Consider the following 48,362-nt stretch of genomic DNA (forward strand, 5'->3'; position numbering starts at 1 on the left):
TACTTCGACCGTCTTGGCGTACCCCGACTCTCATGACCTCAACTGCTCGAACCGCCCGGTGCGGACCCGCATGCCGGGTGGTGTGGGAGGGGATCGGTCAGACTCTCTGACCGCCCCTATCCCGATCTGCGGAATGCAATGTCGACGATTCGTGTCGTCCGGATGCAAAAAAGCGAGGCCTGTGCCTCGCTTTTTTCGTTGTGCGGCGCGGTACCGGCAGCAGTGGCTCAGCGCGTGTATTCGCCGTTGGCTTCCGGCTGGAACACGATCGCGGCGACCTTCATCTGCTTTTCGGCGCCGCTCGGTTGCATGACCTTGACCATCTGGCCGCGCTGGGTGCCCAGCAATGCCATGCCGACGGGCGAGAAGACGTTCAGGCGGCCGAGCTCGAGATTGGCGGCGTCCGGATAAACAATCGTCCAGGTGGCTTGTTCCTGGGTCGCTTCGTCGAGCAGCGTGATCTGCGAGTTCATCGTGACGACGTTCGCCTTGATGGCGTCGGGCTGGACGATGTCGGCGCGCTCGAGAAGCGCATCGAGCATCGTCTGAAAGCGCGGGTTGTGTTCGGCGTGCTTCTCTAGGCGAGCAACGTCGAGTTCGGTCAACTGGTAAAGGCGTTGTTTCATGGCAGTTCTCCAAATGATCGGCAGGGGCAGGCGTGGCGTGCCTATGGGATCGCCCGGAGCCTGTCTGACCTGGCTCCGGGAGGAGACCGAGCCGTCAGATCAGGCGCCGGGCAGGGGCGAGCGGCGCCTGGGCCGTGCGTCGAGCGAGGGGATGCGCCGGATGACCGGCGCGCGCGCGCACGCCGGCCGGGCCGGACGGCGAAACCGAAAGGGGCGTGAGCGCGTACATGGTGGATGGAAGATCGACTGGCAAATATAACCTTACGATTCTACAACACAACCTTCGGGATATGCGATTCGGCTGTCGGCATTTTGTCAGCGATTGTTGTGCGAGTGAAGCAAGTTGCCACGATATCGTCCGGGATGTGCTGGCGATTTTTGTCAAAATCGCAACGCTGTTTGTTCAAACTAAGGGTTTCCCCTTGGATGGGCGAGAACTACACTGCATTCAATCGCTTCAGACAGTCCTGCCGAGGCGACGCCAAAAGAGAACATATACCGGAGGTAAATCATGAAGTCGGTCATCTACGCAGCTATCGCCGCATCCGTCCTTGCCACCCCGATCGCATCGTTTGCACAGTCCGAGCAGGGGCTGACCCGCGACCAGGTCAAGGCCGAGCTCGTGCAACTCGAACAGAACGGCTACAAGCCGCTGGCGAGCGATTCGCAGTATCCGGACAACATCCAGGCCGCGGAACAACGCATTCAACCGAACCGGCCGATGCTCGCGCAAGCCGATACGAGCGGCTACGGTGCCGTGGCGACGGGTGCCGGTCAGGCCGGCCGTCGCGTGACGCGTGAAGCACCGAATCCCGTGAATTCGGTCTACTTCGGCAACTGAACGTCCCCGGGTCTGCCCGAGCGCACCGCTTGATCGACGAGACGCGCACCGGTTGTGCGCGTCATTCGCCCGCAGGAGCAGAACCTCCGTCGCCGCATTCCGGCGGCTTTCCGCCCAGACGCTCGCGCGTTTGGGCCTTTTTCGCTGGGGCGGGTCAGGCGGACGTGACCGCGGGCGTGCCGTGGATATAGTGTTCGAGCTGGCTGATCGTGAACTGCTGATCGGCAATCACGCTCTTGACGAGGTCGCCGATCGAGATGAGGCCGACCAGCTTGCCGCCGTCAAGGACGGGCAGGTGGCGCATCCGGTGCTCGGTCATCAGCGCCATGCACTCGTCGGTGGATTGCGACGGTTCGACGTAGCGCACCTTCGCCGTCATGATTTCCTCGACGCGGGTGGCTTTCGACGAGCGGTCCTGCAGCACGACCTTGCGCGCGTAGTCGCGCTCGGTGACGATGCCCGCGATGTCGTCGCCGTCCACGACCAGTAGCGCGCCGATGCCTTTTTCCGCCATCAGCTTGATGGCGTCGTAGACGAGATCGCTCTTCGTGACGGTGTAGATGGTGCGGCCCGAATCCGGCTTGGCCTTGAGAAGCTGCGCGACAGTCGTGCTCATTCGCTCTCTCCGTTTGCAGGTCGATGCTGGGCAGGCAGGGTGTGATGCTTGTCACCCGATGAGCCCAGTATAGCCGCGCAGGTGGCGGCAGTCGCGTGACGATTCCAGATTAGCGGTAAACTCCGGTCACGCACTATCCACACAACTCCTACATTCCTGAACGTTTCGATTGAATTCATGATGTCTTCGCGTCCCCAATCGCCCAAGCCGGGCAATGGCCAGGCCGACGAGTGCGTGACGCTCGTCGCTACCGCGTCGCTGCCCACGCGCTACGGTACGTTCACGTCGTACGCGTTCCGCGTATCGGGCAGCGATGCCGAACATCTCGCGCTCGTGATGGGCGATGTCGCCGGCGAGCAGTCCGTGCTGACGCGCCTTCATTCCGAATGCCTGACCGGTGATGTATTCGGCTCGTACCGCTGCGACTGCGGCGAGCAGCTCGATCTCGCATTGCGCTACATCGCGGCGGAAGACCGCGGCGTGCTGCTGTATCTGCGCGGCCATGAAGGGCGCGGGATCGGCCTGAGCAACAAGATCCGCGCGTACGCGCTACAGGAGCAGGGGCGCGACACCGTCGAGGCGAACCTCGACCTCGGCCTGCCCGACGACGCCCGCGAATACGACTCGGCCGCGGCGATTCTCCGGATCCTCGGCGTGACGTCGGTGCGGCTGATGAGCAACAATCCGGCGAAGTTCGATACGCTCGCGAAGCACGGTATTCCGGTTTGCGAACGCGTGGCGCTTGCGGTGCCCGTGCGCGAGGAAAACGAGCGTTATATCCGCACGAAGCAGACGAAGTTCGGGCATTACTTCGAAGAGAACGAGTAATCGCCGCGGGCGCACCGGCGCCCGTTTCTCGTCATCCGTTCCCTGGATCGTCGCCGGCAAAGGCGACGATTTCCATTTCCCCTCCATCCGTTCCGCTTTCAGGTTTGTGACGGCACTTGCGTTATGCCGCCTGAACGATCCGTCTCCCCTATGTCCACACCGTCGAAGATCGAAACCGAGCGCCTGACGCTGCGTCGCTGGTGGCCGACGGATGCGGGCGCGTTGTCGGCGATGCATGAGGATCCAGACGTGACCGCGTGGCTCGCGCGCGGCCCGATGTCCGTTGACGAGGCGAGCGACGTCATCGCGCGCTACGACGCGCATTTCGAGGCACACGGTTTCGGCCCATGGGCGGTCGAGCGTCGTGCCGACGCGATGCTGATCGGGGTGTGCGGCCTGTCGCACGAAGTGCGTGCAACGCATCCGATGGCGCCGTGCGTCGAGATCATGTGGCGGCAGGCGCGTCACGCCTGGGGGCATGGCTACGTTGTCGAAGCGGCCGCCGCCGCATTGGCCGACGGGTTCGACCGGATCGGGCTCGGCGAGATCTTTGCGTGGACGGCCGACGCCAACCTGCGATCACGGCACGTGATGCAGCGGCTCGGCATGCAGCGTCAGCCCGCGCGCGATTTCGACCATCCTGCGTTGCCGGAAGGGCACGCGCTGCGTCGGCACGTCGTGTATGCCGCCCGTGCCGCCGCTCTGGCCGGCGCGTAACGGCTCACGCGTGATCGCCCGTCAGCGCCACGTGCCGTTCTGCAGCACGATCCGGTAACCGTCGGCATCCTCGAAAGTCTGGCCGGAAATTTCCCAGTACGGATTGAACGACGTCACCGGCATGAAGCCATGTTCGGTGGCGCGCGCGCAGGCGGCTTCCCATTCCGGCCGATCGGGCAGGTAGAACACGATCAGGTCTTCGGGCGTCGGCGACGGCGCGATCGGATGGTCGGGGCAGTGCGTGAATTCGAAGTGATAGTCGAGGCCGTCGCGCCCGAGCATCACGCCCGAAAAGCCGTCGTGATCTTCAAAGCGCGCAAGAACGGACAGGTCGAGGGCGTCGCGATACATGCGCTCGGTGCGGGCGAGGTTGCTGACCGGGCGGGCAATGCGCAGATGGGCGTGCAAGATGGCCTCGGGGGCGAGTGGCGGGCCGGTCAATGATAAGCCGGCCGATCCGGATTGCGTGTGACGAACGGAGCGCGTTTCGGCGTGGGCTCATCGTATCGAACGATATGGGCGCTTTCCGGCCAAACGAATCGAACCGTCCAACCACGTCTCGTGAAAGAAAAAACATGACGCTCCCGATCAAATGCGCGCACCCCATTGCAGCCGGTGCTTGTCAGGACAACCTTCGGCGTCCTGTTTTCGCGTCAGCCTGTCGAGTGATGAGCGCGCGTGCCTATTCCGGACGAGAGGGCGCAAATGAGTAAGCCCGATTTCCGTCGGCCGGTTTCCGGCCCTTATCGCCAGTCGCGATGGACGGTCGTACTGGAGGTTGCCTTTGGATGGGTGGCCAAGGGGACGATGGTACTGGTCGGACTCGGCATGGTCGCGTTGGCGGCCCTGACGGGTGACGTGAGTGCGCTGGCGGACTTGCCAACGACCAAAAAGGGCTGGTTGTACCTGCTGCTGGTAATGATCGGGGTGGTGGCGCTGATATTTGCGGTGCACCACTTCTGGCCATGGCCATGGCCATCTGGTGCGCGCCCGGCAGGCTAGGCGGGGCGGAAGGGGATGTGTCCCCGCAATTCATGCAGGCAAGAAAAAGCCCGCTACATTGAGCGGGCTGAATCCATGTTTGGAGACATGGAGGAGACAGACGTAAATTTAAGGGAAAACCCGAGGCATGGCAAGCCCTAGTTGTATCGATACAACTTCCTATTGCACCGCACTCACATGCCGCCTGCCCGGGCGTGCGCCGCAAACGCGCTGAAACGCTCCTGCGCGACCGGTAACGCGTACTTGTCGCGCATCTCCGTCTCGATCCATGCACAGGCCTCGCGCGCGCAGTCGGTCAGCGCGTGCCGCGTCGCATGGCCATCGATGTCGTAGACGAAGCGCACGCCGACCTCGTCGTCGGCAACCTGCCGCTCGAGCTGGTTGAGCTGCAGTTGCGGCCCATGCTGTTGCGACAACGCCCGCAGTTCGTCGAAGTGATATTCGAGCCAGTCGGCAAAGAACAGCGCGTCGCTGTGGCACGGTAGCCGGAAGGCCGCGCTGCGCGACGGGCGGGGCCCGGCTTCGCCGGCCGACGCGTGCGGTTCGCGGCCGGTGGCGATGGACGTGTCGACGGGCGAGAGCGGCTGCTGGATCTGGCGGTAGGGCTCGCGATCACGCAACGCGTGCCACAGCAATTCGTCGCCGGCGGCGCCGGACGGCTGCATCGTCAGGTCATGCCGGCCTTCGCCGGCCGGCGCGATGTCGCGGATCACGAGGCGCAGCGAGCAAAGCGGCTCGTCCGCGACCAGCAGCGTCGCCGCGCGCGGCAGTCCGCAGACGAGCGGCGCGGCGCCGGCCGCACGGAACACGAGCCCGCGGCGGTCGAGCCGCACGAGCGGCAGCGGCCGGGGAAACGACGGGTAGGCGACCGCGATACGGGCGCCGTTGGCGCTCGTCAACCCGGGCATCATCGCGCGAAAGACCTGAGACTGGTCCACGTTGATTCTCCTTCGTTACGAGGCCGCCCGGACAGAAACGCGCGTTCCGGTTCAGGCGGCGATGGCTTGCCGGGCGGCTTGCCCCGGCTCGATTCCTAGTGCGGCAAACGTTTGCGGATCGATGTCGATCCAGCAAGCGACCACCAGACGTCCGTCCACCTGCTTGGGCGGGCCTGCGCGGTGCGCGTGTATGCCGATCCGGCGGAACAGCCGCTCCATGCTCGCGAACGTCACGCCGATCAACTGCCGCGCGCCAAGCTGCGCCGCGCATTCGACGACGGCCGCGAGCATTGGGCGCACGGCCCATTCGGCATTGCCCGGCCCGCCTTCGTCATCGGTTGCCGCAAACCGGGACAACTCCCAGACGGCGGCCGATTGCGGCAGCGGCATGTCTTCGGCGATCAGGTCGGCGAACAGCGACTTCAGCAGATACGGGCGCGTCGTCGGCAGCAGGCGCGCACATCCGCACATGTCGCCGCCGGCGTTCCGCGCGAACACGTACACGGTATCGTCGCGATCGAACTGGTCGCGCTCGAAGCTTTCGTTCGCCGACGGGAGTGCCCAGCCGAGCTGCTCGACGAACACACGGCGCCGATAGCGCCCAAGATCCGCCGCAAGTTCGTGTGGCAACCGCCCTTCCTCGTGAACGAAGGTCCGCATGGTGTCCTCGGATCTGTGCTTTTGTATGCATGCATTACATCGCGCAGCACGAGGGGGCTGTAACTGGTAACTCTTACAGGGTGACGCCGGAAAGATGCCGTTTAGGACGTGGTAACGGTTTCTTGATCAACGGGATTGAAAAGCGTGGCGCTTTTGCTTATAAAGAGCGCCAGCATCGCTGAAATTGTCAGAGGAATAGACGCACAGCCAGTTGTCACTGGAGCGTCGGACCGGCATGATAGGCGTCGTTGTGCCCGAGCAGGGCCGACGCGACCGCGGCGGGCCAGTCGATGCACGCGAGCCGTGCGGCGAGCGCGGCGGCCGTGCGGAACATGCCGATGTCGGCGCCCGTGGCGTCGGTGACCATCACGTTGCTGCGGACGTCGCCGCCCGCGATCACGAACGTGCCGGTCGCGCGTTCGAGGTACCAGTCCCAGCCGATCGTCACGTAAGCGACGCCGGCACGGGCCGGGCGATGCCATTCGGTGTAGCCGGCGAGGCGTGCGTCGATGGCGCTGTCGCGCAATTCCTCGAGCAGCGATGCGTCGAGGCCGCTTGCGACATGGTCGAGCGCAAGCACGGCCAGTGCGCCTTCTTGCAGGCGTACGTAGCCGTCCGGGGACGGGCCGGGGACCGAGTGCAACAAAGGTGAAGTCATGCGCGGAATGTATCAGCCTCGAACGGGTGCTGGCACCTGACAAGTATGACAGCGTGACGTTGTCGGAGAATGAATGGAACTGCGCTGGCAGGATGCCTATCAACAATTCAGCGCCGCGGAAGACGAGCAGCAGCTCTTCCAGCGGATCGCCGCCTATTCCAAACGGCTGGGATTCGAATACTGCTGTTACGGCATTCGCGTCCCACTGCCTGTTTCGAAGCCGGCGGTCGCGATCTTCAATACCTATCCGGACGGCTGGATGGCGCACTACCAGGCGCAGAACTACATCGAGATCGACTCGACGGTTCGCGACGGCGCGCTCAGCACCAACATGATCGTCTGGCCGGACGTCGACCGGATCGAACCGTGCCCGCTTTGGCAGGACGCACGTGATTTCGGGTTGTCGGTGGGCGTCGCGCAGTCGAGCTGGGCGCCCCGCGGCGCGTTCGGCCTGCTGAGCATCGCCCGCCATGCCGACCCGCTGACGCCGGCCGAGATCAACATGCTGACGTTGCAGACCAACTGGCTCGCGAACCTGTCGCACTCGCTGATGAGCCGTTTCATGGTGCCGAAGCTGGCGCCGGCGGCGGGCGTCACGCTGACCGCGCGCGAGCGCGAGGTGCTGTGCTGGACGGCCGAGGGCAAGACCGCGTGCGAAATCGGCCAGATCCTCAGCATCTCGGAGCGGACGGTCAACTTCCACGTCAACAACATCCTCGAGAAGCTGGGCGCGACGAACAAGGTCCAGGCGGTCGTCAAGGCCATCTCGGCGGGCCTGATCGAGACGCCCTGACAGGACGTGAAGGCGGCGGCGCGAGATGGTGCTGCCGCCAGGCCGCTCACTCCATCATCGGCTCCGCTTCCTTCGCGGTCCAGCTCACGCTGGAAATGCTCTTCTCCATGCTCATCCGGCTCGCGATCTGCTCGAGTTTCTGCTGATCCTTCGGATGCAGCTTCAGTGTCGCGGTCACCTTCAGCCGGTCCGGCTGGTCGGGCACGTCCTCGCTCGTGAGGCTCTGGAACGATAGCGGCTTCGCATACATCGAGTTCGACAGCAGCGTGCGGATGTGCACTTCGTCGGAGGCCAGGCAGATCACGGTGATCTGGTATTCGCGCACGAGATCGGCATTCGATACCGGCGTCGCGTTGATCGCCTGGCTGACGCTGCGCAACAGCGTATTGGTGAGCAGCACGACGCCGGTGCCGGCGAGCGCCGGCACGTAATGACCGGAACCGGACAGCACGCCGACGGCGGCCGAGCACCACAGGGTCGCGGCGGTGTTGATGCCCTGGATCGAGCCCTTGTCGCGCATGATCACGCCGCCGCCGAGGAAGCCGACGCCCGACACGACGTAGGCGGCGATCTGCGTGACGCCCGCGACGCCGTTGCCGGTCAGCACGCCGAGCGTGACGAACAGGCACGCGCCGCTCGCGACGAGCGTGATCGTGCGCAGGCCGGCCGTGCGCTGGCGCATCTGGCGCTCGATGCCGATGGCGACGCCGCAGGCGAACGCGGTGAAAAGACGGAGTGCGAAATCGAAAGTCATGGTTGTCCTGCCGTGCAAGAAGCGCGTGCCGTTTCGCGTCGCGGCGGCGCAAGGCCGAAGGCGACACGAAGATAGCCGTCATCGCGCGGTACTGTATCGCGCGAATGCGTCATTCAGTGTGAAACGGGAGGCGTGCGGCTCGCGGAACGCGAGCCGGGCAGGAGAACTGCGTCGGACAGGCGTTCAGGCGGCAAGCGGCGCACGCAACGGAGTGCTGCAACTGTCCACGATGGTTCCTGAAGGAAGAATGGGCGGCATTCTAGTGGGCGGCGAGCGCATGCGTCAACCGCCTCGCGGCGGCCGCGCTACTGCGCCGAGCCGATCGTCCCCGTCGCGAGCGCGAGCGCGGCGGCGGCCGACAGCGCCCCGGCATAGCTGTCGACCTCCGCGTTGCGGGCGGCGAGCAACTGGCTTTGCGCGATCGTCGCATCGGTGACCGAACCGACGCCGTTCCGGTACGCGGTCAGCGCCGCGTCGTAACTCGTCTGCGCGGCATCGACGAGCGCCTTCGCGGCATCGTGCGACGCAAGGCTCGTCTGTACCGCGTTCTGCGCGGCGACGACCTGGCGGACCGCTTCCTCCTTGGACCGCGTGAGGCGCGCGGAGGCGCTTTCCGCGTCGTTGCGTGCCTGCATCAGCACGGCCGAGCGCAGGCCGCCGTCGTACAGCGGAATCGTCACGCCGAGGAACACGCCGCCGCCGTAGCGGCTGCCGTTCAGGTTGACGGTCGGCGCCTGGTCGCCGATCGCGGGCAGCGCGGAGATGGACGTGCCGCCGCTCGCGTACGACGTCGACGCGGACAGGAAGATCTTCGGCATGAACGCGGCTTCCGCGGCCTTGATCTTCGCGCGATTGGCCTTTTCGAGCGCGAACGCGCCCTGCAGGTCGGGGCGGCGCGCGATCGCATCCGACACGATCGCGTCGACCGACGAGCCGAGCGCGGGCGGCAGCGGCCGCTTCGGCAGCGCGGCGATCGTCGGCTTCGACAGCGGCGAGATGCCGAGCGCGGAGACGAGGGCGAGGTAGCCGTCGCTCTCCGTGCCGTTCGCCTGAACGAGCGCGAGGTTGGCCTGTGCGCGGTTCTGCGTCGCCTGCGCGAGTTCGACGACCGTGCCGACGCCGTGCTTGAGCCGCGCGCGGGAGGCCGCGAGGATCGCGTCCGCGTTCGCGAGGCCCTGCTGGGCGCTGAGCGCGCGCGCGCGTGCGGCTTCGTAGCGGTAGTACGCGACGGTCACGTCGTGGATCACCTGCTGGTGGACGGCCGTGAACGCGACATTCGACGCGATCGACGCCTGTTCGGCCGCTTCAACGCGCGCCGCGCGACCACCGAAATCGAACAGCAGCCATTGCAGCGACAGCGCCGAGATGGTGCCGTGCACGGTGGAGTTGCTCGACGAGTCGCCGAGGAACGACGACGTCGAGCCGTGGTTTGCCTGGTACCCGCCCATGGCCGTCGCGGACAGCTTCGGCAGGTAGGCGGTCTTGGCCAGGCCGACCGCGAGCGCGGCGTTACGCGCGTCGTTCCATGCGATACGGGTCAACGGGTTCGCCGATTCGGCGAGATCGATCAGCTCGGGCAGCGTGTACGCGTGCGCGGCATCGAGCGCGGCCGGCGGCGAGACGGACGCGAGCGCCGGCGACGCGGGCAGCGTGTAGTCGTGCGAACCTTGCGCGGACGCGCGCGGCGGGCCCGGCACGATGTCGCCCGCGGCCGACGTTTGCGGCTGCCACGGGCGGTCGGACGCCTCCGGCGCCAGATCGATCGACGACGTCGCGCAGCCGGCCAGCGCGACGGCGGTCGCGAGGGCGGCGGCGGCGATCGAGGCGGCCGGCGGTTCAGGTACGCGCATGGGGAACAGGCTCCTTCGGTGTGGCTTGACGGGCGGCATCGGCGATGTGTGCGAGCCGCGTGTCGATCAGGTTCAGCAGCGCGTCGCGTGCGGGATCGGTGGGGGCTGCGCGCGGCGGGGAGGCCGGCGGCGCGGAGGGTTCTCGATGGGGCGCGGCGGCGTCGTCACGCGGTTCGGTCACGCGGGCGAGCTGCGCGCCGATCGCCGCGTCACCGGGCTGGCGCTCGGCGAGCAGGAACAGCGGCCCTTCGAGTGCGCCGAGTTCCGCGAGCGCGCGGCGTCGGGTGGCGAGCCACGTGGCGGCCGGCCGCACCCACGACGGTTCGTAGTGGACCAGCCCGAGCTCCTGCGTGATCGCGCCGTGGCGGGCGAACGCCTCCGCCGCGAGCGCGCGCCGCTCGGCCGGCTGCGCGACCTGCACGAGGCGCCGCCACTGGTCGATCAGCGCGGCGAGCCCGGCGTCGATCTGCTTGCCGATGCTGACGGGCCAGATGCGCGTGAACACGAGATACACGACGACGTTGCCGAGCAGGATGCCGATCGTGCGATCGCGCGCGATCGTCAGGTCGAAGCCGGGGCCGGCGCCCTGGATCACGCACAGGAAAAACGCGAACGCGATCTGGAAGCCGGCATACGCGATGCGCGGCGAGCCGAACGCGACCCACGCGGCGAGCCACCCGCCGGCGAACACCAGCGCCATCAGGTGGCCGACCGACGACAGCGACGGCACGACGAAGACCAGTGCCGCCGTGCCGAGCAGCGCGCCGACGATGCAGCCGACGATCCGCAGCGTGAGCTTCTCGACCGTCTCGGCCGTCGAGCCGAGCGACACGATGTAGCAGGTGACGACGCAGGTATGGATGCCCGACCAGTCGAGCTGCGAATACAGCAGGTAGCAGAAGATCGCCGCGGCGGTCGTCTTCAGCGCGTAGCGGATGTGGTCGGGATTGGTGCGCGCGTCGGGCAGGAAGAAGCCGCCGCGCGGGGCGGCTGCGGGGGCGTCGGGGGCAGGTGCCGAAGCCGCCGAAGCCGCCGAAGCCGTCGAAGTCGTCGAAGCCGTCGAAGCCGTCGAAGCCGTCGAAGCCGTCGAAGCCGTCGAAGCCGTCGAAGCCGTCGAAGCCGTCGAAGCCGTCGAAGCCGTCGAAGCCGTCGAAGCCGTCGAAGCCGTCGAAGCGACATCGGTCGTCGCGGCCGGTTCCGCGAACTGCGTGATCGCCGCGTGGAGATCCGTCACAGCAACACGCGCGAGCGGCGGCAGCGTGTCGGTCGGCGGTAGCGCGAGCGTCACGTCGACCGGGTAGCCGCCCTGGTCGAGGATGTCGGCCATCTCGTCGAGCGTCGCGGCGATCGGGGTGGCGTATGCGTCGGGCAGCCGCGCGCCTGGTTCGCGATCGGCCAGCGCGACGCCGACGAGCAGCGCGGTGCTCGATGTCACGGCCTGCCGCAACGCCGCGAAGTCGGCGGCGGACGACGAGCCTTCGAGTTTCGACAGCTTGAGCCACGTGAGCAGCTGCTTGTCGCCTTCGTGCAGGCTGGCATTGAATGCGTCGCGCGCGGCATCGTCACCGCGCAGCCGCTGCGCGGCGAGCCGCAAGCGCTTCGCGAGTTGCGCGTGCGCGAGCTTGCGCGGCGACGGCGCGATCAGCAGGTTGACGACGATCGCGACACCGACCGGGATCGCGATCGTCAGCCAGATGTACAGCAGTGCGCGGGTCGCGGCTTCGCCGAACGGCGCGAGGCCGAGCTGGTCGAGCCCGAAGCCGACGATCATCGCGAGGATCGCGCCGACCGGGCGCAGCTTGCTGGCCGACGTCAGATAGAGGAGGGCGACCGACAGCACGGCCATGCACGCGACCCGCAGGATCGAATAGTCGATGCTGAAGATCGCGACGCCGAGCACGAGCCCGATCACGATCGTGACGATCACCAGCAGCGCGGCCGCGAGCACGACGCTCGTCACGCGGTCGGCCCGGATCATGAAGAACACGACGTACGCGGACAGCGCGGCTTCGGGCGTGCCGTAGGCGGCCGTCACGAGCGCGGTCAGCGCGCAGATCAGCGCAACCCGGACGGCAATCGACGTGCGCCCCGGAAACGGCGCGAGCAGTCGCAGGACTTCGCGCGGGCCCGGCGAGCGAACCTCAGCGGCAGGCAGTGCCATGCCGGACCTCGACGATCGCGCTGGCGCCGACGCGCACGAGCTTGCCGTCGGGTTCGTCGAGCTTCACGCGTACGGGAAAGCGCTGCGCGACGTGCACCCAGTTCACCGAGTTCTGCACGATCGGCAGCGTGCGCGGCAGGTTGATGCGGGCGCTGTCGGCAATGCCTGCGCCGACGCCGACGACCTTGCCGGTCAGCGGACGGCTGCGGTCGATCATCGAATAGACGGTCGCGCAGTCGCCCACCTCGATGCGGCTCAGTGACGTCTCGCGGAAGTTGCCGACGGCGAACCATTCGCTTGCGTCGATCAGCGTGAAGATCGACTGGTTCGGCGCAAGGGTTTCGCCGGCGAGCACGCTCAGGCCCGTGACGAGGCCGTCGTGCGGCGCGCGCACGACGGTGTCTTCGAGCGCATGCTGCGCGCGGGCCAGCGCGGCCTCGCGCGCATGCAGCGTCGCGATCGCGTCGGCCTCGTCGCCGATCGTCTGCGCGGACGCGCGCTGCTGTTCCTGGGCCTGCGCGAGCGACACGGCCGCGTCGCGCTGGCGGACCTTCGCCTGGTCGAACTGCTGCGCGCTGACGTAGCCCTGCGCGGCGAGCGGCGCGAGCCGGTTCACGTCGCGCGTGGCAAGGTCGCTGTTCTGGGTCGCGCGCTTGACCTGCTCGGCGGCCACGGCCGCGTTCGAGCGCTCGCCGATCAGCGAGCGGCGGCGGGTGTCGAGCGATGCGCGCGCGAGTTCGAGGTCGGCCTGCGCCTGCGCAACCGTCAGCCGGTACGGCACGGGATCGATGACGTACAGCAGGTCGCCTTTCGCGACGCGCTGGTTTTCATGTACCGCGAGTTGCACGATGCGGCCGCCGACGGGCGACGCGACGTGCACGACGTCCGCGTCGATCGACGCGTCGTCGGTGGACGGGTAGGCCGTCGTGCGGTAGTACGCGTACACGAGTGCCGCGATGCCGAGCGCGACGATCGCCAGTGCGATCACGCGGCCTCTGACGGACGGGCGGGCGATACCGGCGGCCTTCATGCGAACGGCCCCGTGCCGGTGAGCCACACGATCACCGCGACCACGAGCCCGATCGCGGTGCAGACGGCCAGCTGGTAGGGGACCGTGGCGGCCCAGCCGGTCGCGACGAATACGCGGTGCGCGACGATCGCGCCGACGACGCCGACGATCGCGCTGACGAGCCAAAGCGGGAAATACGCGCCGAACAGGACGTACGACGGAGCGCCGCGCGATGCGCAGCCCGCGAGCGGCAGGGCTGGCGCCAGGACGGCGGCGGCGCGCAAGGGCGCGCGCGGCATTGTTTTTCTCATGGTGTGACGAGCTCGACGGTGGGGGTGGGTGCCGGGCGCGGCGCAATGTGGATCGTCGCGACCGGCCGGGCCGCGACGACGATTCCGGGATACGGAGCCGATAATAAATCAGCGCGATGCGGACCGCCAGCCACCCGCCCCGTGCACCGTGGGGGGTATTGCCGGTCGGGGGGCGTGTCCGCACGTTCGGCACCGCGTTTCTGCAATGATGGTCGGACCGTCGCGATTCTGCCAGCGCAAGCTCACGTAGGGTTGCTAACGGACTGTAAAGGATCGTCAGACGAACGAAGGGCGGCCGATTTGTCCTGTCGACAGCGCGGAATCGGGGCGGAAACGGCCGATTGCCGTTCGGACACAGGGGAATGTGCGTCGATCCGGCGGATCGGGAGCGATGTTGACGAGAGGGCCGACCGGATTGCGTATGAAGCGCGGCAGCGTGTCGCGATCGGTGACGCAGATCTGCGGCGGGCGTTCGGCCTGAGTTGTCTGCTCGTTTGCTCGCCCGCGAGGGCGACGACGCGCAGTGCCTTCGGGCAAGACGCCGACGTTCGCATCGATCATCCGGCCGCCGTTCTCGAAGTGGCTGACCGGGATGGGCAAGCGCGGCGTGCGCTGCATGTCGGTGACGACGGGCTTCGGGAAAGCTTGACCGTCGCTCGCGTCGGGCAGGCCGATGAAGCGACGGTCGAGCGATCCGCCGAGCGGCGTCGAAGCCCGGCCGGCGACCGGTCGTCACAGCCGCGATCTGTGTACCATCGTACGTATGGCGCGACGCGCGGCACGGAGTCTCACGGCCTTGTGCGATTGCGGCGCGGAAGCGGTCAGGCGGTATCGCAACGAAGGTGAGTGTTCCATGCGAAGTTTCTTTGTCCGGTTCATTGCAATCGGCGTGCTGTTCCATCTGTACGTCGGGATTCGGATCATTCCCGATGCATTCACGTCGCCGGTCGCGCGCACGATCGCGGCGCTCGTGCTGGCGAGCTTCGTCGTGCTGATCCCGGTCGGCATGTTCTCGCGCCGCTTCGACGAAGGCTGGGCCGCGACGCTGGCCGGCTGGGCCGGCTCGCTCGTGATGGGCTTCTTCTCGTCGCTGCTCCTGCTGACGTTCCTGCGCGAATTCGTGCTGTTCGGCGTGTTCGGATGGCGGCATCTCGGGCACGACGGCGCGTGGCCCGGCGCGGCGACCGACACGGCGATCGGCGTGCTGGCCGGTGCGGTGTTCGTCACCGTGATCGGGTTCGTCGGTGCGCGTCGTACGGCGGCGGTCAAGCGCGTGTCGATCCCGGTCGCGGGGCTGCCGGCCGGGCTCGACGGGCTGACGATCGTGCAACTGTCCGACATCCACGTCGGGCCGACGATCAAGCGGCCCTACGTCGAACGGATCGTGCGCGCGGTCAACGCGCTCGATGCCGACCTCGTCGTCGTGACGGGCGACGTGGTCGACGGCTCGGTCCAGCGCCTGCGCGAGCACACGGCGCCGCTCGGCCGCATGCAGTCGCGGCACGGCAGCTTCCTGGTGACGGGCAACCACGAGTATTACGCGGGCGCGCATGCGTGGATCGACGAGTTCCGGCGCATCGGGCTGACGGTGCTGCTCAACGAGCACGTGCTCATTGAACATGACGGTGCGCACGCGGTGCTCGCGGGCGTCACCGATTTCACGGCGGGCGGGTTCGATCCCGCCCATCGCAGCGACCCCGTGCAGGCGCTGGCGGGTGCGCCGCGCGACGTCGGCACGAAGATCCTGCTCGCGCACCAGCCGCGCAGCGCGGAAGCGGCGAACCGCGCCGGCTTTACCGTGCAGCTGTCGGGGCATACGCACGGCGGCCAGTTTCTGCCATGGCCACCGTTCGTGCGGCTGCAGCAGCCGGTGATCGGCGGGCTGAGCCGCTTCGGCGATCTGTGGCTCTATACGAGCCGCGGCACCGGATACTGGGGGCCGCCGAACCGCTTCGGCGTGCCGTCCGAGATCACGCTGATCCGGCTGACGCGCGGCGGGTAGCGCACGTTCCCTCGTTTGAAAAAGGCCGGCGCAAGCCCGACATCGACGGACGCCGGTGCCGGCCATGGGCCGTCACTCGATGCCGCGATGTCGTCGAAATCGAAGCGCGGGCTGCGCGGGAACAGGCCGGCCGGATTGCCGTCGCCGAGATTCACGAGGAAGTTGCTTTTGATCGCGGTGCCCGCGAAGAACGCGGCATCGACCTTCGCGCCGTCGAAGCCGGACATCGGGCTCGCTTCGAGGCCGAGTGCGCGCGCGGCGACCTTTCATCCGCGAATGACAGCGCATGGCAGTGTGCGACGCCGTTGGCTAGTATGCAGGCATGCACCGTTCGCCCTGTTCTTCGCCCGTTTCTCCCGCCATGTCGACACCCGATCTCTTCGCTGACACGCCCGCACCCGACGTGGACTGGTACCCGGACTGGCTGGCGCCGTCCGATGCCGATCGCGCGCTGGCCGCGTTGATCGGCGAGGTCGCGTGGCAGCAGGACACGATCCGCACGCCGCGCGGACGCATTCCGTTGCCGCGGCTGACCGCATGGCAGGGCGAGCCGGATGCCGTCTACGTGTATTCGGGGATCCGCAACGTGCCGGCGCCATGGACGCCGGCCGTGCTCGACCTGAAGCGCGCGGTCGAGGCGACGTGCGGCGCGCGCTTCAACAGCGTGCTGCTCAATCGCTACCGCAACGGGCAGGACAGCCTCGGCTGGCATGCGGACAACGAGCCCGAGCTTGGCGATGCGCCGGTGATCGCATCGGTGAGCCTCGGGGCGATGCGCGTGTTCGACCTTCGGCATCGCAAGACCGGTGTCACGCATGCGTATCGCCTCGGGCATGGCAGCCTGCTCGTGATGCGAGGCCGCACACAGGCCGAATGGCAGCATCGCGTGCCGAAGGCGCCGGGCGTGCAGGGCGAGCGCGTGAACCTGACGTTTCGGCGCGTGATGCCGGCGGGTACGGGCCGGTAACCACGCCCATCACCGACGTGCCTGGATCGCCGGGCGATTCGCGCCCCGTTTTTGCGACTCATGGGTGATCGACGCAGGCAAGCCGTCGCGTGTGCGGCACGTTGCCGCACGAGCGCTGAACCGTGCGCGCTGAAACGGCGCTGAGGCCCGTCCCATATGGGTTTCAGGAAAATTTGATCGACCGCCCGGTTCCGATAGATGAGTGAAACCTCTGATGGTGCGTCGCAACAATCCTTGACTAGACTGTCGAATGGCAGAAGCGCGTCGCATCCCGGCGCGATCCTTTCGACATGCCCCAAGCGTTGCCGATGCGGTGCGCAAGGGGGCAGGAGCAAAACGCGTGACCGTATTCGACCCTTCCTTCGAACCCTCGCTGCACGTCTTCGAACAAGACGGCGGATGGCAATGGGCGCTGACGGTGAAGCGGGCGACCGGCGTTGGCGTGAAAGTCGTTGCGTTCAGCCGTGAAGGCTTTCGCGGCGAAGCCGAGGCCTACGCCGCCGGCCAGCTTGCCCGCGCCGCGTATGACGCCGCCGTGACGGCCTGACGCCGTCGCGTCAGTCCCGCCGCCCGAGGATCGTCTTCATCGCTTGCCGCCCGCCGCCGGGTGGCTTTCCCGATCGTTTTCCGTTTTCCGTTTTCCGTCGCCTGTCGCGCTTCGCGCGACCGTGCGTGCGGCGCGCTTGCGCGCCCGTTCGCCCGAGCTCACCGCGTCAAATGGTCCGTACCATTCGACACGTGTGTGCCATACGCCACGCTTAACGTCCCTGCACGGCGTCCGTCGCGCCGGCGATGCGGCACGGGAATATCTCGCGGTGCTCGCGAACGAACCCGATCATCCGCAGTCGCTGCACCTGTACGGCGTACCGCAGTTCCGGCGCGGTGCGGCCGATCAGGCCGAGGCGCTGTTAGACCAGTCGATCGCGATCGCGCCGGACGGGTGCACGCTGTCGGATCCCGGGGTGCGATCGTCGTGCGCGCGTGGATCGGCGCGAACGGCACCGTTACCCGCGTCGAATTTGCGTCACTTGACGATACCGACGCGGACGCGACGCTGTGGCAACTGCTCACGGCCGGCCCGCTGACGGAGCCGCCGCCGCCCGACATGCTGCAGCCGTTGCGCGTGCGCCTGCGGCGCGCATGCCGTGACGTCCGAGCGCGTGCGTGGACGTGGTTCGATATCGTAATAACATATGACGTTATTGCGTTGGCGGGACGACGACGTCCTGCTTCATTACCAGGAGCCACCCATGCAACTCTCCCAGCTCGGCGGGCATGTCGCCCAGTCCGGTTTCGCCGAACGGCAGAAGCACGCCCAGGCGCTGATGTTCGGCATGGCCGACATCAACGAGTATGTTTCCGGCGGCGTCTGCTACGACGCCGCGGCTTATGTCCGGTACCTGCTGCGCGGCGATGCGATGATCGCGCCCGGCGCGCTGCTCGACACGATCGGCCAGCACTGGCGAACCCGTTTCAACTTCGAGACCGGCGGTGAATGGGACGGGCGCGCGAGCATTCCGGCGGGAACCGCGGTCGGCTTCTCGCGCGGCGGCACGGTCTTTCATGCGGCGATCGCCGTCGGCGGCAGCCGGATCCGGGCGATCAACGGCGGCCGCCTGGGCAGCGGATGGATGTATGCGGTCGACCTGGCGCGCGTGCTCGAGCCGGATGCGGCCGGCGGCTTCACGTACGATCGCGCGAACATCCGGGTTCACCTGTCGCGCCTGTAGGCGGCCCGGCTTTGCCTGCCACGCCGGCGCCATGCGCCGCGCACGCGACGGCCTTCCAGCGATGCCGGCATGGCGTGGCGCTGTCCATCGCTGCTATCCTCTCGACCGTGATTGATTCTCCACGGCGTCGCGACCCGCATGCTGCGGTGCGGCGATGCACGCGGGTGTGAACCCCGTGCGCGCTGAGGTAGCATGACTGAATATCCACGACGATCCGTGACCTGTTACGTGACTGATTTCCTACCGTCCATGTTCACATGGTCAAGACAACGATGAGCGACGCACCTGAAACCGCGGCGCCCGGCGACGACGAACCGTCCGGCGGCGCGTCGTCCTATCTGGTGCCGGGGCTCGAACGCGGGCTGCGGATCCTCGCCGAATTTTCCGCGCGCGAGCCGGTGCTCGGCGCGCCCGAGTTGTCGAAGCGCATCGGCATTCCGCGCACGACCACGTTCCGCCTGCTGCAGACGCTCGAAGCGCTCGGCTTCCTCGAGCGCGTGAACGGCGACCGCTATTTCCGGCTCGGCGTCGGCGTGCTGCGGCTCGGCTTCGAATACCTGAATTCGCTCGAACTGACCGATCTCGGCGCGCCCGTGCTCGAACGGCTGCGCGACGCGACCGGCCTGTCGACGCATCTGCTGATCCGCGACCAGCGCGACGTCGTGTTCGTCGCGAAGGCGCAGAGCAACACGTCGATGTTCGGTTCGGTGAAGGTGCACGTCGGCACGCGCCTGCCCGCGCATGCGACCGTGCATGGCCACGTGCTGATGGGCGACCTGACGCGCGACGCACTGCGCCAGCTGTATCCGGAAAAGCGGCTCGAGCAGTTCACCGAGCGCACGCCGGGCACCGTCGACGAACTTTACGAACGCGTGCGCCATTACGCGCGGCTTGGCTACGCGATGAGCGAGGCGGCGTTCGAGAGCGGCATTTCGGCCGTGACCGCACCCGTACGCGATCATTCGGGCTCGATCGTCGCGGCGATCACCGCGACGGTGCCGCGCTCGGAGATCGGCGAGGCCCGCGAGAAGGAACGGCTCGTCGAAGCCGTGTGCGGCGCGGCAGTCGACCTGTCACAGCGGCTGAACTATCGTCCGCTCGAAAGCGATCCGACGTTCGCGCATGCGCGCCACAAGGTCGCGATGTTCTGAGTGTTTCGATGCGCGGCCGGCGGCCGCGCAAATGCAATGCGCGAAAGAAAGAGAGCGGCCCGCGGGCCGCTCTCGTCGTTTCAGGCGACGCACGCCCGACGTCGTTCAGAACGAGTGGTGGATCCCGGTGAGCACGATCACCTGGTTCGCGGTGCTCGACACACCTGCCGTGAAGAACGCGGCCTTTGCACCGCCCGAGCCGTGCTCGTACAACACGTTCGCATAAAGCTGCGTGCGCTTCGACAGCGCATAGATGTCGCCGAGCTCGACCTGCGTCCAGCGGCGGCCGGCCAGCGTCGTGGTCGCCGCGCCGCCCGCGATCGTGTTGAACGCGCTGCTGCGGTAGTTCACGCCGGCGTCGTAGCTCTGGAACGTGTCCGAAAAGCCGTTCGACTGCATCTTCGTGCGCGTGTACAGGCCGTGCACGAGGAAGTCGCCGAACTGGTAGGACGCGCCCGCGCCGATGTTCTCGACCTTGCTCGCGGTGTCGCCGTTCGCGGTGTTCTGCCCCTGGAACGACGTGATGCCGGTCGTGCCGATCAGGATCGAGCGGTCGTGCTCGTTCGAGTACACGGCCGACGCCTTGAACGGCCCGTTCGCATAGTTCAGCGCGACGCCGAGCGACTTGCCGGTCGAGAAGTTCGTCGTGTTGCCGAGCGCCATCGTCGCCGCGGCCGAGAAGCCCGCGAAGGTCGGTGAGCGGTACTTGACCGAGTTGTTGTACGGCACGTTGCCGGTCGCGGCGAGCCCGTCGATGTTGCCGGGATGGAACGCGTACCAGCTCATCGCGAGGTAGGCGGTGCTGAGCGGATCGAGATAATCGAACGACAGCGGCGTCTGGCGGCCGAGCGTCAGCGTGCCGTAGCGTTCCGAGCCGAGGCCGACGAAGGCCGCGCGGTTCCAGATCGTGTTCGCGGTCGCGAACTGGCCGTTGTTCGTATAGAAGCCGTTTTCGAGCTGGAAGATCGCCGACAGGCCGTCGCCGAGGTCTTCCTTGCCCTTCAGGCCCCACCGGTCGGGCTGCGTATTGCCCTGGATCATTGCCCACTTCGCATGGCCGCCGACGTTGTTCACGTAAGCGACACCCGCATCCATGCTGCCGTACAGCACCACGCTGCTCTGCGCCCACGCGCCCGACGCGGCGCCCAATCCGATCACTGCTGCTGCTACCGCATGCTTGACCATTTGATCTCCTGAATCTCCAACCTGATGAAAACGTGCCGTGGCGGCACGCGCGGGAACGGCCGGCCGTCGCGCGCGTTCGCCATCGAGCGGGCATTCGTATGTTCCATATAAGGAACGATGTGCCTCTGATGGAATGGAGTATAGAGGCGTCCCGCAGCGTATCAAAAATAATTTTTTCGGGACGGATGGGTTTCGGGCCGATGCTCGGCGTCGGGTTGCGAAGCCCGTGTAAACCCGGTAAATCCCCGTCAGATAACAAAAAATTTCATTTGATGAGATAGGCGAACGCGATCGCCGACCCGGCGGTCAGTGTTTTCCCTAGGGCGTGCACCTTTTTGTTTTACTCGTGGAAAGTCACTCTTATAATCACCATCCATAAACTGCTGTTCCGAATATGGAACAAATCGGAACAAACCGAGAGTCGATCAGAAGGAAGGGTGTGAGATGTCTGAACAATGGGTTTGCGCCGGGCACGCCGGCGCGCTGTCGGAAGACACGCCGATCGAGTTCAAGCGGACCGACGGCGTCGAAATCGGGATCTACCGCGTCGGCGACGACGTGTATGCGCTCGAGAACGTATGCCCGCATGCGTACGCGCTGCTGACGCAGGGGTTCGTCGACGAAGGCACGGTCGAATGCCCGCTGCACGAGGCCGTGTTCGACATCAAGACGGGCGAATGCCTGAAGGGTCCGGGCGGACGCGCACTGAAGCAGTACGCGGTGCGGCTCGCCGGCGAGGAAATCCAGATCAAGGTGGAATGACATGAAAGAAGCGACCGTCAACTTCAATCCCTTCCTGAAGCCGTGGGTGGCGCCGCAGCCGAACAACGTCGCTGGCAAGGGGCAGATCGAGATCCCCGGCCAGGTGGAGAACCAGGTCTGGCAGAACCGCAAGGCCGCACCGACCCAGTACGAAAACGACCTCGGCGATGCGCTCGAACGCGTATTCGAAGCCGGCGCGACCGAGCTGGACGAGGTCGTCGCGGGCCTGAACCGCATCGGCTTCCGCGCGCCGGACGGCACGGTATGGACACCTGAGCGCTTCCGCGCCGAAATGGCCTCGCTCGCGGAATGACCGCCTGAGCGCCGACCGCCGACCGACGACAACCGCATCCGGAGCACACTGATGACGTCCCCCGAACAACACGCAGCACAACACGACCCGGTCCGTGCCTATCTCGACCGCGGCATCAAGAACTACTGGTATCCCGTCGCGCCGAGCTGGCAGGTGTCGAATGCACCGGTCGGCCTCACGCGCCTGTCCGAGCAGATCGTGCTGTGGCGCGATCACGACGGCAAGGTCCACGCGCTCGAGGATCGCTGCCCGCACCGCGGCGCACGCCTGTCGCTCGGCTGGAACCTCGGCGGCAACATCGCCTGCTGGTATCACGGCATCGAAGTCGACGGCGGCGGCACGGTCAACCGCGTGCCGGCCGTATCGAACTGTCCGCTCGAAGGCACGAAGTGCGTGAAGTCGTATCCGGTCGAGGAGAAGGCCGGCGCGATCTTCCTGTGGTTCGGCGATGAAGCGCACGGCGAGCCGGCGCCGCTGAACCTGCCCGAGGAACTCGTCGACGACGCGTACGGCCACTTCCTGTGCGTGTCGAACTGGAAGTGCAATTACCAGTACGCGATCGACAACGTGATGGACCCGATGCACGGCGCGTACCTGCATGCCACGTCGCACTCGATGGCCGAAGGCGACAAGCAGGCCGACATGCGCGTGCGCAAGACGGAAACGGGCCTGATGTTCGAGAAGATCGGCCAGCGCGACGTGAACTTCGACTGGGTCGAGCTCGGTGAAACGGGCTGCCTGTGGATGCGCCTCGCGATCCCGTACAAGCAGAAGTTCGGCCCGGGCGGCAACTTCGGGATCATCGGCTTCGCGACGCCGGTCGACGGCGACAACTGCCAGGTCTACTTCTGGCGCACCCGCAAGGTCAGCGGCTGGCAGCGCGACGTGTGGCGCTTCATGTACCGCAACCGCCTCGAGGGCCTGCACTGGGACGTGCTCGAGCAGGACCGCTACGTCCTCGAAAGCCTCGCGCCGAATGCGCGCGATCACGAATACCTGTACCAGCACGACGTCGGCGTGACGCGCGTGCGCCGGATGCTGCGCACGCGTGCGCAGGAGCATCTTTCCGCGCTCGACGCGTATCGCGCGGCGCAGGCGCAGGCCGCATCGGAGCCGGCAAATGGCTGAGCGCGCTCCGGTCGTGTCGCTCGCGGGGCGCCGCGTGCTCGTCACGGGCGGCGCGCGCGGGCTCGGCGCGGCGTTCGTGAAGGCGCTCGTCGAAGCGGGCGCGCAGGTCGCGTTCGGCGACGTGCTGGCCGATGAAGGCCGCGCGCTTGCCGCGCAACTCTCCGCAGCCGGCCACGTCGCGCATTGCTTCGTACTCGATCTTGCCGATCCGGCGAGCGTCACCGCGTTCGTCGCGCAGGGCGCGGCGGCGCTCGGCGGCATCGATGCGCTGATCAACAACGCGGCGATCACGAACTCGGGCGGCAAGCTGTCGACCGAGCTCGACGTGTCGACCTGGGACGCCGTGATGAACGTGAACGTGCGCGGCCTGTGGCTCGTCAGCAATGCGGCGCTGCCGTATCTCGCGCAGTCGGGCCGCGGCGCGATCGTGAACCTTGCATCGGACACCGCGCTGTGGGGCGCGCCGAAGCTGCTCGCGTACGTCGCGAGCAAGGGCGCGGTGATCGCGATGACGCATGCGCAGGCACGCGAGTTCGGCGCGCACGGCGTGACGGTCAACGCGATCGCGCCGGGGCTGACCGAAGTCGAGGCGACGGCCTACGTGCCGGCCGAGCGCCACGCGTTCTACATGCAGGGCCGCGCGCTGACGCGTGCGCAGGTGCCCGACGACGTGACGGGCCCCGTGCTGTTCCTGCTGTCGGACGGCGCGCGCTTCGTGACGGGTCAACTGCTGCCGGTGAACGGCGGCTTCGTGATGAATTGATTGAATTGAAGTTTTCACTCTGATGAAGGAGAGGACGATGGCGGACGCCGATCTCGAACGCAAGTCGTGGGACCAGCCGGAAGGCGCAAGCTTCAACGACTGGATGGAAGGGCGCGTGGCGCGCTATGCGACCCGTCGCTACGACTGGGACGCACTGAAGTTCCAGGCCGACTACGACCCGAAGTACCGCCGTGCGCAGATGCGCTACGTCGGCACGGGCGGCACGGGCGTCGCGAAGGACGTCAACACGGTGCCGGCCGGCGGCTTCACGTTCTCGACGATGGTCATCCCGGCCGGCAACATCGGCCCGAGCCACATCCACATGGATGTCGAGGAAATCTTCTTCGTGCTGCGCGGCAAGATGAAGGTGATCTGCGAGCGTGACGGCGAGACGTGGGAAGCGATCCTCGGCGAGCGCGACCTGATCTCGGTGCCGCCGGGCGTGTATCGCACGGAAATCAACATCGGCGAGGAAGATGCGCTGATGTGCGTGATGCTCGGGTCGCCGAAGCCGGTCACGCCGACCTATCCGCCCGATTCGCCGCTCGCGAAGATCAAGCGCTGAGACGGAGCCGGTGAAGCAATGAGTGTCATCGACAAACGTGAACGCGACCGCACCGCGGCGTTCGCCGCGCTGCTCGGGCAGTTTCCCGAACAGCGTTGCGCGGCCGGCGCGGCGGGCACGATCGGTTATCGCGAAGCCGGCGCGCAGCATGCGGGCCGTGCATTGCCCGTCGTGCTGCTGCACGGCATCGGCTCGGGCGCCGCATCGTGGGTCCGCCAGCTCGACGCGCTCGGCGCATCGCGGCGCGTGCTCGCGTGGGATGCGCCCGGTTACGGCGCGTCGACGCCGGTGCAAGGCGCGTCGCCGGCCGCCGCCGATTACGCGGCATCGCTGAACGCGTGGCTCGAGGCACTCGGCATCGAACGCTGCGTGCTGGTCGGTCATTCGCTCGGCGCGATCATCGCGGGCGGTCTCGCCCGCGTGATGCCGGCGCGGATCGCCGGCCTGCTGCTGGTGTCGCCCGCGGGCGGCTACGGCAGCGCACCGGCTGAAACGCGCGAATCGCGCCGCGACGCGCGGCTCGCGCTGCTCGCTGAACTCGGCCCGGCCGGGCTCGCCGAGCAGCGCAGCGGCAACATGCTGTCCGGTTTCGCGAGCGAGGATGCGCGGGCGTGGGTGCGCTGGAACATGGCGCGCATCGTGCCGGCCGGCTACGCGCAGGCCACGCATCTGCTTGCGAATGCCGATCTCGCAACGGATCTCGCCGGCTTTCGCGGCCGCACGGCCGTGGCCGTCGGCGCGAACGACGCGATCACGCCGCCCGCGGCATGCGAGCGGATCGCCGCGGCCGCGCACGTCGGGCTGCAGGTGATTCCGCAAGCAGGCCATGCCGGCTACGTGGAAGCACCGGCCGTCTATTCCGCACTGATCGACACGTTCTGCCGTCAGTGCGACCAACAGCGGGGACTGGCATGAATTACGACCCCCACGCTCTCGTTCGTTCGCTTGGGGGGGGGGCGCAGCCCCCTCATACCCAGAATACCGATGCCTCCCTTGGGGCGGCCCGGCGGGAGGCATCATGAACGAACCGCTGCAACAACCCGAGCAGGAAAACGGCAAGGCCGAAGCCAGCTACGTGGTCCCCGGCCTCGAACGCGGGCTGCGGATCCTCGCCGAATTCTCGCCGCGCGAGCCCGTGCTCGGCGCGCCCGAATTGTCGAAGCGGCTCGGCATTCCGCGCACGACGGTGTTCCGTCTGCTGCAGACGCTCGAATCGCTCGGCTTCCTCGAGCGCGCGGACAAGGATCGCAACTACAAGCTCGGCATCGCCGTGCTGCGGCTCGGTTTCGAATACCTGAGCTCGCTGGAGCTGACCGATCTCGGCCTGCCGGTGATCGAGAGCCTGCGCGACGCGACCGGCTTCACGACGCACATCGTGATCCGCGACGGCCGCGACGTGGTGTTCGTCGCGAAGGCGCAGAGCCAGGCGCCGGTGTTCAGCTCGATCCGCGTGAACGTCGGCACGCGCTTGCCCGCGCATGCGACGACACACGGCCACGTGCTGATGGGCGACCTGTCGCTGAAGGAGCTGCATGCGCTGTATCCGGAAGGCGCGCTGAACCGGATGACGAACGCAACGCCGGAAACGGTCGACGCGCTGTACGAAGTGATCCGCGAGGATGCGCGGCGCGGCTACGGCGTCAGCAATTCGTCGTTCGAGCGCGGCATCTCGGTGGTCACCGCGCCGGTGCGCAACGAGACGCAGAAGATCGTCGCGTGCATCACGGTGACGGTGCCGAGGCCGGAGATCGACGCGGCGCTGATCGCGGACGGCCTGATCGACAAGGTGCAGCGCGCGGCGGCGGAACTGTCGCGGCGGCTCAATTACCGCTCGGATGACGAGCACACGTTTCTCAAGGCTTTAGGATTGAAATGAGACCCCCACGCATGCTTCGCACGCTGCCCCCCAAGGGGGCGGTCAATCCTCTTGGGGCGGCCCGGCGACCGATGAAACAGCCCCCACGTTCGCTTTGCTCACTGCCCCCCGAGGGGGCGGCCGGCCCTCTTGGGGCGGCCCGGCGAGGGCCGACGACATGATCCAGATCGATCTGACCGGGCAGGTGGCGGTGGTGACGGGCGGTTCGTCCGGCATCGGCCTCGCGACCGCCGAACGGTTCCTGCAGGCGGGCGCGTCGGTCGCGATTTGCGGCCGCGACAGCGAGCGCCTCGCGCGCGCCGAAGCGATGCTCGTTGAAAAGTATCCGGGTGCGCAACTGCTCGCCGCGCGCTGCAACGTGCTCGACGAAGCCGACGTGGATGCGTTCGCGCAAGCCGTATCGACGCGCTTCGGCCGTGCCGACATGCTGGTCAACAACGCCGGCCAGGGCCGCGTGTCGACCTTCGCCGACACGACCGACGACGCGTGGCGCGAAGAACTCGAACTGAAGTATTTCAGCATCATCCGCCCGACGCGCGCGTTCCTGCCGCTGCTGCGCGACGCGCAGGCGCCGACGATCACCTGCGTGAACTCGCTGCTCGCGCTGCAGCCGGAGCCGCACATGGTCGCGACGTCGTCGGCGCGCGCGGGCGTGCTGAGCCTCGTGAAGTCGCTCGCGACCGAGCTCGCGCCGCAGCGCATCCGCGTGAACTCGATCCTGATCGGCATCGTCGAGTCGGGCCAGTGGCGCCGCCGTTACGAAACGCAGTCGCAGTCCGGCGAAAGCTGGGAGGACTGGACGGGCGCGATCGCCCGCACGAAGAACATTCCGCTGAACCGCTTCGGCAAGCCTGACGAGGCCGCCTGGGCACTCTTTTATCTCGCAACGCATCTGTCGTCGTACACGACGGGCAGCCATATCGACGTTTCTGGAGGCTTTGCACGCCATGTCTAAAAAAACCACGGTTGGCGAGCTGATTGCCGCCTTTCTCGAGCAGTGCGGCGTGAAGACCGCATTCGGTGTCATCTCGATCCACAACATGCCGATCCTCGACGCGATCAACTCGCGCGGCAACATCCGGTATGTCGGTGCACGCGGCGAAGCCGGCGCCTTGAACATGGCCGACGGGCTGGCCCGCGTGTCGGGCGGCCTGGGCGTCGCGTTCACCAGCACGGGCACGGCGGCGGGCAACGCGGCCGGCGCGATGGTCGAGGCGCTGACGGCCGGCACCGCGCTGCTGCACGTCACGGGGCAGATCGAGACGCCGTACCTCGACCAGGATCTCGCGTATATCCACGAAGCGCCGGACCAACTGTCGATGCTGCATTCGATCTCGAAGGCCGCGTTCCGCGTGCGTACCGTCGAAACCGTGCTGCCGACGATCCGCGAAGCCGTGCGCATCGCGCAGACGGCGCCGACGGGCCCCGTGTCGGTCGAGATTCCGATCGACATCCAGGCCGCTGAAATCGAATGGCCGGAAGACCTCGCGCCGGCACACGTCGCGGTGCGCGAGCACGACACCGCCCGCGTCGCGAAGCTCGCCGACGCACTGGCGGCCAAGCGCCGCCCGTTGCTGTGGCTCGGCGGCGGCGCGCGCCACGCACGCGAGGAAGTCGAACGCCTCGTGAAGCTCGGCTTCGGCGTCGTGACGAGCGTGCAGGGCCGCGGCGTGCTGCCCGAGGATCACCCGGCGACGCTCGGCGCGTTCAACGTGCATGCGTCCGTCGAAGCGTTCTACAAGACCTGCGATGCGCTCGTCGTCGTCGGCTCGCGCCTGCGCGGCAACGAAACGCTGAAGTACAAGCTCGCGCTGCCGCAGCCGCTGTTCCGCATCGACGCCGACGCGCTCGCCGACAACCGCGGCTATCGCAACGAGCTGTTCGTGCATGGCGATTCGAAGCGCGTGCTGGCCGAGCTGGCCGACCGGCTCGAAGGCCGCCTGTCGGTCGATCCGCAGTTCGCGGCCGATCTCGCGGCCGCCCGCGAGCAGGCGGTGGCCGACGTGTCGAAGGGCCTCGGGCCGTACAAGCAGCTCGTCGACACGCTGCAGGGCGCCGTGGGCCGCGACTACAACTGGGTGCGCGACGTGACGATTTCGAACAGCACGTGGGGCAACCGCCTGCTGAAGATCTTCGAGCCGCGCTCGGGCGTGCATGCGCTCGGCGGCGGCATCGGCCAGGGCATCCAGATGGGCATCGGCGCGGCGCTGGCGGAAGCGGCGGCGAAGACGGTCTGCCTCGTCGGCGACGGCGGCCTGATGGTCAACGTCGGCGAGCTCGTCACGGCCGTGCAGGAAAACGCGAACGTGATGATCGTGCTGATGAACGACCAGTGCTACGGCGTGATCCGCAACATCCAGGACGCGCACTACGGTGGCCGCCGCTGCTTCGTGCAGCTGCACCAGCCCGACTTCGCGCAGTTCTGCGCGAGCTTCGGCCTCACGCACTACCGGATCTCGTCGCTCGACCAGGCAGAAGCGATCGTGCGCGAAGGGATGGCGAAGGCTGGCCCGGTGATGGTCGAGGTCGACATGCTGTCGGTCGGCGCGTTCGCGTCGAACTTCGCAGGCCCGCCGGTCAAGAAGGAAGAACCGTCGGAGCGCCAATATGCTTAACGGGCAAAAGCGGGCCCACGCACCCGTCGACGTCGCGATGATCGGCTTCGGTGCGATCGGCGCGGCCGTGTACCACGCGGTCGAGCACGACGCGTCGCTGCGCGTCGCGCACGTGATCGTGCCGGAACACCAGCGCGCGGCGGTGCAGGGCGTGCTGGGCGGCGTGGTGGAGGTCGTGTCGTCGGTCGACGCACTGGCCCGCCGCCCGGAGTTCGCGCTGGAATGCGCGGGCCACAGCGCGCTCGTCGATCACGTCGTGCCGTTGCTGAAGGCCGGCACCGATTGCGCGGTCGCGTCGATCGGCGCGCTGTCCGACCTTGCGCTGCTTGACGTGCTCGCACAGGCGGCCGACGAAGGCGACGCGACGGTCACGCTGCTGTCCGGCGCGATCGGCGGGATCGACGCGCTGGCGTCCGCGAAGCAGGGCGGCCTCGACGAAGTGCTGTACGTGGGCCGCAAACCGCCGCTCGGCTGGCTCGGTACGCCCGCCGAGGCACTCTGCGACCTGCGTGCGATGACCGGGGAAAAGGTGATCTTCGAAGGCAGCGCGCGCGATGCCGCGCGCCTGTATCCGAAGAACGCGAACGTCGCGGCCACCGTCGCGCTCGCGGGCCTCGGCCTCGACGCGACGCACGTGCGCCTGATTGCCGATCCGGCGGTCGAGCGCAACGTGCACCGCATCACCGCGCGCGGCGCATTCGGCGAGATGTCGCTGGAAATGAGCGGCAAGCCGCTGCCCGACAACCCGAAGACGTCCGCGCTGACGGCGTACAGCGCGATCCGCGCGCTGCGCAACCGCGCGGCCCGCTGCGTGATCTGACCGGGCCCTTGAAGGTCCGCCCGCGCCACGGCGAGGGCGGACGTGCAGAGACAGATTTGTGGGACTTGTGACATGACTCCTTTCGATACGAGCCTCGTACCCGACGGCAACATCCTGATCGGCGGCGAATGGCGGCGCGGCCGTGGCGCGCCTTACGCGAGCATCTATCCGGCCGACCAGTCGCTGAACATGGAAGTGTCGACCGCGGATGCGGAAGACGCGGCCGAAGCCGTCGTGGCTGCCGACGCCGCATGGCGCCGCGCCGACTGGGCCGGATTGAAGCCGCACCTGCGTGCGCAGGTGCTGTATCGCATCGCCGATCTGATCATGCAGCGCCACGAGGCGCTCGCGAACCTGCAACGCCGCGACAACGGCAAGCCGATCGGCGAGACGCGCGTGCTGGTGGCGAGCGCCGCGAACACGTTCCGTTATTTCGCGGCGTGCCTCGAGACGCTCGACGAGGAACTGACGCCGTCGCGCGGCGACTACCTGACGATGAGCGTGTACGAGCCGATCGGCGTGATCGCGGCGATCACGCCGTGGAATTCGCCGATCGCGTCCGATGCGCAGAAGCTCGCGCCGGCGCTGGCCGGCGGCAACGCGGTGGTGCTGAAGCCGGCCGAAGTCACGCCGCTCGTGTCGCTCGCGCTGGCGCGCATCTGCGAGGAAGCGGGCGTGCCGAAGGGCGTGCTGAGCGTGCTGCCGGGCAAGGGCTCGGTGATCGGCGACGTGCTCGTGCGCCATCCGCTGGTGAAGAAGGTGTCGTTCACGGGCGGCACCGAAGTGGGCCGCGGCATCGCGCGCATCGCGGCCGAGAAGCTGATGCCGGTGTCGCTCGAACTCGGCGGCAAGTCGCCGACGATCGTATGCGACGACGCCGATCTCGACCACGCGGTCAACGGCGTGCTGTACGGCATCTTCAGCTCGTCGGGCGAAGCGTGCATCGCCGGCTCGCGGCTGTTCGTGCAACGTTCGGTGTACGACGAATTCATGAAGCGTTTGGTGGCCGGCGCACGCAAGCTGCGCGTGGGCGACCCGACGCGGCCCGACACGCAGATGGGGCCGCTGATTACCGCAAAGCATCGCGAATCGGTGGAGCGCTACGTGGCGCTCGGTCTCGAGGAAGGTGGCCGCCTGCTGTGCGGCGGCGAACGGCCGTCGGGCGACGGGCGCGAGCACGGCTTCTTCTATCAGCCGACGATTCTCGAAGGCCTGCCGAACAGCGCGCGCATCTGCCAGGAAGAAATTTTCGGGCCCGTGCTCGTCGCGATGCCGTTCGACGACGAAGCGTCGCTGATCGCGCAGGCGAACGACAGCGTGTTCGGCCTGGCGGCCGGCATCTGGACGCGCGACTACAAGCGCGCCTGGCGCCTCGCGCGTGCGCTGGAAACGGGCACCGTCTGGATCAACACGTACAAGCTGTTTTCGATCTCCACGCCGTTTTCGGGCTGGAAGGAGAGCGGGATGGGGCGCGAGAAGGGGCGTCTCGGCATCCGCGAGTACATGCAGCAGAAGAGCCTCTACTGGGGCTTGAACGACGCGCCGCTGCCGTGGGCGAACTGAGCGAAGGGGAATGACGCAATGAGCATTTTGGGAATCGAGCAGATCACGTACGGCGTCGACGACCTCGCGACCTGCCGGCGCTTTTTCGCCGACTGGGGGATGAAGGAAGTCTCGCACGACGACGCGCGCGCACGCTTCGAGACGCTGAACGGCTGCACCGTGCTGGCCGTCAAGGCCGACGATCCGGCGCTGCCGCCTGCGTTCGAGGCGGGCCCGACGCTGCGTGAAGTCACGTGGGGCGTCGCGACGCAGCAGGAACTCGACGCGCTGCGCACGAAGCTCGCCGGCCAGCCCGGTTATTACGCGCAGGACGACGCGGTCGGCTGCATCGACCCGAACGGGATGGCGATCCGCATCGAAGTCACGCGCAAGCGCGCACTCGACATCACGGGCTCGCCGTCGAACGTGTGGGGCCAGACGCTGCGCGTCGACCAGCCGAGCCCGATCTATGCGCGCGCGGAGCCGGTCGAGGTCGGGCATGTCGTGTTCTTCACGAACTGCCTCGATGCGCAGGAAAAGTTCTACCACGAGCTGCTGGGCTTCGAGACGTCCGACCGTTACCCGGGCCGCGGTGCGTTCATGCGCTGCGCGCCGCACGGCGGCCACCACGACCTGTTCCTGCTCGCGCTGCCGAACGGCAAACGCGGCCTGAACCACGTCGCGTTCACCGTGCGCGACATCCACGAGGTGTTCGGCGGCGGCATGCACATCGACCGCTGCGGCTGGGAAACGCAACTCGGCCCGGGCCGTCATCCGGTGTCGTCCGCGTACTTCTGGTACTTCCAGAACCCGGCCGGCGGCCTGATCGAGTACTACGCGGACGAAGACGTGCTGACGCCCGAGTGGCAGCCGCGCGAATTCGAGCCGGGCCCGACCGTGTTCGCCGAATGGGCGGTCGACGGCGGCCTCGATGGCAACACGCGCCGGCAGAAGAACGCGAAGGCGCCGGAAGGCAAGTTCATGACGGAGCGCAAATCGTGAGCGAAGAGAACGCACAGGAGCCGGCCGCGCCCGGCACGGTCGTCGTGATCGGCGGCGGCCAGGCCGCCGGCTGGGTGTTGAAGACGCTGCGCGCGGAAGGCTTTGCGGGCCGCCTCGTGATGATCGCGGATGAACCGCATTTGCCGTACGAGCGTCCGCCGTTGTCGAAGGCCGTGCTGGCCGGCGACGCCGACATCGAAACCGTGCGCGTCGTGCGTCCTGACGAATTCGACGCGCTGAACGTGGAAGCATGGCAGCCGGAACGCGCCGCATCGATCGACCGCGCGCGCCGCGTCGTGACAACCGAAAGCGGCCGCGAGATCGAATACGACCGTCTCGTGATCGCGACCGGCGGCACGTCGCGCCGCTTGCCGGATGCGCTCGTGAGGACCCCGAACCTGCATTACCTGCGCACGCTCGACGAAGCAGCCGCGCTCGGCGAGAAGCTGCGTGCGAGCCGGCGCGTGCTCGTGATCGGCGGCGGCTGGATCGGCCTCGAGGTCGCGGCGACCGCGCGCAAGCTCGGCGTCGAAGCGGTGGTCGTCGAAGGCGCGCCGCGGCTGTGCGGCCGCTCGGTGCCTCAGATCGTGTCGGATTTCCTGCTCGACCTGCACCGCGCGAACGGTGTCGACGTACGCCTCGGCGCGGCGCTTGCTTCGCTCGACGCGCAGCCGGACGACGCGTCGAAGGTGCGTGCAACGCTCGCCGACGGCACGACGATCGACGCCGATTTCGCGGTGGCCGGCATCGGCCTCGCACTGAACGCGTCGCTCGCGAGCGATGCGGGGCTGGCGATCGACGACGGCATCGTCGTCGACGAATTCGGCGCGACGAGCGACCCGGCGATCTTCGCGTGCGGCGACGTCGCGAACCATCACAACGGCTGGCTGAAGCGGCGCGTGCGGCTCGAATCGTGGGCCAACGCGCAGAACCAGGCGATCGCGGCCGCGAAAGCCGTGCTCGGCGTGCGTGCGCCGTACGCGGAGATTCCGTGGTTCTGGTCCGATCAGTACGACGTGAACCTGCAGATCCTCGGCGATCTGCCGGCCGATGCGCAGCTCGTCGTGCGCGGCGATCTTGCCGCGCGCCGCGCGACGCTGTTTTTCGTGGGCGAAGGACATGTGAGAGGTGTCATCGCCGTCAACAACGCACGTGAGCTGAAGCTCGCGCGCAAGTGGATGAACCAGGGCCGGGCAGTGGATACGGAAGCCCTGGCAGACACGAGCAAGACACTGGCCTGACCGGGCGACGAGACACAGGAGACAACCCGCATGAGCACTTTCGACAACGTCGTGGCCGGTCGCGCCACGATGGAAGCTGCCGCCTCCACGCCCGGCGCGATCATCGCGCGGCTCGAGCGGCTTCCCGCCAACGCGATGCAGATCCGCGCGCGCGTGCTGATCGGCACCGCGACGTTCTTCGACGGCTTCGACGTGATCACGATCGCGGCGACGCTGCCGCTGCTGATTCACAAATGGGGGCTGTCGCCGACGCAGATCGGCATGCTGATCGCGTCCGGCGCGATCGGCCAGCTGATCGGCGCCTTCCTGTTTCCCGCGCTGGCCGAGAAGCATGGCCGCGTGAAGGCGATCGCGTGGAGCTCGGCCGTGATCGGCATCACGAGCATCGCGTGCGGCTTCGCGCCGACCTTCGAGATCTTCGTGCTGCTGCGGATTCTGCAGGGCCTGGGCCTCGGCGGCGAGTTGCCGGTCGCGGCGACGTACATCAACGAGATCACGCGTGCCCATGGCCGCGGCCGCTTCGTGCTGCTGTACGAGATCGTGTTCCCGATCGGGCTGCTCGTGTCGATGGCGCTCGGTGCGTGGCTCGTGCCGCGCTTCGGCTGGGAAATCATGTACTTCGTCGGCGGGCTGCCGCTGATCCTGTCGCTCGTGCTCACGCGCCTCGTGCCGGAATCGCCGCGCTGGCTCGCGTCGCGCGGGCGGCTCCCGGAAGCCGGGCGGGCGGTCGGCGTGTTCGAAGCATCGGTGCGCGGCGAGCTGCCGCCGGTCACGCAGGCAGCGGCGTTCGACGAGATGGTGCGCCAGCATCCGAAGCGCAAGATGAGCGACCTGTTCAGCGCCGCGTATCGCAAGCGCACGCTCGCGGTGGCGACGTTGTGGGCGACCTGCGGATTCATCCAGTACGGGCTGTCGACGTGGCTGCCGACGATCTACAAGAACTTCTATCACGCGCCGCTGCAGCTCGCGCTGAACCTCGCGGTGATCGGCTCGGTGATGGGGGTGCTCGGGTCGCTGGCGTCGGCGCTGCTCGTCGACAAGCTCGGCCGCAAGCCGGTGATCGTGTGGTCGTTCGTGCTGTGCGCGCTGTCGCTGGCGTTTGCGGGCTTCTATCACGCGTCGTCGGTGTACGTCGTGTCGATCTTCTGCTCGCTGTCGCTCGGGTTGATGGCGTCGGGGTTCATTACCGCGTACGTCTATACGCCGGAGCAGTATCCGACGAGCATCCGTGCGTCGGGCTGCGGCCTCGGCAGCGCATGGCTGAAGATCGCGTCGTTCGTCGCGCCGATGGTGGTGCCGCACGCGATTATCGGCGGCAACCTCGCGCCGGCGTTTTACCTGATCGGCATCGTGCCGCTGATCGCGGCGGTGACCGTGCACTTCGTCGGGATCGAGACGAAGGGGAAGGTGCTCGAAGCGCTTGAAGCGTAAGCGCTGGCGGCGGTAACGGATGAAGTGAAGCGGCCCGGGCGATGTCCGGGCCGTTTTGTCTGGTGGCGATCGGGGTGCCGCGCCGGAGCGGGGCGTGCGAACGCGTGCAATGGCCGACTTGCGGCTTGCGTGTTCTAATTCACGATCCCGTTTTTCGACCGACTGTCGCCATGCCTTTATTCGAACCCGTCACGCTGGATACGTCCCGCCTCGTCCTGCGGCCGCTACGCGACGCCGACGCGCCGACTTTCTTCGAGATCTGGTCCGATGCGGAAGCGATGCGCTATTTCTCGCTCTCGCCGATGACGCAGATCGAGCAGGCCGAGGCGCGCGTCGCGCGCAACGTGCAGACGTCCGCGAGCGGGGAGAGCCTGACCTGCGTGCTCGAACTGCGGGAAACCGGCGAAGCGCTCGGCGAATGCGTGCTGTTCCACGCGAACGCGCAATGCCGGCGCGCCGAGATCGGCTTCAGCCTGCGGCGCGCGTTCTGGCGCGGCGGATACATGCGCGAAGCGGCGTCGGCCATGATCGATCATGCGTTCGGCACGCTGCGGCTGAACCGGCTCGAGGCCGATATCGATCCGCGCAACGCCGCGTCCGCGGGGCTGCTCGAACGGCTGGGCTTCGTGCGGGAAGGGCTGCTGCGCGAACGCTGGATCGTCGGCGACGAAGTGTCGGACAGCGCGCTGTACGGGTTGCTGGCGAGCGATCGCCGCTGATGCGGCGGCGGCAGCAGCGGATCATTGCGCGGCAGGAACGATCGCGCACGCGTTGATGCAACGACGCCGGGCAATCGGGTTCGGCCCGCCAGGTTCGACTCGGCGGCCGGCCGATGAGGGTGTATTCACAACTTCGCGAGCCAGCCCTCGACCTTGTCTTTCCCGCGCAGCGTTGCAACCCATCGATCGGGCAACGCCTGTTCGCCGTACAGCACGCCGGCGAGGCCGCCGGCGATGGCCGCGGTCGTATCCGTGTCGTTGCCGAGCGCGATCGCGCGCTTCACGCAGTCCTCGTAGCTGCCCGTGGACAGCAGACAATGGATCGCCGACCAGAAACTGTCGACCACATAACCCGATCCTTGCGGCGCGTCGAAGCGGCCGTCGAGCACGATCTTCAGTTCGATTTCGTCGGTCGTGCCTTCGTAGCGCGCGAGCAGTTCGTCCTCTGCCGCGCGCACCGCATCGGGCGCGGGCTGGCCATCGACGATCCTCAGCGCCGTCAGGCAATAGAGCGCGCAGCAAAGCTGCGAACGCACGTGGCCATGCGTGACGACGCTCTGCTTGCGCGCGAGCCGGATCGCGTCGTCATACGACGCGGCGACGATCACGACGGGCAAGCAGCGCATCAGCGAGCCGTTGCCGTTGTCGCGCTCGTCGCGGGGCCCGGCCGCTGCGGGCGCGGCGCCGGCCGCCAGCGCATGGAACGCGCGTTGCGTCTGCAGGCCGACGTCGAATACGCGGCCGTCCGGCGTGAATGCGCCGCGATGAAACCAGTCCAGCAGGTTGCCGGCGAACGTATCGAGATTCAGGTCGTGCTCGCGCAGCAGTGCGTCGAGCAGCGCGAGTGCCTGCGCACCGTCATCGCTCCAGGTGCCGGTCGGTACGCCGTCATGCGCGCGAGCGAAGCCCGGCGGCGGGGTCATGTCGATCGCTGCAGGCGGCGGAATCGAAGCGGCGTCGTGGAATTCGTACGGCACGCCGAGCGCGTCGCCGATCAGCAGGCCAAGCAGGCCGCCGCGCAGGCGGGATCGTCGGTTCGGAATCGGTGTCATCGAAAGGAGTTCGGGTTGGGACGGCTTGCGTCGCGGAAGACCGTGTACAAGACCTTGAGCTGAACCCCGTCATTATGCAGTCGCCGCCAATTGGCGTACTTTTCCGACGGTTCACCGGGCGCCTTCGCGCGGTGGCAGCCGCAGTCGTCGTTGAAACGACCCGCGATGATTACGTCAACGCCTGCCCGGCCGCCACGTCGACAGGCACTTCGCGCTCCAGTGCCCGGGCGGCGAGTTCCCCGACCCAGTCCGCATCGGCGGGATCGACGACGCCATATTGGGCCGGCGGAAAAAAAGCATGGTGGTGAGCCGCCGCAGTCAGGCGCTCGCATTCGGCGCGAGACAGCAGACAGGACGTCACGGTCAATGGCGCCGCCGGTCCACTCCATCTCAATCCGATGCGGATAGGGGTGCGTGGCGCAAATGCAATTGCCAATTCTCGCCGCGGGATCAACCGTTTCGTCTCCGAGGGGAACGTTGGCGGCCCGTACCAGCTGTCTGCCGCAATTAGCTGATCCAGCACCAGCCAATGACCGACGGACGTTCGGGCCAGGATCCACTGCCTTACTCGGGCCCTGCTGGATCTGAGCTCGCCGTCGATCCATTCCTCGACGTAGAGGGGCTCCGGATCGTAGTCGTCCGACCACACGATGATTGCCGAACATAGCGTATGGCGCTCCAATTCGACATGCCCGTTGGACGGCATTTCTCGCCAGTACCGCTGCCGGGTACCGTACGTCGCGACGCACCAGTTCAGGCCGATCCACGCTGCGATGAAGAGCGCCGTGACCCATATGACGGTGACGGCTGTTTCGCCAACCGCACGATCCATATCAAAGGCCGGATCGACCATTCCGCGGTATGCAAGCAGACCCAGCAAGTACGCGAGCATCGGGATCACAGGCCCGACTACGACCGGCATCATCAGAATGGCGAGCCAGTTTCGGACATGCACGCTCCCCGCCGACTTGGCGCGCGCACGCTCCTCATCGCTCATCGCCGCGACTTCCCGCGCGGCAATGTCGTCGCTCGGGGTGTGGAACCGCTCGTAATTATTCTGGCATTGGGACATTCGACGGGCGTTTGGTGAAAGGGGGCGATAAAGCAGGAGTTGCCTCAAGAAACTGATTCTTGCATACGTCAGGGTCTGCTTGCGTGCGGAACGCATGTGCGGTCCGTATGCAAGCAGACCCTGGCCGATGTGCTGCGGCCGGTGCGAAACCCTGCCGCAGCGGCCCGCGTGCGCGGGCGTGCCGGCTGCGCGGTTCGCGAGCGAGTGGTTGGCCGTGTGACGCGTGCGCCGCGCCGGCAGGCGCGCGGGATTCTCGAGCGTGGATGACTTGCCGGATTCACGGGGCGAACGTACGCTTGGTCGATATCACGGTCCACCCACAGGTTCTCGACCATGCAAGCTCATCCTCTGCGTCTTTCCCCCGGCGACGATTTGCGCGGCGCGATCGAGCACGCGTTGCGCGGCCACGCATCGCACGCGGCCTTCGTGATCCAGGGCATCGGCAGCCTGAGCGTCGCGCAGTTGCGTTTCGCCGGCGCGGACCAGCCGACAGAACTGCGCGGCGACCTCGAAATCCTGACGCTGGCCGGCTCGGTATCGCCGGACGGCGCGCATCTGCATATGTCGATCTCGGATGCGGCCGGCCGCGTGACGGGCGGCCACGTCGCGAGCGGCTGCGTGGTGCGCACGACGGCCGAGATTCTGCTCGTGCTGCTGCCCGCGCATCGTTTTTCGCGCGAAGCCGATGCGGGCACCGGCTTCAACGAACTGGTGATCCGGAGCGCGCCTTCGTGAGGGGGGCCGCGACACCGCGTCGACACTGCGATGTGCCGATCGCGGCCTCCTTTCCGCACCGCATGAAAAAAGCGCCGCGGCCTTTCGGCCTGCGGCGCCTTCCAGGGCGCTGCGACGTCAACCACCCGTCGCAGCCCGCTCCGCGTGCTTACATCTGCACGGTGTCGGCCACTTCCTTGAAGTCTTCGATCTGGTCGAAGTTCATGTACTTGTAGATCTGGTCGCCGTTCGCGTTGAGCACGCCCATGTCGGCCATGTACTCTTCCTTGGTCGGGATCTTGCCCAGACGCGAGCAGATCGCCGCCAGTTCCGCCGAGCCGAGGTACACGTTCGTGTTCTTGCCCAGGCGGTTCGGGAAGTTACGGGTCGACGTCGACATGACCGTCGCGCCTTCGCGCACCTGTGCCTGGTTACCCATGCACAGCGAGCAGCCCGGCATTTCGGTACGCGCACCGGCCGTGCCGAACACGCCGTAGTGGCCTTCTTCGGTCAGCTGCTTCTGGTCCATCTTGGTCGGCGGCGCGACCCACAGCTTGACCGGGATGTCGCGCTTGCCTTCGAGCAGCTTCGACGCGGCGCGGAAGTGACCGATGTTGGTCATGCACGAGCCGATGAACACTTCGTCGATCTTCGCACCTGCGACGTCGGACAGCGTCTTCACGTCGTCCGGGTCGTTCGGGCATGCGACGATCGGCTCGTGGATGTCGGCGAGGTCGATCTCGATGACGGCCGCGTATTCGGCGTCCGCATCCGGCGCCAGCAGTTGCGGGTCGGCCAGCCACTGTTCCATTGCCTGGATGCGGCGCTGCAGGCTGCGCGGATCCTGGTAGCCCTGTGCGATCATCCACTTCAGCAGCGTGATGTTGCTGTTGAGGTACTCGATGATCGGTTCCTTGTTCAGGTGCACCGAGCAACCGGCTGCCGAACGCTCGGCCGACGCATCCGACAGTTCGAACGCTTGCTCGACCTTCAGGTCGGGCAGGCCTTCGATTTCGAGGATGCGGCCGGAAAAGATGTTCTTCTTGCCTTGCTTGGCGACCGTCAGCATGCCTTGCTTGATCGCGTACAGCGGGATCGCGTTGACGAGGTCACGCAGCGTGACGCCCGGCTGCATCTTGCCCTTGAAGCGGACCAGCACCGATTCCGGCATGTCCAGCGGCATCGTGCCGGTGGCGGCCGCGAACGCGACCAGGCCCGAACCTGCCGGGAAGCTGATGCCGATCGGGAAGCGCGTGTGCGAATCGCCGCCGGTGCCGACGGTGTCGGGCAGCAGCATGCGGTTCAGCCACGAGTGGATCACGCCGTCGCCCGGGCGCAGCGCGATGCCGCCGCGCGTGCTGATGAAGTTCGGCAGCGTCTGGTGCGTCTTCACGTCGACCGGCTTCGGATACGCGGCGGTGTGGCAGAACGACTGCATCACGAGGTCGGCCGAGAAGCCGAGGCACGCGAGATCCTTCAGTTCGTCGCGGGTCATCGGGCCCGTGGTGTCCTGCGAGCCGACCGAGGTCATCTTCGGTTCGCAGTACGTGCCCGGGCGCACGCCCTGGCCTTCCGGCAGACCGCACGCGCGGCCGACCATCTTCTGCGCGAGCGAGAAGCCCTTGCCGCTGTCGGCCGGCTGGTGCGGCAGGCGGAACAGCGTCGACGGCGCGAGGCCGAGCGCTTCACGTGCCTTCGCGGTCAGGCCGCGGCCGATGATCAGCGGAATGCGGCCGCCGGCGCGCACTTCGTCGAACAGCACGTCGGACTTGACCTGGAATTCGGCGATGACCTTGCCGTCCTTCAGCGCCTTGCCTTCGTACGGGCGCAGTTCGACCACGTCGCCCATTTCCATCTGCGACACGTCGAGTTCGATCGGCAGCGCGCCGGCGTCTTCCATCGTGTTGTAGAAGATCGGGGCGATCTTGCCGCCGAGGCACACGCCGCCGAAGCGCTTGTTCGGCACGAACGGGATGTCTTCGCCGGTGAACCACAGCACCGAGTTGGTGGCCGACTTGCGCGAGGAGCCGGTGCCGACCACGTCGCCCACGTAGGCGACCAGGTGACCCTTTTCCTTCAGTGATTCGATGAACTTGACCGGGCCGCGCTTGCCGTCTTCTTCCGGCGTGATGCCCGGGCGTGCGTTCTTCAGCATCGCCAGTGCGTGCATCGGGATGTCCGGGCGGGTGGTCGCGTCCGGGGCCGGCGACAGGTCGTCGGTGTTGGTTTCGCCCGTCACCTTGAACACGGTGATGGTCAGGCTTTGCGGCACTTCCGGACGGCTCGTGAACCATTCGGCGTCGGCCCAGCTCTGCAGCACGGCCTTCGCGTGCGCGTTGCCCTTGTCGGCGAGTTCCTTGACGTCATGGAACTGGTCGAACATCAGCAGGGTTTTCTTCAGTGCGTCGGCGGCCACGGCAGCGACGGCTTCATCGGACAGCAGCTCGATCAGCGGCTGGATGTTGTAGCCGCCGAGCATCGTGCCGAGCAGTTCGGTCGCGCGTTCGCGCGAGATCAGCGGGCAGGCGGTCTCGCCCTTGGCCACGGCGGCCAGGAAGCCGGCCTTCACGCGGGCGGCTTCGTCGACGCCGGCAGGCACGCGATGGGTGATCAGGTCGAGCAGCGTCTGCTCTTCGCCGGCGGGCGGGTTCGTCAGCAGTTCCACCAGTTCGGCGGTCTGCTGAGCCGTCAGCGGCAGGGGAGGAATACCGAGCGCGGCGCGGGCGGCCACGTGAGCACGAAAGTTTTCAAGCATGGGGAGACCTGCTGATATTGCGTTTGAGGGGAAGGCCTTGCCGGCACTCCGGGGCTGTTCCAGACACTGCTTTGCAGCGGGATTCTAATCTCAATGATCTTTAACGTCAAATGTCTTATGTCTTATATAAGAGTTGATGGTCGAGACACGGGGAGGCGCGGTGGCACGGGGCGGCGCTGTTTGGAGGTGTGTTCCGGAGGCTCGGCTGGGTGCGGATGCGAGCAAGGTGTTCCGGGTGGTTCTGGCAAGGACCGCGGGAGGTGCGGAGGGCGGCGCGGTGCGCTACCGGTAACGAAGCCTCGGGAGCCCGGTTGCCGGCGGCGCATATATCTGCACAAGCACGCAAGAAACGCCACATACAGGCCGCGTTCGCGCGCCTACGCTCTATTTCACGCGACTTTCAATCAGATTTGAAAAGACGGAGCGGGCATCGGTGCGTGCCGCTTGCCTGTCAAGGAATGGCCTGGAAGGCCGCGAGCCCTTGAATCCAGTCGATCGAGCACATGCCGATGGCGTCATGACGGTGTGCGCTATTTCCGCTTGGCGCGATACGCGTCGAGGTTCTTCCGCGCCTGCGCGCGGATTGCGCGTTGCACGAAAGGCGTCCAGCCGAGCAGGGCGCCTTTCAGCCCCAGCGCCTGACGCGCCCAGCGCCACAGGTCGAAGCTGTCGCGATGCTCGGCGATGCGTCCGTCGCGGAACAGGAACCGTGCGTCGATCCGGTTGACTACCATCCGGCCGGTCGCGGTGAAGCGGTAATGGGCGATCCACTCGGCGCGTCCGGCCTGTTGATCCGCGTCGACGTCGCCGAACGTCAATGAAAAGTCCTGCGCCCGCGCGACCAGCATGCGCCACATGTCGCGTGCGAGGTCGCCGCGCAGCTCGCCGAATGCGGGGTCGCTGAAGACGACGTCATCGGCATAGCAGTCGAGCATCGCGTCGATGTCGCGCTGCTGGAACGCCGTGTAGAAGCGCTGGATCAACTCGGTGTGCGGGTGGCTCATCGTGGGGTGTGTTGTCGTTGGAAATGCAGCGGGGTCTCGACGCGGTGGCCGGAGATTAGGCCGATTGAACCTCAGGTGCGTGCCATACGGCAAGGATGCGCTGATCGACTCGATGTCGACGCGTCTTCCCCGCCGCGATGCAGGTTACGCGCAGACGTTCGGTGTGACCACCGTCCGGACCGTGACATCCGTCGCGACATCGATCGAGAAAATGACCGTCAACAGCGGGAATTGATGCAGGCGTGCGCGGTTCCGGTTCAGCCGTCGTGACCCGAACGCGGCCTGCGCGTCACCGGCCGCCCGTCAGCGGCTCGCCAGCGCGACGTCCTGGTTGCCGCGCCCCGTCACCAGGCAGCCCGACATGAAGGCTTCGCTCTGGCTGCTGGCGGCTGCTTCGCCGAAACCGCGGCCGAGCGCATCGACCTTCACCTGCGCGGCACCTTGTTCGCACGCGAGCGGGCTGGTGTCGCGGCCCTGCGCATGCAGGATCGCGCGATCGCCAATGAGATACGCCAGCAGTGCGAAAACAGCGATATGTACGGCTCGTCTCATGGTTCGTCTCCTCGTGGCTCAAGCGTAACGCGGACCCGTTTGACGAAGCACTTGGGGGTTCCCCCGGTAAACGTCTGCTGAAATGGGGCGGGCTGAGTGATCCTGTCCCGTTTTTCGTGGTGTGCCGGAGGGGGAGGCATCGCTTCAGTGCGTGTGGCAGGCGAAACCGGACGGGCAGTGAGGCATTCGCGCGACGGTTGTCCGTGCGACTGGCGCGCGATTCACGAGAGTTTGACGAATGTCAGGGTGCGGACGGGAGGGGGCGGTCGCGCAGCCGTTCAAAGCGATAGCATGAATACATGATTTGACGGAACGCGATCGCGGAGGCATGCATCGGTTCCGGCAAGCAGGTGCGTGTTGAACATCGCTATCGAATTAGTGAGGAATCCAAATGCTTAACGTCTCTTCCGTCCTGATCAGCCTCGCCCCGATGTGGGCCATCCTGCTCGTTGCATCGTCGGCAGCAGCCTATTTCGTGTTCTGGCGCAAGGTCATCGATTAAGCGCTGCGCCGCTGCGCGTGTGAGAGGCAACGCGCACTGCCAACCTGGGGCCCATCGGCGAACGAGCCCTCGACGCGCTGCCGCGCGTCATCCCCGTCATTGCACGGCCGTTACCGGCACATTCGAAATCCGCACCAGCCGGCCCATCACGCTGCGGCGGAACACCGACATCAGCGCATGAAACGGATCGTGCCGCGGCGCGACGACCACGATTTCGTCGCAACCCGTCTCGGCCGCCACGGACGCGATCGTATCGGCCACCGGGCCCACCTTCATCACGACGCTGTACTTGACGCCGGCTTCTCGCAGGATCCGCTCGGCCATGGCCAGATCGTCGGACGCGAACTTCTCCTCGATCGAACGCAGCCGCGACAGCGGATAGTAGGCCTCGAGCCGCGTCGATTCGAGCGGCGCCTGGACGTTGATCAGCACGATTTCCGACGCGCACCGTTCGCGATACAGGAAGGTTGCGTGGCGAACCGCCTGAAGCGAGCGGGGAGAGTGGCCGACCGGAACCAGCAGCTTGAGCATGGACTTTGTCCAGAAAACGAGATGATTCCAGCGTAGCGTGCCGCCGGACCGAACGATCTAAAGAGAATGGGCGACCGCGTAAAAATGTCGTCAACACGTGCCGCCTCGTGCCGCGCCTAATAGAAATATAAGAAATTTAAGTTTATGCGCATAAACGATTTCATCGGCCTGGGCGGCGCGTGCGAAGCGTGGCCCGCCGCCCCGATTCAGTCGGAACCGCAATGAATCGCGGCGGAAAATATCGGAGGTTGCCGATCCGGCGTCGCGTAGAGTAGTGCATCGGCCGCGGCGCGGCCGCTCCCGGCCGGTTCGGGCGCGACCGCCGCCCTGCGGCCCGCCATTCCATTCCGATTCCAGGAGACTCCGCATGCCGCACGGCGCCCCGCAGCTTCTCGCTCCCGCTTCCATCCCCGTCGACCCGATCGTGCGCCTGTCGGCGGGCGAGCTCGCGTCGGCGATCCGCAGCAAGGCCGTGTCGTGCGTCGAGACGATGCGCGCGTACCTCGATCACGTCGAGCGCGTGAACGGCGCGGTCAACGCGATCGTCGCGCTGCGCGATCGCGACGCGCTGCTCGCTGAGGCCGCGGAAAAGGATGCCGCGCTGGCGCGCGGCGAGTACCACGGCTGGATGCACGGGATGCCGCAGGCGCCGAAGGATCTGGCGATGACGAAGGGGCTGCGGACGACCTACGGCTCGCCGATCTTCCGCGAGAACGTGCCGCAGGCCGATTCCGTGGGCGTCGCGCGGACGCGCGCGGCCGGCGCGATCTTCATCGGCAAGACCAACACGCCCGAATTCGGGCTCGGCTCGCACACGTTCAACGAGGTGTACGGCGCGACGCGCAACCCGTACGACCTGACCAGGAGTGCGGGCGGCAGCAGCGGCGGCACGGCGGCGGCGCTCGCGTCGCGGATGCTGCCGGTGGCGGACGGCAGCGATTTCGGCGGTTCGCTGCGCAATCCGGCCGCGTTCTGCAATATCTACGGCTTCCGCCCGTCGCAGGGCCGCGTGCCGCGCTGGCCGGGCGTCGACGTGTTCGTGCAGCAGCTCGGCATCGAAGGGCCGATGGGCCGTACGGTCGGCGACGTCGCGCAACTGCTCGCGATTCAGGCCGGCTACGACCGCAACGATCCGCTGTCGCTCGCGGACGATCCGGCTGTATTCGCGCAGCCGCTCGACGCCGACCTGCGCGGCAAGCGCATCGCATGGGTCGGCGACTGGAACGGTTATCTCGCGACCGAGGCGGGCGTGCTCGCGCTGTGCGAACAGGGGCTGGCGACGCTGCGCGAGATCGGCTGCGACGTCGATGCCGCGTTGCCGGCGTTCGCGCCCGACCGGATCTGGCGCCTGTGGCTCGCGCACCGGCACCTGCTGTCCGGCGGCGGGCTGCTTGCGCACTATCGCGACCCGGCGCGGCGCGCGCTGCTGAAGCCCGAGGCGATCTACGAGGTCGAAGGGCTGCTCGCGATGCAGGGCGCGGCCGTGTTCGACGCGAGCGTCGAGCGCACTGCGTGGCATCAGGCCGTGCTGAGCTTCTTCGACCGCTACGACTTCATCGCGGCGCCGACCGCGCAGGTGTTCCCGTTCGACGTCGACCAGCGCTGGCCGAAGGAGATCGCGGGCCGTGCGATGGATACCTACCACCGCTGGATGGAAACGGTCGTGCCGTGGACGCTGGCCGGCTGCCCGGTGATCAGCGTGCCGGTCGGCTTCAACGACGCGGGGCTGCCGATGGGAATGCAGCTGATCGGGCGTCCGCGTGCCGATCTCGCCGTGTTGCAGTTGGCGCGCGGCTACGAGCAGGCGGCTGACTGGGTCGGCGGGCGGTTGCCGGCGTGGATGGCGGCGTAGCGCGGCGCTGGCCGAGCGTTGAGAGCCGATAGCCGATAGCCGATAGCCGATAGCCGATAGCCGGAAGCCGGAAGCCGGAAGCCGGAAGCCGGAAGCCGGAAGCCGGAAGCCGAAGCCGAAGCCGAAGCCGAAGCCGGAAGCCAAAGCCAAAGCCAAAGCCAAAGCCAAAGCCAAAGCCAAAGCCAAAGCCAAAGCCAAAGCCAAAGCCAAAGCCAAAGCCAAAGCCAAAGCCAAAGCCAAAGCCAAAGCCAAAGCCGGTTGCGGATCGCGCGTGACAGATGGAGAGGCGGGCGGCGGAAAGCCGCCCGTTTTGCGTTGATACGCAAGCGTATTGTTCGCCTGTACGCGCCGCGCCGCGTACAGGCGTGTTGTGCGACGGTCTGGCGTCATGTCGCTGACGCTGGACAGCACGTTCCGCGTCGCCGCCGTTCGTGTCGCTGAAGCGTTCGATGTGCAGTGCGACACACGGGACGGCTGACAGCCCCTTTGGCATCGCCTGCGACAGCCAACAACCGCCGCCATCGATTGACGCGGCGCGAGAACGAATGTCGGCACACGCCTGGAAATCGCCCGGCAAACGCGGACGAATCGCCTCAAGCACGTACGCCGGTCGCGGAATTGCAAGCGGCCGCGCGGCGTGATTTCGTTTCGATGTGTTTCAGTCGTTGCGGCCGCGCGCGGCGCGCTTCGACAATATCGGGCTCAACCATTCGGGCACGAGGACAACACATGAAGCAGATTCGCGCGACGGGCCGGCACCTGGCCTCGGCAGGCATCGCGTTCGGCATCCTGGCAAGCGGCACCGCGCACGCGCAGCTCGACCTGCAGTCGCTCGGCGCATCGCTGCTCGGCGGCGGGCAGCAGCAGGCGGCGCCCACGCAGGGCGGCGTCGCGCAATTGCTGCAGGCCTATGTCGGCGCGAACCAGCAGGTGCTGACCGGCCAGTCGTCGCTCGCGTCGGCGATGGGGCTGACCGGTGCTGCCGGGCAGGCACAGCAGGCCGCGAGCCAGCTGACCGGCGGCAATGCGCTGACGCCGGCCGCGCTGTCGCAGATGGGCGGCGCGCAGCAATCGGTGTCGCAGGCGCTCGGGCAGGCATTCGCGAGCGGCGGGGCGACGCACGGCCCGATCGACAAGCAGGCGTTCAGCAACGGCCTCGCGTCGCTCGGGCAGGGGCTCACGCAGTATTCGCAGCTGCAGTCGGGGCTCGGCAATCTCGGTTCGACGAGCGCGGCGTCGTTGTTGCAGTCGGGCCTGAATCCGCAGAACATGCAGGCTGCGTCGTACATCGCGCAAAGCGCGCCGGGCCAGTTGCAGTCGCTCGCGACGACGCTCAGCCAGGCCGTGCAGTTCGCGACGAGCCAGGGCATTTCGGTGCCGTCGGTCGCATCGTCCGCGCTGAAGCTGCTGCCGTAAGATTGCGCGGGGCCACGCGCGATGCGGTGCCGGCATCGCGCGCGACGACGAAGATGACCCCGCCCAACATGGGGATTTCGCGCGATGCTATCGTGGCGTGTCCCTTTTTTCGGTGCAGGTTCATGACAGACTCGTTCGACCTCTCGCGCTATTTCTCCCGCATCGGCTACGACGGCCCGGTCGAGCCGACGCTCGACGTGCTGCGCCGGCTGCACCTGCTGCACCCGCAGGCGATTCCGTTCGAAAACCTCAATCCGCTGACCGGTGCGCGCGTCGCGCTCGACCTGCCGTCGATCGTCGACAAGGTGCTCGCGCATCGCCGCGGCGGCTACTGCTTCGAACTCAACAAGCTGTTCTACACCGCGCTCACGGCGATCGGCTTTCGCGTGACGCCGATGATCGCGCGCGTGCGCTGGATGCTGCCGCCGGAAGTCGCCACCGCGCATACGCACATGCTGCTGCGCATCGATCTCGACGGCGCGGCCTGGCTCGCGGACATCGGCTTCGGCAGCGCGACGCTCACCGCGCCGCTGCGTTTCTTGCCGGACGAGCGGCAGTTGACGCCGCACGGCGCGTTCCGCGTCGCCGCCGCGCCGGTCGACGGTGAATTCGACATGCAGATCGAGACGCCCGAAGGCTGGCAGACCACCTATCGCTTCCAGCCGAAGCGGGTCGAGTGGATCGATTACGACGCCGCGAACTGGTTCACGTCGACGTATCCCGAATCGATCTTCCTGCATAACCTGATCGCCTGCCGCGTGCTGCCGGACGGCCGTGCGGCGCTGCGCAACACCACGCTGACGATCCGCGATGCGGCGGGCGTCGGGCGCACCGTCACGTTCGACGATGCGGCCGCATGGGGCGCGTGCCTGCGCGACACGATCGGCATCGACACGACGGGATTCGATCTCGACGCGCTGTTCGCGCGGCTGGCGGCGCGCGCCGCGACGTAACCCGGACTCACGATCGATCGCCAACGGCGGCCCGCAAACACGGGCCGCGGCTGCGGTTGACATTTGCTAGATTGCTAGCATACTAGCTCCATGACCGATGAAGAAGTGAAGCAATTCAACGTGTACCTGCCGCTCAGCCTGATCCGGCAGGTCAAGCATCGCGCCATCGAAACGGAGCAATCGCTGTCCGCGCTGGTGGCCGACGCATTGCGCGCGTACCTGGCCGCGCCGCCGCCGGGCGAGGGGCCGTCCACCAAGGAGAATTGAAATGAACGCGTCCCACCCACGCACGTGAGAGCAAGAGAGGGGTGGATCCTCACGGGCCAACGGCATCGATGTGCCCAGGTGGAAAATGCACGCATTTCCCGGCAACCGGAGGATCC

The 48,362-nt window shown here is 67.0% G+C and carries 49 protein-coding genes and 1 pseudogene; 30 read left to right on the top strand and 20 right to left on the bottom strand.

All coding sequences use genetic code 11. The annotated features are described in order from the left end of the window. Nucleotides 1-227: 227 nt before the first annotated feature. Nucleotides 228-626 carry a GreA/GreB family elongation factor gene (locus CFB82_RS23300; protein ID WP_089485460.1) on the bottom strand — a complete coding sequence of 133 codons (399 nt, stop codon included), beginning with the start codon at nt 624-626 and terminating at the stop codon, nt 228-230. 511 nt (nt 627-1,137) lie between these two features. On the opposite strand from CFB82_RS23300, the gene CFB82_RS23305 reads away from it, so the two are divergent. Beyond that, complete coding sequence (locus tag CFB82_RS23305; protein WP_089485461.1) at nt 1,138-1,467, top strand: DUF4148 domain-containing protein; 330 nt, start codon at nt 1,138-1,140, stop codon at nt 1,465-1,467. Nucleotides 1,468-1,621: 154 nt separating this feature from the next. Here CFB82_RS23305 and CFB82_RS23310 read toward each other — a convergent pair whose 3' ends face one another. Continuing rightward, complete coding sequence (locus CFB82_RS23310) at nt 1,622-2,083, bottom strand: CBS domain-containing protein (protein WP_069252006.1); 462 nt, start codon at nt 2,081-2,083, stop codon at nt 1,622-1,624. 177 nt (nt 2,084-2,260) lie between these two features. Here CFB82_RS23310 and ribA point away from each other — a divergent pair, with 177 nt between their 5' ends. Both ribA and CFB82_RS23320 read left to right on the top strand, forming a co-directional pair. Beyond that, nucleotides 2,261-2,911, top strand: coding sequence for a GTP cyclohydrolase II (gene ribA / locus CFB82_RS23315; protein ID WP_089485462.1), 651 nt, complete (start codon nt 2,261-2,263; stop codon nt 2,909-2,911). 150 nt (nt 2,912-3,061) lie between these two features. Next, the gene (locus tag CFB82_RS23320; protein ID WP_089485463.1) at nt 3,062-3,628 is read left to right on the top strand and encodes a GNAT family N-acetyltransferase; all 567 of its coding nucleotides are present in this window, start codon (nt 3,062-3,064) and stop codon (nt 3,626-3,628) included. Between the two features lie 21 nt (nt 3,629-3,649). On the opposite strand, the gene CFB82_RS23325 is transcribed toward CFB82_RS23320, so the two are convergent. Beyond that, nucleotides 3,650-4,036: a VOC family protein gene (locus CFB82_RS23325; RefSeq protein ID WP_089485464.1), complete on the bottom strand. Its 387-nt coding sequence runs from the start codon at nt 4,034-4,036 to the stop codon at nt 3,650-3,652. A 297-nt stretch (nt 4,037-4,333) separates the two neighbouring features. Between CFB82_RS23325 and CFB82_RS23330 the strand changes: the two genes are divergently transcribed. Beyond that, nucleotides 4,334-4,630, top strand: coding sequence for a hypothetical protein (locus tag CFB82_RS23330; RefSeq protein ID WP_089485465.1), 297 nt, complete (start codon nt 4,334-4,336; stop codon nt 4,628-4,630). Between the two features lie 173 nt (nt 4,631-4,803). Here CFB82_RS23330 and CFB82_RS23335 read toward each other — a convergent pair whose 3' ends face one another. From CFB82_RS23335 to CFB82_RS23345, 3 genes are all read right to left on the bottom strand, one after another. Then, nucleotides 4,804-5,568 (bottom strand): hypothetical protein, encoded by a 765-nt coding sequence (locus CFB82_RS23335; RefSeq protein ID WP_174942351.1) that lies wholly within the window; start codon nt 5,566-5,568, stop codon nt 4,804-4,806. A gap of 51 nt (nt 5,569-5,619) precedes the next feature. Then, complete coding sequence (locus tag CFB82_RS23340; RefSeq protein ID WP_027789397.1) at nt 5,620-6,228, bottom strand: acyl-homoserine-lactone synthase; 609 nt, start codon at nt 6,226-6,228, stop codon at nt 5,620-5,622. A 214-nt stretch (nt 6,229-6,442) separates the two neighbouring features. Continuing rightward, a complete protein-coding gene (locus tag CFB82_RS23345) occupies nt 6,443-6,886 on the bottom strand; it encodes a DUF4902 domain-containing protein (protein WP_089485467.1) in 444 nt (147 codons plus the stop codon). A 73-nt stretch (nt 6,887-6,959) separates the two neighbouring features. Here CFB82_RS23345 and CFB82_RS23350 point away from each other — a divergent pair, with 73 nt between their 5' ends. Next, nucleotides 6,960-7,679: an autoinducer binding domain-containing protein gene (locus tag CFB82_RS23350; protein ID WP_069251936.1), complete on the top strand. Its 720-nt coding sequence runs from the start codon at nt 6,960-6,962 to the stop codon at nt 7,677-7,679. Nucleotides 7,680-7,725: 46 nt separating this feature from the next. On the opposite strand, the gene CFB82_RS23355 is transcribed toward CFB82_RS23350, so the two are convergent. From CFB82_RS23355 to CFB82_RS42400, 6 genes are all read right to left on the bottom strand, one after another. Then, nucleotides 7,726-8,433: an MgtC/SapB family protein gene (locus CFB82_RS23355; protein ID WP_011354660.1), complete on the bottom strand. Its 708-nt coding sequence runs from the start codon at nt 8,431-8,433 to the stop codon at nt 7,726-7,728. A gap of 305 nt (nt 8,434-8,738) precedes the next feature. Continuing rightward, nucleotides 8,739-10,283 carry a TolC family protein gene (locus CFB82_RS23365; RefSeq protein WP_069251934.1) on the bottom strand — a complete coding sequence of 515 codons (1,545 nt, stop codon included), beginning with the start codon at nt 10,281-10,283 and terminating at the stop codon, nt 8,739-8,741. Then, nucleotides 10,270-12,444, bottom strand: coding sequence for an FUSC family protein (locus CFB82_RS23370; RefSeq protein WP_089485468.1), 2,175 nt, complete (start codon nt 12,442-12,444; stop codon nt 10,270-10,272). Before CFB82_RS23370 ends, CFB82_RS23365 begins: the two co-directional genes overlap by 14 nt. Continuing rightward, nucleotides 12,425-13,474, bottom strand: coding sequence for a multidrug transporter subunit MdtN (mdtN, locus tag CFB82_RS23375; RefSeq protein WP_089485469.1), 1,050 nt, complete (start codon nt 13,472-13,474; stop codon nt 12,425-12,427). The genes CFB82_RS23370 and mdtN overlap by 20 nt, the downstream gene beginning before the upstream one ends. Then, a complete protein-coding gene (locus tag CFB82_RS23380; protein WP_089485470.1) occupies nt 13,471-13,764 on the bottom strand; it encodes a hypothetical protein in 294 nt (97 codons plus the stop codon). The genes mdtN and CFB82_RS23380 overlap by 4 nt, the downstream gene beginning before the upstream one ends. 276 nt (nt 13,765-14,040) lie before the next feature. Beyond that, on the bottom strand, nt 14,041-14,382 hold the full coding sequence (locus tag CFB82_RS42400; protein ID WP_143750958.1) for a hypothetical protein: 342 nt from the start codon (nt 14,380-14,382) through the stop codon (nt 14,041-14,043). 235 nt (nt 14,383-14,617) lie between these two features. On the opposite strand from CFB82_RS42400, the gene CFB82_RS23385 reads away from it, so the two are divergent. Next, the gene (locus tag CFB82_RS23385; RefSeq protein WP_089485471.1) at nt 14,618-15,766 is read left to right on the top strand and encodes a metallophosphoesterase; all 1,149 of its coding nucleotides are present in this window, start codon (nt 14,618-14,620) and stop codon (nt 15,764-15,766) included. 83 nt (nt 15,767-15,849) lie between these two features. Here the strand turns inward: CFB82_RS23385 and CFB82_RS23390 are convergent. Beyond that, nucleotides 15,850-16,029: pseudogene (locus tag CFB82_RS23390) on the bottom strand (malonic semialdehyde reductase); the annotation flags it as partial. Nucleotides 16,030-16,127: 98 nt separating this feature from the next. Between CFB82_RS23390 and CFB82_RS23395 the strand changes: the two are divergent. The 4 genes from CFB82_RS23395 to CFB82_RS23415 all read left to right on the top strand — a co-directional run bounded on the left by CFB82_RS23395 (nt 16,128) and on the right by CFB82_RS23415 (nt 19,614). Further along, nucleotides 16,128-16,733, top strand: a complete 606-nt coding sequence (locus tag CFB82_RS23395; RefSeq protein WP_089485472.1) for an alpha-ketoglutarate-dependent dioxygenase AlkB family protein — start codon at nt 16,128-16,130, stop codon at nt 16,731-16,733. A gap of 340 nt (nt 16,734-17,073) precedes the next feature. After that, entirely contained in the window at nt 17,074-17,280 is a 207-nt protein-coding gene (locus CFB82_RS23400) for a hypothetical protein (protein ID WP_069252981.1), read from the top strand. 703 nt (nt 17,281-17,983) lie between these two features. Beyond that, nucleotides 17,984-18,463 (top strand): type 6 secretion system effector deamidase TecA, encoded by a 480-nt coding sequence (gene tecA / locus CFB82_RS23410; protein ID WP_059668079.1) that lies wholly within the window; start codon nt 17,984-17,986, stop codon nt 18,461-18,463. A gap of 257 nt (nt 18,464-18,720) precedes the next feature. Further along, nucleotides 18,721-19,614, top strand: a complete 894-nt coding sequence (locus tag CFB82_RS23415; protein ID WP_089485474.1) for an IclR family transcriptional regulator — start codon at nt 18,721-18,723, stop codon at nt 19,612-19,614. Nucleotides 19,615-19,719: 105 nt separating this feature from the next. Here the strand turns inward: CFB82_RS23415 and CFB82_RS23420 are convergent, their stop codons facing one another. Then, nucleotides 19,720-20,799 carry a porin gene (locus CFB82_RS23420; RefSeq protein ID WP_089485475.1) on the bottom strand — a complete coding sequence of 360 codons (1,080 nt, stop codon included), beginning with the start codon at nt 20,797-20,799 and terminating at the stop codon, nt 19,720-19,722. A 444-nt stretch (nt 20,800-21,243) separates the two neighbouring features. Here CFB82_RS23420 and CFB82_RS23425 point away from each other — a divergent pair, with 444 nt between their 5' ends. The 15 genes from CFB82_RS23425 (at nt 21,244) to CFB82_RS23495 (ending at nt 35,576) form a co-directional block, all read left to right on the top strand. Further along, the gene (locus CFB82_RS23425; RefSeq protein ID WP_011354710.1) at nt 21,244-21,561 is read left to right on the top strand and encodes a non-heme iron oxygenase ferredoxin subunit; all 318 of its coding nucleotides are present in this window, start codon (nt 21,244-21,246) and stop codon (nt 21,559-21,561) included. A 1-nt stretch (nt 21,562) separates the two neighbouring features. Continuing rightward, nucleotides 21,563-21,874 (top strand): recombinase-like helix-turn-helix domain-containing protein, encoded by a 312-nt coding sequence (locus CFB82_RS23430; protein WP_069251900.1) that lies wholly within the window; start codon nt 21,563-21,565, stop codon nt 21,872-21,874. 51 nt (nt 21,875-21,925) lie between these two features. Continuing rightward, nucleotides 21,926-23,002: an aromatic ring-hydroxylating dioxygenase subunit alpha gene (locus CFB82_RS23435; protein ID WP_069251899.1), complete on the top strand. Its 1,077-nt coding sequence runs from the start codon at nt 21,926-21,928 to the stop codon at nt 23,000-23,002. Then, on the top strand, nt 22,995-23,765 hold the full coding sequence (locus tag CFB82_RS23440) for an SDR family oxidoreductase (RefSeq protein WP_089485476.1): 771 nt from the start codon (nt 22,995-22,997) through the stop codon (nt 23,763-23,765). Before CFB82_RS23435 ends, CFB82_RS23440 begins: the two co-directional genes overlap by 8 nt. A gap of 37 nt (nt 23,766-23,802) precedes the next feature. After that, nucleotides 23,803-24,330 (top strand): cupin domain-containing protein, encoded by a 528-nt coding sequence (locus CFB82_RS23445; RefSeq protein WP_039344094.1) that lies wholly within the window; start codon nt 23,803-23,805, stop codon nt 24,328-24,330. Between the two features lie 18 nt (nt 24,331-24,348). Beyond that, nucleotides 24,349-25,245, top strand: coding sequence for an alpha/beta fold hydrolase (locus CFB82_RS23450; RefSeq protein ID WP_089485477.1), 897 nt, complete (start codon nt 24,349-24,351; stop codon nt 25,243-25,245). 103 nt (nt 25,246-25,348) lie between these two features. Further along, nucleotides 25,349-26,206: an IclR family transcriptional regulator gene (locus CFB82_RS23455; protein ID WP_089485478.1), complete on the top strand. Its 858-nt coding sequence runs from the start codon at nt 25,349-25,351 to the stop codon at nt 26,204-26,206. A gap of 157 nt (nt 26,207-26,363) precedes the next feature. After that, complete coding sequence (locus CFB82_RS23460) at nt 26,364-27,161, top strand: SDR family oxidoreductase (protein WP_089485479.1); 798 nt, start codon at nt 26,364-26,366, stop codon at nt 27,159-27,161. Continuing rightward, nucleotides 27,154-28,821 (top strand): thiamine pyrophosphate-binding protein, encoded by a 1,668-nt coding sequence (locus CFB82_RS23465; protein WP_089485480.1) that lies wholly within the window; start codon nt 27,154-27,156, stop codon nt 28,819-28,821. The genes CFB82_RS23460 and CFB82_RS23465 overlap by 8 nt, the downstream gene beginning before the upstream one ends. After that, nucleotides 28,814-29,641 (top strand): aspartate dehydrogenase, encoded by an 828-nt coding sequence (locus CFB82_RS23470; protein WP_089485481.1) that lies wholly within the window; start codon nt 28,814-28,816, stop codon nt 29,639-29,641. Before CFB82_RS23465 ends, CFB82_RS23470 begins: the two co-directional genes overlap by 8 nt. 72 nt (nt 29,642-29,713) lie before the next feature. Then, a complete protein-coding gene (locus tag CFB82_RS23475) occupies nt 29,714-31,204 on the top strand; it encodes an aldehyde dehydrogenase (RefSeq protein WP_089485482.1) in 1,491 nt (496 codons plus the stop codon). A gap of 18 nt (nt 31,205-31,222) precedes the next feature. After that, nucleotides 31,223-32,185 (top strand): VOC family protein, encoded by a 963-nt coding sequence (locus tag CFB82_RS23480; protein WP_089485483.1) that lies wholly within the window; start codon nt 31,223-31,225, stop codon nt 32,183-32,185. Then, nucleotides 32,182-33,426 carry an NAD(P)/FAD-dependent oxidoreductase gene (locus CFB82_RS23485; RefSeq protein WP_089485484.1) on the top strand — a complete coding sequence of 415 codons (1,245 nt, stop codon included), beginning with the start codon at nt 32,182-32,184 and terminating at the stop codon, nt 33,424-33,426. The genes CFB82_RS23480 and CFB82_RS23485 overlap by 4 nt, the downstream gene beginning before the upstream one ends. Nucleotides 33,427-33,456: 30 nt before the next feature. Then, a complete protein-coding gene (locus CFB82_RS23490; protein WP_089475139.1) occupies nt 33,457-34,857 on the top strand; it encodes an MFS transporter in 1,401 nt (466 codons plus the stop codon). A 170-nt stretch (nt 34,858-35,027) separates the two neighbouring features. Further along, on the top strand, nt 35,028-35,576 hold the full coding sequence (locus CFB82_RS23495) for a GNAT family N-acetyltransferase (protein ID WP_089485485.1): 549 nt from the start codon (nt 35,028-35,030) through the stop codon (nt 35,574-35,576). A gap of 125 nt (nt 35,577-35,701) precedes the next feature. Here the strand turns inward: CFB82_RS23495 and CFB82_RS23500 are convergent, their stop codons facing one another. Next, complete coding sequence (locus CFB82_RS23500; protein ID WP_089485486.1) at nt 35,702-36,628, bottom strand: ADP-ribosylglycohydrolase family protein; 927 nt, start codon at nt 36,626-36,628, stop codon at nt 35,702-35,704. A gap of 169 nt (nt 36,629-36,797) precedes the next feature. Next, a complete protein-coding gene (locus CFB82_RS23505; RefSeq protein WP_256990451.1) occupies nt 36,798-37,796 on the bottom strand; it encodes a hypothetical protein in 999 nt (332 codons plus the stop codon). 237 nt (nt 37,797-38,033) lie between these two features. On the opposite strand from CFB82_RS23505, the gene CFB82_RS23510 reads away from it, so the two are divergent. Beyond that, nucleotides 38,034-38,435, top strand: coding sequence for a PPC domain-containing DNA-binding protein (locus CFB82_RS23510; protein WP_069251886.1), 402 nt, complete (start codon nt 38,034-38,036; stop codon nt 38,433-38,435). A 148-nt stretch (nt 38,436-38,583) separates the two neighbouring features. Here CFB82_RS23510 and acnB read toward each other — a convergent pair whose 3' ends face one another. From acnB to CFB82_RS23530, 4 genes are all read right to left on the bottom strand, one after another. Beyond that, nucleotides 38,584-41,169, bottom strand: a complete 2,586-nt coding sequence (gene acnB / locus CFB82_RS23515) for a bifunctional aconitate hydratase 2/2-methylisocitrate dehydratase (RefSeq protein WP_089485488.1) — start codon at nt 41,167-41,169, stop codon at nt 38,584-38,586. A gap of 530 nt (nt 41,170-41,699) precedes the next feature. Continuing rightward, entirely contained in the window at nt 41,700-42,173 is a 474-nt protein-coding gene (locus tag CFB82_RS23520; RefSeq protein WP_089485489.1) for a nuclear transport factor 2 family protein, read from the bottom strand. Nucleotides 42,174-42,476: 303 nt separating this feature from the next. Then, the gene (locus CFB82_RS23525; protein ID WP_089447941.1) at nt 42,477-42,725 is read right to left on the bottom strand and encodes an adhesin; all 249 of its coding nucleotides are present in this window, start codon (nt 42,723-42,725) and stop codon (nt 42,477-42,479) included. Nucleotides 42,726-43,323: 598 nt separating this feature from the next. Continuing rightward, nucleotides 43,324-43,758 (bottom strand): universal stress protein, encoded by a 435-nt coding sequence (locus CFB82_RS23530; protein ID WP_089485490.1) that lies wholly within the window; start codon nt 43,756-43,758, stop codon nt 43,324-43,326. 367 nt (nt 43,759-44,125) lie between these two features. On the opposite strand from CFB82_RS23530, the gene CFB82_RS23535 reads away from it, so the two are divergent. From CFB82_RS23535 to CFB82_RS23555, 4 genes are all read left to right on the top strand, one after another. Beyond that, on the top strand, nt 44,126-45,610 hold the full coding sequence (locus tag CFB82_RS23535; protein WP_089485491.1) for an amidase: 1,485 nt from the start codon (nt 44,126-44,128) through the stop codon (nt 45,608-45,610). Between the two features lie 729 nt (nt 45,611-46,339). Further along, entirely contained in the window at nt 46,340-47,026 is a 687-nt protein-coding gene (locus CFB82_RS23545) for a hypothetical protein (RefSeq protein WP_089485492.1), read from the top strand. 122 nt (nt 47,027-47,148) lie between these two features. After that, nucleotides 47,149-47,979 carry an arylamine N-acetyltransferase family protein gene (locus CFB82_RS23550; protein WP_089485493.1) on the top strand — a complete coding sequence of 277 codons (831 nt, stop codon included), beginning with the start codon at nt 47,149-47,151 and terminating at the stop codon, nt 47,977-47,979. A 90-nt stretch (nt 47,980-48,069) separates the two neighbouring features. Beyond that, nucleotides 48,070-48,246, top strand: coding sequence for a ribbon-helix-helix domain-containing protein (locus CFB82_RS23555; RefSeq protein WP_089485494.1), 177 nt, complete (start codon nt 48,070-48,072; stop codon nt 48,244-48,246). Nucleotides 48,247-48,362: the final 116 nt, after the last annotated feature.

The organism is Burkholderia sp. HI2714 (assembly GCF_002223085.1).
Taxonomy (GTDB): Bacteria; Pseudomonadota; Gammaproteobacteria; order Burkholderiales; family Burkholderiaceae; genus Burkholderia; species Burkholderia lata_D.

Coding starts and splice junctions, on each gene's coding strand:
- CFB82_RS23445 (WP_039344094.1), top strand. CDS start 23,803: ATGGCGGACGCCGATCTCGAACGCAAGTCGTGGGACCAGCCGGAAGGC.
- CFB82_RS23520 (WP_089485489.1), bottom strand. CDS start 42,173: ATGAGCCACCCGCACACCGAGTTGATCCAGCGCTTCTACACGGCGTTC.
- CFB82_RS23300 (WP_089485460.1), bottom strand. CDS start 626: ATGAAACAACGCCTTTACCAGTTGACCGAACTCGACGTTGCTCGCCTA.
- CFB82_RS23320 (WP_089485463.1), top strand. CDS start 3,062: ATGTCCACACCGTCGAAGATCGAAACCGAGCGCCTGACGCTGCGTCGC.
- CFB82_RS23440 (WP_089485476.1), top strand. CDS start 22,995: ATGGCTGAGCGCGCTCCGGTCGTGTCGCTCGCGGGGCGCCGCGTGCTC.
- CFB82_RS23385 (WP_089485471.1), top strand. CDS start 14,618: ATGCGAAGTTTCTTTGTCCGGTTCATTGCAATCGGCGTGCTGTTCCAT.
- CFB82_RS23550 (WP_089485493.1), top strand. CDS start 47,149: ATGACAGACTCGTTCGACCTCTCGCGCTATTTCTCCCGCATCGGCTAC.
- CFB82_RS23435 (WP_069251899.1), top strand. CDS start 21,926: ATGACGTCCCCCGAACAACACGCAGCACAACACGACCCGGTCCGTGCC.
- CFB82_RS23505 (WP_256990451.1), bottom strand. CDS start 37,796: ATGCGTTCCGCACGCAAGCAGACCCTGACGTATGCAAGAATCAGTTTC.
- CFB82_RS23350 (WP_069251936.1), top strand. CDS start 6,960: ATGGAACTGCGCTGGCAGGATGCCTATCAACAATTCAGCGCCGCGGAA.
- CFB82_RS23370 (WP_089485468.1), bottom strand. CDS start 12,444: ATGGCACTGCCTGCCGCTGAGGTTCGCTCGCCGGGCCCGCGCGAAGTC.
- CFB82_RS23450 (WP_089485477.1), top strand. CDS start 24,349: ATGAGTGTCATCGACAAACGTGAACGCGACCGCACCGCGGCGTTCGCC.
- CFB82_RS23395 (WP_089485472.1), top strand. CDS start 16,128: ATGTCGACACCCGATCTCTTCGCTGACACGCCCGCACCCGACGTGGAC.
- tecA (WP_059668079.1), top strand. CDS start 17,984: ATGCAACTCTCCCAGCTCGGCGGGCATGTCGCCCAGTCCGGTTTCGCC.
- CFB82_RS23510 (WP_069251886.1), top strand. CDS start 38,034: ATGCAAGCTCATCCTCTGCGTCTTTCCCCCGGCGACGATTTGCGCGGC.
- CFB82_RS23340 (WP_027789397.1), bottom strand. CDS start 6,228: ATGCGGACCTTCGTTCACGAGGAAGGGCGGTTGCCACACGAACTTGCG.
- CFB82_RS23525 (WP_089447941.1), bottom strand. CDS start 42,725: ATGAGACGAGCCGTACATATCGCTGTTTTCGCACTGCTGGCGTATCTC.
- CFB82_RS23355 (WP_011354660.1), bottom strand. CDS start 8,433: ATGACTTTCGATTTCGCACTCCGTCTTTTCACCGCGTTCGCCTGCGGC.
- CFB82_RS23555 (WP_089485494.1), top strand. CDS start 48,070: ATGACCGATGAAGAAGTGAAGCAATTCAACGTGTACCTGCCGCTCAGC.
- CFB82_RS23430 (WP_069251900.1), top strand. CDS start 21,563: ATGAAAGAAGCGACCGTCAACTTCAATCCCTTCCTGAAGCCGTGGGTG.
- ribA (WP_089485462.1), top strand. CDS start 2,261: ATGATGTCTTCGCGTCCCCAATCGCCCAAGCCGGGCAATGGCCAGGCC.
- CFB82_RS42400 (WP_143750958.1), bottom strand. CDS start 14,382: ATGCAGCGCACGCCGCGCTTGCCCATCCCGGTCAGCCACTTCGAGAAC.
- CFB82_RS23545 (WP_089485492.1), top strand. CDS start 46,340: ATGAAGCAGATTCGCGCGACGGGCCGGCACCTGGCCTCGGCAGGCATC.
- CFB82_RS23380 (WP_089485470.1), bottom strand. CDS start 13,764: ATGAGAAAAACAATGCCGCGCGCGCCCTTGCGCGCCGCCGCCGTCCTG.
- CFB82_RS23535 (WP_089485491.1), top strand. CDS start 44,126: ATGCCGCACGGCGCCCCGCAGCTTCTCGCTCCCGCTTCCATCCCCGTC.
- CFB82_RS23470 (WP_089485481.1), top strand. CDS start 28,814: ATGCTTAACGGGCAAAAGCGGGCCCACGCACCCGTCGACGTCGCGATG.
- CFB82_RS23475 (WP_089485482.1), top strand. CDS start 29,714: ATGACTCCTTTCGATACGAGCCTCGTACCCGACGGCAACATCCTGATC.
- mdtN (WP_089485469.1), bottom strand. CDS start 13,474: ATGAAGGCCGCCGGTATCGCCCGCCCGTCCGTCAGAGGCCGCGTGATC.
- acnB (WP_089485488.1), bottom strand. CDS start 41,169: ATGCTTGAAAACTTTCGTGCTCACGTGGCCGCCCGCGCCGCGCTCGGT.
- CFB82_RS23345 (WP_089485467.1), bottom strand. CDS start 6,886: ATGACTTCACCTTTGTTGCACTCGGTCCCCGGCCCGTCCCCGGACGGC.
- CFB82_RS23305 (WP_089485461.1), top strand. CDS start 1,138: ATGAAGTCGGTCATCTACGCAGCTATCGCCGCATCCGTCCTTGCCACC.
- CFB82_RS23530 (WP_089485490.1), bottom strand. CDS start 43,758: ATGCTCAAGCTGCTGGTTCCGGTCGGCCACTCTCCCCGCTCGCTTCAG.
- CFB82_RS23330 (WP_089485465.1), top strand. CDS start 4,334: ATGAGTAAGCCCGATTTCCGTCGGCCGGTTTCCGGCCCTTATCGCCAG.
- CFB82_RS23310 (WP_069252006.1), bottom strand. CDS start 2,083: ATGAGCACGACTGTCGCGCAGCTTCTCAAGGCCAAGCCGGATTCGGGC.
- CFB82_RS23365 (WP_069251934.1), bottom strand. CDS start 10,283: ATGCGCGTACCTGAACCGCCGGCCGCCTCGATCGCCGCCGCCGCCCTC.
- CFB82_RS23455 (WP_089485478.1), top strand. CDS start 25,349: ATGAACGAACCGCTGCAACAACCCGAGCAGGAAAACGGCAAGGCCGAA.
- CFB82_RS23480 (WP_089485483.1), top strand. CDS start 31,223: ATGAGCATTTTGGGAATCGAGCAGATCACGTACGGCGTCGACGACCTC.
- CFB82_RS23420 (WP_089485475.1), bottom strand. CDS start 20,799: ATGGTCAAGCATGCGGTAGCAGCAGCAGTGATCGGATTGGGCGCCGCG.
- CFB82_RS23500 (WP_089485486.1), bottom strand. CDS start 36,628: ATGACACCGATTCCGAACCGACGATCCCGCCTGCGCGGCGGCCTGCTT.
- CFB82_RS23425 (WP_011354710.1), top strand. CDS start 21,244: ATGTCTGAACAATGGGTTTGCGCCGGGCACGCCGGCGCGCTGTCGGAA.
- CFB82_RS23465 (WP_089485480.1), top strand. CDS start 27,154: ATGTCTAAAAAAACCACGGTTGGCGAGCTGATTGCCGCCTTTCTCGAG.
- CFB82_RS23495 (WP_089485485.1), top strand. CDS start 35,028: ATGCCTTTATTCGAACCCGTCACGCTGGATACGTCCCGCCTCGTCCTG.
- CFB82_RS23490 (WP_089475139.1), top strand. CDS start 33,457: ATGAGCACTTTCGACAACGTCGTGGCCGGTCGCGCCACGATGGAAGCT.
- CFB82_RS23415 (WP_089485474.1), top strand. CDS start 18,721: ATGGTCAAGACAACGATGAGCGACGCACCTGAAACCGCGGCGCCCGGC.
- CFB82_RS23460 (WP_089485479.1), top strand. CDS start 26,364: ATGATCCAGATCGATCTGACCGGGCAGGTGGCGGTGGTGACGGGCGGT.